A 43,568-nucleotide genomic window follows, 5' to 3' on the forward strand; every position below is an offset into this window, starting at 1 on the left:
GGAAGTTGCTTCGAGTGCCATTCCGGTGGGATACAAGCAAACGGAAGTTGGGCTGATTCCGGAGGATTGGCTGATATTAACTTTAGGAGATATCGCTGAGCTGACGTCTAGTAAACGAATATTTGAAAGTGACTATGTTAAGAGTGGAGTTCCTTTCTATCGTGGCCAAGAGATTTCATCTCTTTTAAATGGCTCAGTTATTGAGAATGTAATCTATATCAGCCAAGCAAAGTTCAATGAGTTGGCCGCAAGATTCGGAGCCCCTAAGGCTGGGGAAATTCTTATAACAGCGGTAGGCACTCTGGGAAATTCATTTCTAGTTGAATCTAACGACCCATTTTACTTTAAGGATGGAAACCTGATTTGGCTCAGGAAAATAAAAAACTGCCAACCTAAGTACTTGATAAAGCAACTTAACTACAACAAAAACAGGGTGTTGGAGTGCGCCATTGGCAGTTCTCAAAAAGCACTGACGATGGTTTCTTTGTCACCACTATTAATTCCTGTTCCCTCAAAAATCGAAGAACAAACCACCATCGCCAATGCCTTATCCGATGTTGATGCACTGATCAGCGAGTTGGAAAAACTGATCGCCAAAAAACAGGCCATCAAAACCGCCACCATGCAACAACTCCTCACCGGCCGCACCCGCCTGCCGCAGTTTTCCTTGCGTGAAGATGGCACGCCCAAAGGCACCAAGCCAAGTGAGTTGGGGGAAATCCCGGAGGATTGGGAGGTTAAGGCATACGGTGAAGTATTTACCTTTTTATCAACTTCAACTAATTCACGAGCTGATTTGTCTGAAGAAGGTGATTTTGGGTATGTCCACTACGGTGATATTCATACCGAATGGAACAATAAGCTCGACTTAAATAAGGAGAGGTTACCGCGAATATCTAAGAATATCGTCAGCTCTGCATTCGTTATGGATGGGGATTTGATTATGGCAGATGCATCTGAAGACTATGAAGGAATAGGCAAAACCGTTGAGGTCTTTAATGTTGGTGATAAACAGCTTGTTGCGGGTCTTCACACTTTCCTATTACGTGATAAAGAGAAAGTGCTCGCAGATGGTTTTCGAGGCTATTTACATAGTATCCCAGCGGTGAAAAGCTCTTTTGATCGATTGGCGACTGGTATGAAGGTTTATGGCATTTCTAAAAATAATCTTTCGTCTGTTTGTTTTCCCGTGCCAAGTCTCGAAGAACAAACCGCCATCGCCGCCATCCTCTCCGATATGGACGCAGAGATTCAGGCACTGGAACAACGCCTTGGCAAAACCCGCCAAATCAAACAAGGCATGATGCAAGAGCTACTCACAGGCCGCATACGCTTGCCAATTTAAAAAGAATAATAAGGAACACGGATGTCTGAATGTAACGAGCTAGAATTAAAGCCCATTAACGACCTGCTAGAGTTGTCGTTTTTTATTCCCGCCTACCAGCGTGGCTATCGTTGGTCTAAAAGGCAAGTTATAGAATTGCTGAATGACGTTTACGAATTTTGTCTAAATAAAAATAAGACCGAGCAAGATTTTTATTGCTTACAGCCAGTTGTAGTAAAAGCGAGAGGTGAACAGTGGGAGTTGGTAGATGGTCAGCAAAGACTAACTACCATTCTTATAATTTTGGGTTACTTTAATTCACGGTTTGCTGAAGATTTTCAAAAGCAACTTTATTCAATTGAATATGAGACGCGTCCTGAAAGCAAAGAGTACATTGCTAAGCTTGATGTAAGTCAGAAAGATAAAAATATAGACTTCCACTATATTTTCGAAAGCTACAACGAAATTCGAAATTGGTTTAAAGACAAAATTAACCGCATAAATGATATTGAATCAGTATTTCTAAACGATGTGAAAGTGATTTGGTATCAGATTAACGAAACTGAAAATGTCACTGAAGTATTTACTCGGCTAAATATGGGCAAAATTCCTCTGGTCAATGCTGAGCTAGTTAAAGCGCTATTTTTAAAGTCGAGCAACTTTGCCCAAGATGTAGATGACTCCAAGAGCAAAAAGCCAATTCAAGATCTACAGCAGTTAAAAATTTCTCAAGAGTGGGATGCGATTGAGAAGCGCTTACAAGATAACGCGTTTTGGTATTTCATTAGCAATGACCCCATTACCACGAATCGAATCGAATTCGTGCTGGATTTGGCATCCCGAGAGTTAGATAGTGAAGGGATTCTAGACACGGATAAATTGAAGATATTTTTGACGTTCAACCGATTGCTTTCGAATAGAAGTGATAAAGATAAACCTGTTGATATTGCTTGTGAATGGCTAAAGATAAAACAGTGCTTTATGACGTTAGATGAGTGGTATAACGACCGTGCTTTATTTCACTTGATTGGCTATTTAGTCTCACAAAAAGTTTCTATCGCTCATATTTTCGATTTACATCAAGAGGCATTTACAAAGTACGATTTTCGACAGTCATTGTTAAAGCTAGTCTTCAGCAAGACCTTTGGAGGTAGAGAGATAGCTGCACTATCTCAAGAATGGTTGGAAGATAGGCTAAACGAATTCACTTATGAATCAGGTGCGCATAGGCTTAGACCCATACTATTGCTATTTAACGTAGCTAGCCTTCTTGCTAACCCGGCTACGAATGCTCGTTTTCAATTTGATAAATATAAATTAGATAGTTGGGATATTGAACATATCCGCTCAGTGGCATCAGATATGCCAAATAGTAAAGACAAGCAAAAAGCATGGCTTGAAAATGTTGTTGCTTATATTTCTGGCGATGAAGCCCCAGAAGCTGAGGAATCTGACACTGATCTACACAATGATGAGCTCTTTATCAAACGTGAAGCAACAGAGTTACTACAAGTAGCAAACTTTGATAATGATCAGTTCGAAGGTTTGTACGATAAAGTACGAGCTTATTACGATCCTGATGGTAATGAAGATGTAGACAATTCAATTGGCAATCTAACCTTGCTCGATAACAGAACTAACCGTAGCTATCAAAATGCTGTATTCCCAATTAAGCGAGCGAGGATCATCGCTTTAGATAAAAAGGCAACCTTTGTTCCGCTATGCACTAAAAATGTGTTTCTAAAGTACTACAGCAAACAGGTAGATAAGATGCTGTACTGGGAAGCGAGAGATAGCAAAGATCATCAAAGGGCAATGGTAGAAATGTTACTCGGTTTCTTTCATGGAGTGGGTGATCATCTCAAGGAGTTTGGAGATGAATAAGGGAAAAAGCTTAACGTTTTACGGTCTATTTGATGTTGTTGAAGCGATTGAAATTCCAATATTGCAGCGTGATTACGCACAAGGTCGAGAAGAAGAACTTGAAGTTAGAACACTGTTTTTAAATTCATTATTCCAAGCGCTTAATAACAATGATGAGTCACATCAACCACTAGATTTAGATTTTGTTTACGGAAATTTTGAAGAAGGTGAGCGTAAGGCGTTTTCTGTTCTAGACGGACAGCAACGTTTAACGACTTTATTTTTACTGCATTGGTACTTAGCAATACAACATGGTCATATAGAAGAATTTAGACATCGCTTTGTCACTGATGAACAACGGTCTCGCTTTACCTATAAGACACGACCCAGCACAACCGAGTTTTTTGATGCACTGACCTCCAAAGATATGGAACTATCGGGTGCAGTGATAAGCAAGCAGATTAAAAATAGTCAGTGGTTTTATTTGTCATGGCAACAAGACCCAACCGTGCAAGCTTGTTTAAATATGCTCGATGCGATTCAAAGATTGTGTTCTCAAAACGATATTAACTTGTACGAGCGAATAATCAATACAAGTGAACCTTACATTACATTTCAATTCTTAGACCTTCACTCATTTGGTTTATCTGATGAGCTTTATATAAAAATGAATGCTCGTGGTAAGCCGTTAACAATTTTTGAAAACTTTAAAGCCAAGTTAGAGCAAAAAATAAAATCCTTTGACGGACCTTGGCCTGAATACACACTACCTTTCCAAGACAGTGCTAGCGGCTATGACTACTTCATACATAAGGTAGATACCGATTGGGCAGACTTGTTCTGGCCATATAGAAATGTTTGCTCTGATGACGATAGCTTTGATGATGAACTAATGAATTTCATTCGATTAGCCATCTCCTATCAATACCTAATTGATAACAAAGATTCACCTATCGAACTTGACTTGAATAGTGGAGAACTCTTTGGTCGAAACGGGCGCTTAGAGGCGCTTACGCTTTCTAAATATGAAGAACTAGACTGCCTAAATAAAGCGTTTATTGTTCGCCTTATTAGTTTCCTTGATCTCATCTATAGAAATGGATTAGTAGATAACAAAATAAACAGCTACTTAGAAACTGATTACTACTATGCGGAACATGAAACGTTAAAGCGTGTGTTTAATAATGAGACTAGCTACGATGATAAACTTAGATTTTATGCCTTTTATAGCTATGTTGCTAAATCACCGACAAAAGAAGAACTAAATGAATGGTTAAGGGTTATTTTCAATTTAACCGAAAACACCATTATCAATACCGCAGACGAGTTTAATAAAGCACTATTTGCGATAGACAACCTTTATAAGCAAGATAATTCCATATTAGAAACACTAGCTAATGATGTTGAAATAACAGGATTTTCTGGTCCTCAGATAGTTGAAGAAAAGATTAAGGCTCATTTGCTATTAAGGTCTAGTGAATGGCGAAAAGCGGTTATTAGTGCAGAACAGCATTCATTTCTGAAAGGTCAGATTGGATGTATTTTAAACTTTTCTGAAATTCTAAGTTATTACCGAGATCATAAACATTGCGAGTGGAACAAAGAAGAAGATAACGAGTATTTAAACAAATTCAGACGATATTCGAATGCTATCCAAAGCGTATTCGATCTAATTGAAAATAGCTCTGCATCAATTGATTTCCTATGGGAGAGAGCTGTATTAAGTAAAGGTGAATACTTCACCGATAAACGAGGCGACAAATACAATATGTTGTCCTCTCGCGATACTCGAAACAATATTCCTCGTGATCATAGTTGGAAAAGGTTGCTGCGGTTTGGAACGTCTTCAATTGAACAAAAACAAAAATATGTGAAAGCTGTACTGGATGACCCAGAGTTTAATCCTGACGAAGTAAAAATCTCACTTTCTGCTATTTGCTACAAAGCTATAGAAACAGGAGAACTTGAGCCTTGGAGAAAAGCATTAATTCAACATAAAGAGTTAATGGAATACTGCAAGCAAGGATTTATAGAGAAAACCAACTCTGAATTTGTATTATTGGGACAGTCACAACGAAACCATACGCATACTGAACTTTTCACTAAAGTTCTAGAACTAGAGCTATCGGAAGACAAGAGCCAATTGGCACCTTTTTCACATTTATGGTACGTGCCAGTTAAATCACGTGAAGAAAGTGCACATTTGAAACTAAGCGGGTTTGCTCATAATGGAGAGAAGTATCAAATAGAAATCCATAAAACAGCTAGCTGCTTTGATATAAGGGTAAAAGGTGGTGACATCGGAAATGCACCTGAGACTCTAACAGGTTTATTAGAGAGTGAAGGCTTTGAGTTGAATGATATGGCATTGCCTAGCCTCGGCTTTTATAGATACTACAGTGATAAAAATCAGAAAAGTATCGAAGATGTAACATTAAAGATCCAAAAGCTATGCACAAGTTTAGAGGATTTAAGCGATGAGTAACGTTGGCCAGCGTGAGCGTGCTACCCAAAATCGTATCGTTCGGTTTTTTCAAACTGACTTAGGCTATCGCTATTTAGGCGACTGGCAGGATCGCGCTGATAATAAAAACATAGAAGTGGATATCCTGATTGATTGGCTAAATAAACGCGGTGTTAGCGAGGCCTTGATCAGTCGAGTTATTCGCCAATTGGATGCGGCAGCAGCGCTGGGCGAAGGTAAAAATCTCTATTACGCCAATAAAGAGGTTTATCGCTTGTTGCGTTATGGCGTGAAAGATAAAGAAGGCGCTGGCCATCTTAATGAAACAGTCTGGTTGGTTGATTGGAAGCATCCCGAGGCCAACGATTTTGCTATTGCTGAAGAAGTATCTATTAATGGTGAAAACAAAAAGCGTCCTGACATAGTGCTATATGTAAATGGTATCGCGCTGGGCGTGATTGAGCTGAAACGCTCTTCTGTGTCTGTCTCCGAAGGTATTCGTCAGAACCTCGATAACCAGAAGAAAGATTTTATCCGTAACTTTTTTACCTCTATGCAACTGGTGATGGCGGGTAACGATACACAAGGCTTGCGTTACGGAACTATTGAAACGCCGGAGAGGTACTATCTGGAGTGGAAAGAGGAAGTCGCTAATCCTTATGGCAATAAGCTGGATTTTCACCTCAGCCGCATCTGTAATAAAGAGCGCTTTTTGCAGGTTATTCACGATTTCATCGTCTTTGATGCGGGTATAAAAAAGACCTGTCGTCACAATCAGTTTTTTGGTATTGAAGCGGCAAAACGGCATGTGGCCAAACGCGAAGGCGGGATTATCTGGCACACCCAGGGTTCCGGCAAAAGCTTGACGATGGTTTGGCTGGCCAAGTGGATACGTGAAAATGTAAAAGACTCCCGCGTGCTGATCGTGACCGATCGTACAGAGCTGGACGATCAGATTGAAAAAGTATTTACCGGTGTCGATGAAGATATTTATCGCACGAAAAGCGGTGCCGATTTAGTGGCGACGCTCAATCAACCCAACCCTTGGTTGGTTTGCTCTTTAGTGCATAAATTTGGTCGACATTCTGATTCGGAAAACGATGCTGCGACAGAGGAGTTTATCGCCGAGCTGAAAAAATCATTGCCTTCGGACTTTAACGCCAAAGGTAATTTGTTTGTGTTTGTGGACGAGTGTCATCGCACCCAGTCCGGCAAGTTGCATGTGGCGATGAAATCCATCCTACCAGAAGCTATGTTTGTCGGTTTTACCGGCACGCCTTTGATGAAAAAGGACAAAAAGAAATCCATCGAGGTGTTTGGCTCTTACATTCATACTTATAAGTTTGATGAAGCCGTGGCCGATGGCGTCGTGCTCGATTTACGCTACGAAGCAAGAGATATTGACCAGCACATTAAATCTCAAAAACATATTGATAACTGGTTTGATACTAAAACAAAAGGACTTTCTCGTCTTGGACGAACTCAGCTAAAGCAGAAGTGGGGCTCCATGCAAAAGCTGCTTTCCAGTCGATCACGGTTAGAGCAGATTGTGGCTGATATTTTGATGGACATGGATACCAAACAAAGGCTAGTGGATGGTAGAGGTAATGCCATGTTGGTATGCGCCAGTGTCTATCAAGCTTGCAAAGTCTACGAAATGTTTAATGACTCAAGTTTGAAAGGTCGGTGTGCGATAGTGACCAGCTATCACCCGTTAGCTTCACAAATTAAAGGTGAGGAGTCTGGAGAAGGGATTACTGAAAAGCTGGAAAAATATGATATTTACCGACAGATGCTGGCGGACTATTTTGATCAGCCTAAAGATGAGGCTTGTAAACGTATTGAAGAGTTTGAACTGAGTGTTAAAAAACAGTTTGTAGACGAGCCGGGACAGATGCGGCTGTTGATTGTAGTCGACAAGCTATTGACTGGCTTTGACGCTCCATCAGCTACTTATCTTTACATCGATAAACAAATGGCTGACCACAATCTATTTCAGGCGATATGTCGGGTTAATCGTTTAGATGGTGAAGACAAAGAGTATGGATACGTTGTCGACTACAAAGATTTGTTCAAGTCACTGGATAAAGCTATTCAGGATTACACAGCTGAGGCCTTTGACGCCTATGATAAAGAAGATGTTGAGGGATTACTTAAAAACCGCTTGTCGGAAGCTCGCGCTGATTTAGATACAGCCTTAGAACAGGTCAAAGCCTTATGTGAACCAGTGAAAGCGCCACGACATCAGATTGATTACCAGCATTATTTTTGTGGTGTGTCGGGAGAAAATGAAGCTGAGCTGATTGAAAAAGAACCGCTTCGTCTTGTGTTGTATCAATCTGTTGCCAAGCTCATTCGTACTTATACTAATTTGGCTAATGAAATGATCGAGGCAGGTTATACTGCTGAGCAGGCTCAAATTATTGCTAAAGAGGTTGCATTCTATTCTAAGCTACGCGATGAGATTAAATTGGCAAGCGGTGATTTAGTCGATATGAAGTTATATGAACCAGCAATGCGGAGGTTATTGGATTTGTATATTGATGCAGATCCAAGTGAGCAGTTAATTGATTTTGATGAAATGGGATTAATTGATTTGGTTGTCGAGCGAGGTGTTGATGGACTGGATGAGCTACCAACGTCAGTTCGTGACAACGAAGCAGCGATGTCTGAAGCAATTGAAAATAACATTCGTAAGACGATCGTTGATGAAAACCCAGTTAATCCTAAGTATTACGCTCGGATGTCTGAGCTACTGGATGAGTTGACTGTGCTGCGAAGAGAGCGAGCTCTTAACTACCAGGATTACCTTGAAAAAATTCGAGAGCTTGCAAATAAAGTTAAAAATCCTGGCGGCAATTCGGCTTCCTATCCTGAAAGCATATCTTCCAACGCTCAGCGTGCACTTTACGATAATCTTGGTCGAGATGAATTGCTAGTGACGAAGATCGATATGACTGTCAGACATACAAAAAAAGCTTTTTGGCTTGGTGATAGAATGAAAGAGCGTGAGATAGCCTTGGCGATTCATGAAGAGACGGCAGGTTATGACCTTAATATCGATGAAGTAATGGATTTAATAAAGGCACAAAAGGATTATCACTAATGCCTGAAGTAACAATAGGCAGTCTTGATGTTGAACTTAACCGTAAGGATATTAAAAACCTTCATATTAGTGTTTTACCTCCTGATGGTAGGGTAAGAGTATCTGCACCGTTAAAACTTACTGAAACCGCCATCAGAACAGCTGTAGTGCATCGTCTGCCGTGGATTAAGAGACAGCAACATAATTTTGCCAATCAGCTTAGAGAATCTGCCAGAGAGTTTGTGAGTGGAGAAACTCACTACTTATGGGGGAAACGGTATCGACTGGAGGTTATTGAGCGCTTTGGTAAACATGAAATTAAGCTCTCTGGTAATAGACTACGGATGTATGTGCGTAACGGTACGACATTAGAAAAACGAACAGAGCTGCTCAATAGCTATTATCGGCAAGAAGTAAAGCTCAAGCTGCCGATGCTGTTGGAGTTATGGGGGCAAAATCTTGGTGTCAGACCGTCATCCTATCTTGTCAGGAAAATGCGAACCAAGTGGGGCAGCTGTAATCAAAATCAAAAACGGATTCTGATAAATTCGGAGCTAGCCAAAAAACCAAGTGATTGTCTTGAGTTTGTTGTTTTGCATGAAATCGCGCATCTACTTGAGCGGCACCACAATGATCGCTTTGTTGCCCTTCTCGATAAAAACATGCCGCAATGGCCGGAAGTAAAAGCATTGCTGAATAAGCTACCAGTTCACTTCGATTGATAACGTAGATCAATTAATCACTAAAAGTAATTTTAAACCAAGAAAATATCACGGTCATTTGTCCGGAGAATTGTCCGGAGACGAAAAAAAGGGCTTGCAGAAACTCTGCAAACCCTTTCTATATCTGGAGCCGGAGATAGGACTTGAACCTACGACCCGCTGATTACAAATCAGCTGCTCTACCAACTGAGCTACACCGGCAATGAAGAAGCGCATTATACGGAGGCATTTTTGACCTTGCAAGCCAAAATCGAGATTAATTTTGAGTTTTTATGCAAGTTATTGTTTCAGAATGATGAAACTGAACAATTAAAAATGACAAGAAAGTAAATCGAGTCTTTTTCGACTGGATCAACGAAGTCTTTAATTTATGATGCGATGGAAATAATCTTAAGGAAGGTGGGGTGAGTGATGGGGCTCGAACCCACGACAACCGGAATCACAATCCGGGACTCTACCAACTGAGCTACACTCACCATTATTCTTGTATGAGGTGTGGATGACTTAGGATGTCGACCTCAAGAAAGACGATAATTCTACTGTGATTATTTTTCTGGTCAAGGAAAATCTCTGATTAGATGAAAAATAGCCTTACGCAACGTTCATCTCATTCAGAAATAAATGGCTGTTATTGTTTCTTATAACAGCCATTTATATTATTTCGTCTCGACTAATTCCAGATCAATTTTTTTCTCATCGAGATCGACACGAACCACTTTGACTTTTAGTGTATCGCCTAAGCGGTATACTTTGCGCGTACGCTCCCCCGTGAGGCGGTGCCCTGTCGGATCAAATTGATAATAATCATTTTTCAAAGAGGTAACATGCACTAAGCCTTCTATATAGATATCGCTTAGCTCAACAAACAGCCCAAATCCTGTAACACCACTAATCACGCCATCATGAACTTCACCAACACGATCTCGCATGTATTCACATTTCAGCCAGTCACTGACATCTCTTGTGGCTTCATCGGCTCGACGACTGGTCATGGAGCAATGTTCGCCTAATTGCGCCATGTCCTCATAGGAGTAACGCCATTTTTTGTCTTTTTTCTGGCTAAGTACGTGACGAATGGCTCTATGCACCAATAAGTCAGGGTAACGACGAATCGGTGAGGTGAAATGTGCATAGGCTTCAAGCGCTAAACCAAAGTGCCCAATATTTTCAGGACTGTAAACTGCTTGTTTCATACTGCGTAACATCACAGTTTGCAGGAGGTGACCGTCAGGCCGTTTACTCGCCGTTGCCAGTAATGAGGCATAGTGACGTGGCTCAGGTTCTTCACCACCACCTAAAAATAGACCGAGTTCACCCAAAAAGTCGCGAAGACCAGAGAGTTTTTCTTCTGAGGGTGTTTCGTGAATACGATATAAAACCGGTAATTCACTTTCCAACAAAAATAATGCAGCACTGACATTGGCGGCAATCATAAATTCTTCAATGAGACGGTGAGCGTCATTACGTTCACGAGGTTCTATTGATTTAATTTTTCTATTTTCATCAAAAAGAAATTGCGTTTCCGTCATTTCAAAATCGATTGCACCGCGCTCGTGACGAGCCTCAAGCATGACGTTATAAAGGTCATACATCGTCTCTATGGCTGGTAACACGTGTTGATATTGCTCACGTAAAGCGGTGTCGTTATCCACTAGCATGGCCGCCACTTTGTCATATGTTAACCGCGCTTTTGAGTGCATAACGGCTTCATGGAAGTCATAAGAAACTGTTTTACCGGTTTGATCGATTTCCATTTCGCAGACCATGCACAGTCTATCGACTTCTGGGTTTAATGAACATAACCCATTGGACAACGCTTCTGGCAGCATTGGAATTACTTGGCTAGGGAAATAAACGGATGTGCCTCTTTCCTGTGCATCCTGATCCAGCGGACTGTTGGGCAGTACGTAGTGTGATACATCAGCAATGGCCACCCATAAACGCCAGTTGCCGGATTCCAGCTTCTCAGCGTATACAGCATCATCAAAGTCTCTGGCATCTGCACCATCGATGGTGACAAGCGGCATATCACGAAGGTCGAGTCTGCCGTTGATCGCTTCCTCGGGAATACTGTCTCCCAGATTATTGGCTTGTTCTTCAGCTTGTGGTGACCATTCGTAAGGAAGTTCGAAAGCACGCAAAGCAATGTCAATTTCCATGCCTGGCGCCATATGATCACCCAATACGTTGACGATTCTGCCTAAAGGAGATCGATGTTTATTAGGCTGTTCGGTTATCTCCGCTTCAACAATCTGATTGACTTGTGCATGACTCAGATCGCTCGGTGGAATCAAGATGTCCTGGCTGATTCTTCGATTGTTGGGAATGAGATAAAAAATGCCGGCATCTTGAACCAGACGGCCTACGATGCGCTCGTTGTTACGCTTAACAACTTCAACTATGGCACCTTCTTTTCGACCTTTTCTGTCAGTGCCGGTTATACGTGCCAATGCACGGTCACCATGCAGAACCACACGCATTTCGCGCTCACTCAGAAAGAGGTCATCACCTCCCTCATCAGGGATAAGAAAGCCATAGCCTTCTGGATGCCCCATCACGCGACCACTGACAAGATTCATTTTGGAAACAACGCCATAAGCGCCTTTCCTGTTGCGAAGTAGTTGGCCGTCTCGTTCCATTGCTCGTAACCGACGGCGAAGCGCTTCATTAGCATCTTCACCTTTAACATCAATCAGTTTGGCGATGTTTTTGCGCGATAAGGGGGTGTTGTTTTGTTTGAGAATATCTAAGATAAATTCACGACTAGGGATGGGGTTGTCGTATTTTTCTGCTTCTCTATCGAAAAAGGGATCGTTTTCGCTATTATTGGTCATTGACAGTTTTTGTTTCACTCTGTATCTTTGCGCGTCTGTTGCCCAGGTGGCGGAATTGGTAGACGCGCTAGCTTCAGGTGCTAGTGTACTTATGTACGTGGGAGTTCGAGTCTCCCCCTGGGCACCATTCCAACAGCATATTCATATGCTGTATAAATCTCGATTTTTTATTGTATTCTATTTCTAAAGTCATCATTCAACAATATTTTGACGACTTCATAGTGCTACTCTAACAATCATCGAATTTTCCTGCTACTCAATTCTGTTCAGATACGAATGCTATCCAGTGCAATGATAGTAATGCGAATGAAATATCGGTCTTGTGAAAGATTAAATGAACTCCACATAACGTCTAACCATATGATTTGATTAATGCTTATGTTAGTGCTGAATAATTTTTCAGATATTGTGGCTAACTCTGCTCAAGCTTTCGTGCTAATGTCCGCTATTATTTCTAGACATATTCACGTTCATTTATTTGAGTTTTGCGAGAATTCATATGGCCACATTTATTGATTCCATCGACGAGCGAACCAAACTAGCTGGTACTAATCATCTGGAGGTTTTGTTGTTTAGCTTAGGAACGAGTGATGAAACAGGAAGAAACGAACTGTTTGGTATCAACGTTTTTAAAGTTAGGGAAGTACTGAATATTCCTGAAATAACGACTGCCCCAGAAATGCCTGATGGCGTTGAAGGCTTTGTCAGTCTTCGTGGTGATATGGTTCCCATCATTAATCTCCAAAAGTTTTGCAAACTCAGATCTAAAGATAAACCACGAATCCTGATGATTACTGAATATAACACCCATGTTCAAGGATTCTTGGTCAGCTCGGTAGATACCATACAACGGTTGAATTGGGAGCAAGTCAAAGAGCCACCACAACTCATCTCACAACGAATGGGTGGCTTAGTTACTGCCGTAGCAGAATTGAGTGACAAGCGCCTAGTCATGATTATGGATGTTGAAAAAGTGCTGGCAGATGCTGGTGACTTTTATGATGAAACTGTGTTTGATGGCATCAAACAAGTCGATAAAAGAGGGCACTATCGCCTTCTCTTTGCTGATGATTCAAATATCGCTCGTAAGCAAATTACCAAAACACTTGATGTGATGGGTGTTGGGCATATAGGAGCTGTAAACGGCGCCGAAGCCTGGAAAATGCTAAACAAAATCGCTGCTCAATGTGAGCAGGAGGGTCGTGATATTACAACTGAAATCCAAATGGTGTTGACTGATGTCGAAATGCCGGAAATGGATGGTTATGTACTGACACAGAAAATAAAATCCGATCCAAGAATGGTAAATTTACCGGTCATTATGCATTCTTCATTGACAGCCAAAGCTAATAAAGCAATGGGCGTTGGTGCTGGTGCTGATGATTATGTTTCGAAATTTCAGCCACGAGATCTGGCTGATACACTCTTCAAGTATCTGGAACGCCAGGGTTAAAGTCTTGTGCATCAATGCCTAAGGATTGAACTCATACTTAAAAAAGTATATCTTTTCTGGTTGGATACTGGAGTATCGCACTAAATAATCTGGGTGCCATGGAGTGCTCCATCATTTAATTCATGAGCATACAAGGCATGTGGCAATGAATCACAATAGTATTAGGATCATAGATAATCTCGCTGAGATTACCAGTTACCACGATCGACATGTTCTTGAAAAAAGTTTACTAAAGACAATAAATGAGCTATTTCCGGCAAAAGACATTAGGTTGTTCCGGGTTAGCGAGCAGAGTGATAACCACGATCTCAGTTTGCTCGCATACTGTGTTAATGACGTTATTGTGTCCAGTGATGAAAATCCGAGGTTAGTGACTGAAGACAAAGGTATCAGTGAGACTATCTTTCAAGCGATAGAAGCAGGGGATGTACAGTTAAGCTCGACAGAAAATGGTCTTTGGAATCTAGTTTATCCAGCATTCGATGCTCATGGCGACATTTTCGCTGTATTATTAATATCAACAGACCTAGTACCTTCAAATGGCGATCAAAGACTGATTTACGGAATACTTCGCGTGTATTCTAATTATCTAGCACTGATTGAAAAAACGCAGAAAGACAAATTAACGGGTTTATATAATCGCGAAACCCTTGATAACGAAATCACTAAAATTCTTGTTCGTCAGGGCCGCCATTTCAACGATCAGATTACCTCTCCTAATGACTCCCGTCGACGTAGTTTTGCAGTAAAATACTGGTTAGGCGTGATCGATATCGATAATTTTAAAACCATCAATGATAATTTTGGTCATCTATACGGGGATGAAGTCATTATTCTTGTCGCTCGACTGATGACTTCAGGCTTGATTAGGGACGATGATTTAGTCTACCGTTACGGTGGTGAAGAGTTTGTTGTCGTGCTAAAAGCAGCCAACGAAGATGATGCAATGCACACATTTGAACGAATCAGAGAGATGGTCGCTGCCCATAAGTTTCCTCAGATTAATCAAGTGACGATTAGCATTGGCTTTGTAGAAATTGTTGCCCAATCATCACCGGCAGATGTCATCGGTGAAGCGGATGAAGCGTTGTATTATGCTAAGGGTAATGGCAGGAATCAGGTGCACAGTTACAGCCGTTTGTTGCAAGAAGGCAAAGTTAAGTCAGTATCCAAAGTAGCACACGGTGGTGTTGAATTATTTTAATGGTAGGTCTTGTTGTATGTTCAAAGTAAGACAGTTAAGTTTGATTGATCACGTTATTATCGAGTTAGACAAAGCCATTACTACGGTGGTCGGAAAGCCTGAGACAACACAACGTCATGTACCTGGAAATGAGATTGAAGAAGCGACAGCATTAAGCACTGCAGAACAAAGGCATTCAGCTGGTCTGATGCGGGTAAATCACTCTGGTGAAGTCTCTGCTCAAGCCCTTTATCAGGGGCAAGCATTAACAGCTAAATTGCCTGAAGTTCGTCAGGCTATGGAGCAAGCAGCACTGGAAGAGAATGATCATCTGGTATGGTGTGCAGAACGTTTAAGTTCACTCTCATCACATCGAAGTGTACTAAATCCAGTTTGGTATATCGGCTCGTTTGCCATAGGTGCTGTTGCTGGAAAAATAGGTGATAAATGGAGTTTGGGCTTTGTGGCCGAAACAGAAAAACAAGTCGTTAATCATCTTGATGAACACTTGGCAAAACTAAGTGCTAATGATCTAAAAAGTCGTGCTGTACTTGAGCAGATGCGAGAAGATGAACTTCATCATAGAACGACAGCATTGGAAGCGGGTGGTGCAGAATTACCTCGTCCTGTGAAAACAATGATGTCGATCACCTCAAAAGTCATGACAAAAACAAGCTATTGGATATAAATTTTACTGACTTTTTCTATTAGAATAGATATCAGGTATTGCCCGACCATTTCAGTATCAGCTTCTACCCTCAATACTTTTCCCTGAATAATAAACGGTGAGAATCTGTCATTTCCCGTATCCATGACAATTTCTAACCTGTCATGCTCAGCTGGTGAAAAGTCTGATTGAATAAGTAAACCGCTGGCACTTAAATTTTTACTGATCCCCCTGTGTGTTATTTCTTTATCGCCACTTAAGGAAAATGTAATAGGCGTATCGATTTTCATTCGGTGATATGCCCGTTTTTCATCATAATCATTTGGTGACATCTGATTCTCCCATCGTATATTGTCTATTTTTTCCTTAGACTTAAGCTTAAAGTAACTTATTCAAATCGAGAAAACTATGCCTGAGAGCACAAAATTACAAGTCAGTGAGTTATATCATCATTGTAATCCTGAACAATGGACATTTTCTTCCACTCAAGATCTTAAAGCGACGAATGAAGTTATTGGTCAACAGCGCGCATTGAGCGCCATCGAGTTTGGCAGTCATATTGATGCGGATGGTTATAACTTATTTGTGATGGGACCAGCTGGCGCAGGCAAATATACCTTAACCCGGCGTTATCTGGAGCAACATGTTGAGCATCTTCCTGAGGCCAAAGATTGGGCTTATCTGAATAATTTTGATGATCCACAACGACCTTATGCACTGAGTTTGCCAGCAGGGCAGGCTAAGCAACTACGCCAAGATATTGAGGATGTTATTGATGCATTGAAGGAGGAACTACCTCAAGCCTTTGATGATGAATATTATCGTGGGCGGCTAAGAAGTCTTGATGAAGCAACCCGTAAACATCGCGTCAGATTATTTGGCGTATTACAAAAGGAAGCTGATCGGAAGGGTATTGTCTTATTAAGGCTGCAAGATGGGCATTATGCTTTTGCTGCTCAGCATAATGGCGAAGCGATGACTTCTGAAGAATTTGAGCAATTACCAGCGGCTCAGCAGGAAGATGCAGAGAATGCCATAGCAGATTTACATGAAGACCTTCAATACACCCTATTAGAAATCAGAGAGTGGGAGAGAAACAATACAAAACAGTTACAGGCTCTCAACGATGAAGTCGCACTGGAAGTGTTGAGTAAACATGTCAACAAACTCAAGCATGCCTATCCAAGCTCAAGCAAGTTACAGCACTATTTTGACGCTATGCTTAAAGATCTTCGCAGTAATGTGGATGCTTTTCTGAAAGATGAGCAATCTGCTGAAGAGGCTACCAGTGACATTAACATACACAAACGTTATCAAATCAATCTGTTCGTAGATAACAGTCAAAAGCATGGTGCACCAATCGTGTATGAAAATTTACCCAATCATCAGAGCTTACTTGGCTGCATCGAAAATATGGCGATGATGGGAGCTCTGGTTACCGACTTTACTTTGATTAAAGCAGGCGCGCTTCACAAAGCAAATGGTGGTTTTTTGATCGTTGACGCAGAGCAACTGCTTTTACAGCCATACGGTTGGGAAGGCTTGAAGCGAGCATTAAAATCACGTGAAGTAAGATTTGATGCTTTAGAGCAAATATACAATCTCGTGGCGACAGTGTCTCTAGATCCTGAGCCAATACCCTTGGACCTGAAAGTTGTTTTACTGGGTGATAGAGAATTGTATTACCTGTTATATGAGATGGATCCCGAGTTCGCTGGCCTCTTTAAAGTCGTTGCTGACTTTGAAGATGAAATGACACGAAGTGTTGAAAACGACACCTTATTTGCTCAAATGATGGCAAGCACCATTGAAAAATATAAATTAATTGATTTCGATAACTATGCCATTGCTAAAGTCATTGAACATAGTGCCAGGAGCATAGAAGACAGCCAGAAACTCTCTCTGCATATGGGCAATATGGCTGATTTATTACGAGAAGCATCTTTTCTGGCGAAACAGCAAAAGAATCCACTTGTCACCAGAGATAATGTGCAAAGCGCCATCAAGTTAAGAGAACAAAGGCTCGATCGGCTGCGAAGCCAGATTTATCAACAAATTGAACGAAATATTATTGATATTTCAACATCAGGCTCAGTGATTGGACAAATCAATGCATTATCGGTGCTGGGAATTGGTGGCTTCAGCTTTGGTCAGCCATCCAGAGTGACTGTTTCAGCTCGTTATGGTGATGACAACATCGTGGATATAGAACGTGAGGTTGATCTCGGTGGCGACATACACTCTAAAGGCGTATTAATTCTGAGTGGTTATTTGGGACGAACATATGCATCTGATAATCCGTTATCGATGTCAGCAAGTATCGTTTTTGAACAAAATTATGGTGAAGTGGACGGTGATAGTGCCACGGTTGCAGAACTATGCGCTCTATTATCCTCCATCGCCAACATTCCAATGAAGCAGTCAATTGCAATAACTGGATCCATGAATCAAATGGGGCAAGTTCAGGCTATTGGTGGTGTGAATGAAAAAATCGAAGGTTTCTTTGATATTTGTCAGCTCAGTGAGTTAACCGGTGAGCAAGGGGTGATTATCCCTGCCACAAACGTGCAGCATCTCATGCTACGAGAAGATGTGATCAATGCTGTGGAAAGTGGACAATTCCATATCTACGGTGTGAGTCATGTCAATCAGGCTCTGGCATTATTGTCTGGCATGCCAGCAGGTGAGTACGATGAAGAAATTGGTTTTCCGGATGATACATTTAATGCGCATGTGATGAAGCAAATACAAAAATGGGGTGATCATAACCGTAACGATAAAGAATCATCATCTGAGTGACGGGTTTATTGAAGACTCTGATGTTGATGACGATAAGTAGAGTAGATATAAAAATGACGGAGTAATCACATGCAAAGATTAAGTGTTCTATTGTGTTTTATCTATATGGCCTTTTCAATGAATGCTTATGCCATGACACTACCACCCGTACCTGCTGAGCCAATTTATTTTGAACCGCCAGTGGTAAAACCCGATCAAAATATGCAACAAATGAGCTGTTATCAAGTTGATAAAGCAATCAATCAGTTACATCCTTACCGGTACACTTATAAGCCTAGTTTTTATAAAGATGATGCAAATAAAGCAGCTACCGCACTCATCATGATCGATAGCATACCGATTGTTCAAGGCTGGCTAGGATTAGGCTATTTAGGGTATTCTGCTTTAGTAGAAGAAAAAGAAGATAGACGACAGCTACAAGTAGAGCAACAGATATCAGCGTTACAACGTATAAAAGCAGAAAAGCACTGTTATGAGTAAAACTGATCTCAATCAAATATCCTACTGATTTTGTTGTGAACTTGATTAAAAGTCATGTACTATCAGAATACTTAAATGCCCAGAGAGGTAAGAAATATGACTAGCACGTTTGAAATTAAAGCAAAATGGTACGAAGCTAATCTAAAAACAGCGAGAGAATCCAGAAGCAAATGGTATGAGGCTAACCTCAAACCATCTATAAACATTGCCAAACCCTGGTATAACGCTAACAAGCGTCCAGCGAAAGACGTTGAGATTCCTTGGTACAAAGCTAACTTGGTTGAGCATATTGAAACCAAAAATAAATGGTATGCAGCTAATCTAGACCAAGCCGTTCAGTCTGTACGCGCTACTCGTAAATGGTATGAAGCCAACAGAAGTCAATCTGAGGTTGAAAAACGCTGGCAACATTTTAGTGAAGAAATGTACAGTGATGTCAAAAAAGCTTGGATGCGTGTGAATCTTGATCAGGCACGTGAAAAACGTATTAAATGGTATGAAGCAAATCTGAACAATACTCCTACCGAAAAACATTGGTATGAGTTCAGTGATGAAAAATATTCAGACACCAAAAAGAAATGGTACGAAGCTAATTTACAAACAGCTCGTATTAATCACAGCAAATGGTATGAAGCAAATATTCATCCTGATCCTCACGCTGAAGTCAAAAAACGTTGGTATGAGTCTAACTTAAGTTTAATTCGCACGCGTCAAGTCAAAACCAAATGGTTTGCAGATAACGCGGCTATCGCTAGAGAGAACCAAAAGTGGTACGAAGCCAACCAGCGACCAGCTAAGGTTTCTGATACACCGTGGTACGAGGCTAATATTGCAGCGCACATCCACACTAAAAACAAGTGGTATGAAGCTAACTTGAAATCTGCAGTCGCAGCTGTTCGTGCAGAACGCAGTCGTTGGTACGAAGCGAATGATAACCAGCCTACGCAAACGCACTGGTATGATTTTAGAGAGGCTAACGACACCGATTGGAAATTAGCTTTCCGCGAAGCGAACTTAAAACAAGCTCGTGAAAAACGTATTAAGTGGTATGAAGCGAATCTCGATAACACACCGACAGAAAAACATTGGTATGAAATCAGTGATGAGCTGACAACTGAAACAGATAAAAAATGGTACGAAGCCAATCTGGAGAAAGCGCGTATCAGCCATAACAAATGGTACGAAGCTAATATGCATCCGGATCCACATGCTGATATTAAGAAAAAGTGGTATGAGGCTAATCTGGACTTAGCAAGAACACAAAAAGTGAAAAGTGATTGGTTCAAGCAGAATATGATTACTGCACGCGAATCAAGCAAAAAGTGGGATAAGTAAACTGTAGAGAGAACTCTACCTGAAGGCGTCAACGGTCATGGATTTTAGATGTTAAAAATCGAATGTATCACCGTTGGCGCCTTTTTGGTGAATACCTATTTGATTATTGATGAAGCGACAAATGAGGCCGCCATCATTGATACCGGTGAGACAACAGAGCTCGCTGATTATCTTGAAACTAAACGTGAAGAATTTAAGCTAACTAAAATTCTACTAACACACGGTCACCTTGATCATGCTGGCTCTTTAAAAGACATACAGCATCTATTTGACGCAGAAACCTACCTTCCAAGATTAGACAAACCTTTATTCGATACACTGCCACAACAAGGCGACTGGTTCGGTGCTCCACATATGAATCGACCATGTGGCAGAGTTGATCATTTTGTTGATGATGGCGATGTCATCAGTCTAGGAGAAACAGATTTAACCTTTATTTCAACCCCAGGACATACACCTGGACAAGGTTGTTACTATACAAATCAAGACATTTTCGTGGGAGATACCTTGTTTGCCGGCAGTGTAGGGCGCACTGACTTACCCATGGGAGATGCTGCTCTGATGCAAAAGAGTCTGATAAAGCTGTCTTCATTACCCGGTTCTTTGATTGTTCACTCCGGTCATGGTCAGACAACTACATTAGCTGATGAGAAACGTCACAACCCTTTTTTACAATTTTTGAGATAACAATAACAACATGCCGACGACCTATAAATTACTAGAGGGTTTTTCTCGATTTAAAAAAACATACTTTGGTGATGACAGAGCACTGTATGAGAGTATGAAAACAGGGCAGCCAACAAAAATACTCATGATTGCCTGTTGTGATTCTAGAGTTGATCCTGCGATTTTAACGGATTGCGACCCTGGCGATATTTTCACCGTAAGAAATGTGGCAAACCTCGTTCCTCCTTGTGAAACAGATAATAACCATCATGGTACAAGTTCAGCATTGGAGTTTGCTGTGAATTCGCTAAATGTAGAGAGCATCGTAGTGATGGGCCATGGCAATTGTGGTGGTATACGTGCTTTATGGCAAAGTGATGGTGTTGAAGATTCCAAATTTATTCATCGCTGGGTGTCTATTGCGAAAAGCGCTAAGGACTGGGTAAAAGTGAATCATAAACATGAATATGAAAGTATTCAGTTAAAGATGTGTGAACAAAGAGCCGTACTTGTTTCTTTAGAAAATCTGATGACATTTGAATGTATCAAAAACCGTGTTGAAGCCGGAAATTTACGATTACACGGGTGGTACTTTGATCTCGATAAAGGTGAATTGATGTGCTATAACCCAACCACTGATAAATTTGAAAAACCAGCATAAAAAAGGCGCCTTTGGCGCCTTTTTTGTTATTGAATGTCTCTGTCAGGAATTTGCTGTTGATCCACATCAGGTTTAGCGGGATCCGTGCCTTCAATAACTTCAATGTCCTCGTCATCATCCCCGAGACCCACCAGACTTTTTAGCTTTGAATACAGGCCAGTATTTTTCTCTGTTAAAGGCACGATAACATTTTTATCCTGGCGTTCAACCTGTGGTAGATCTGCTCTAGCCACAGTACGTGTATCACCATCAATGCGTGCCAATTTTTCTGACTCATCAAAGTAAAGGGTGATACGGCGTTGTTCGCGATCTTCTCCGCCGGGTTGATAACTATAGACATAGTCCCAGCGATTCGGGTGAAAAGTATCAATGAGTAATGGTGTGCCCATAACATAGGCGACCTGATTTTTCGTCATGCCAGGCTCAAGTTGATTGATCATTTCTTGAGTAACATCATTACCTTGCTGGATATCTATGCGATAAACACCAGGTATTTTATCGGTGCTGCAAGCTGACAATGACAAAATAACTGCCAAGGAAAGGCTGTAAACAACGGAGCTTTTCATTTAGTATTGATTTCTGTAGTTAATTACCAATCTGCGATGATACTCTATTCGCAGCATTTCTACGAGGCAACAATAATAATGGAAAGACAAGATTTACGAAAAGCTGGATTAAAAGTGACGCTACCAAGATTAAAAGTCTTGGAAATTTTGGAAACATCAGATTTGCGTCATATGAGTGCGGAAGATGTGTACAAAGCACTTCTGGATATGGGAGAAGAAATAGGCTTAGCCACAGTTTATCGTGTACTAACGCAGTTTGAGGGAGCCGGACTAGTTTCCAGGCTCAGCATTGAGGGTGGACATGCTGTATTTGAGCTACAAGACGGTAGTCATCATGATCATCTACTGTGTGTGCGCTGCGGCAAGATTGAAGAGTTTTTCGATGAAGTCATCGAGCAACGCCAAAAAGCCATCGCTAAAGAAAAAGGTTGGGAGATGACGGATCATAGTTTATATATCTATGGGATCTGCCAAACGTGTTTAAGAGAAGAATAGTAAATAATCTAGCGTTGAGCCTGATCCAGCATTTCCTCTGCATGAGAACGTGTTTTAGTGGTCAGGTTCACGCCACCTAGCATTCTAGCTATTTCTTCAATACGCTGTTGTTTATCGAGTTTATCAACAACAATATGAGTGCTGTCTTTTAAATGTTTTTTACTGACCTGTAATTGATGGTGTGCTTGCGCAGCTACTTGCGGTAGATGTGTAATACAAATCACTTGTTGCGTTGCAGCTAACGCTCTTAAATGTTTACCCACCACCTCAGCAACACTACCACCAATACCTACATCCACCTCATCAAAAATTAAGGTTGGGACCGTTCGTTTTCCAGCCGTGACAACTTGAATTGCCAAGCTGATCCGGGCAAGCTCACCTCCTGACGCTACTTTGGCCAGCTCACCTGAGGGTTGTCCAGGGTTTGTTCTGACTAAAATTCGAACACTGTCCATACCGTACTCTGAAAATTTCTGATCTGGATTGGCGATGACTTCAATATCAATTTCACCAGATGGAATGGCCAGCTGTTTGATAGAGGCTGAAATTTGCTTTGCTAGTGGTTTAGCCGTTTTGATTCGTTTCTGGTGTATTTCTTCGCTTAGTGTTCGGCAAACCTTCTCTTTTTCAGCTAATTGTGTTTCGAGTTCAGCTAGATGCACTTCACTGGAAGAGAGTCGGTCGAGTTCTGCTGTTAATTCTTGATAGAGTTCGGGTAACTCCTCGACTTCGACTTGATGTTTTCTCGCGATATCGTGGAGCTGTGATAGTTCATTTTCAATACTGTTTAATCGTTCCGGATCGAGATCGATATGATCCAAGTATTGACGTAACTCATCTGCCGTTTCATCAAGATTGATAATAGCCGCATTAAGTGTTTCTACAGCGCTAGCGAAACGTGGTTCAACATGCTGAAGCTTTTCAAGTTCGCTTAATGTATGGTTGATGATGTCGTATGCAGCCGCTTGTTCCTCATCAAAGATACGATGTAAGCCTGCTTCTGCTGTACTAATCAACTCAGCAGCATTAGCAAGTTGGTTTTGCTCTTGAAGAAGCTGCTGGATATGTGATTCCGATAATTGGAAATTAGCCAGTTCACCCACCTGATATTGCAATAATTCCTGTTTGGCGCGTTGCTCATCGGACTGGCTTTTCAATTGTTGGAGCGCTTGCTGTGACGATGACCAATCTCGATAAGCCAATTTGAGTTTATCGAGTAATGCTTTGTTATCAGCGACAATATCTAATATTTCGCGCTGAGTCTGAGGCCGTATTAATGATTGATGTGCATGTTGTCCATGTATGTCGATACTTCGCTCACTGACTTCTCTTAAAAGTGCCAGTGGAACCATACGACCGTTTATATAACCTTTTGAGCGTCCATCACGACTGATTGTACGACGAAGGTGACATTGCTCCTCTTCATCTAATTCATGGTCTTTTAACCATTTAGCTAAGCTTACGTTGTTGTTCAGATTGAAGTCGGCTTCAATTTCAGCACGCTCTGCACCGTGCCGAATCATATTCGAGTCTGCGCGATCACCTAGCACTAAGCTAAGCGCATCCACTAACATCGATTTACCAGCACCAGTTTCTCCAGTTAGCGATGTCATGCCAGGCTCAAAATTAAGAGCAAGATCTTCTACCACCGCTAAGTTACGAACACTCAGACCGACTAACATGTTAACTTTCTTCCCCATTCCAGTTTGGCGCGAAGAATAGAATAATGGTCGTGATCTTCAAGATGCAATAGCCTGATTCGACTTTCGTGTTTTTCTATACGCACAGTCTCGCCGGGCTGAAGAACAAGCCCAGGGCGTCCATCACAAGTTACCATTGCGGTAGTGATATTGTTTTCACTTAAAGTAATTTCAATGACATTATTTGCTGAAACTACTAGCGGCCGATTACTGAGAGTATGTGGGCAGACTGATGCTAAAACCACCACATCCAGGTCCACATCCAATATTGGACCTCCTGCAGACATCGCATAGGCAGTTGAACCCGTCGGAGTCGATACCACAATACCATCTGCACGCTGACTGTTTAGAAACCGGCCGTTGATATGGGTTTCGAACTCAATCATATGCAAATTCTGATATGAATGAATGACCACATCATTCATTGCGATGCTTGGAGGTTTCGTACCGCCAGTGATGCTTGCATTCAGCAGAAATCGACTGTCATTCCGGTAATGACCACAAAGAATGGCATCAAGCTGATGTGATAAATTCGTTAAAGTAACATCAGCGAGAAATCCTAGACGGCCAACATTGATACCCACAACGGGCATATTGGTACCGGCAAGCGCTCTTGATGCAGAGAGCAGGGTGCCATCCCCGCCTATAGCGATGGTCAGATCACAATGAGTTTTGAATTCCTTAATGGAGATAACATCAAGTGATGGTAAAAATGAAAGTGGTTCGTTACATACAACAGTCAAGTCACGTGTAGCTAGAAACTCGTTTACCTGCTCAACCGCATTTTCCATAACAGGGTCGTCTTTACGAATAAAAAGTCCGATACGCTTAAATGCAGATTGGGTAGTCAAAATGGCTTCCTATGGTTATAAAACGGTCATCTGATAGTAATGCTTTTGCCATAAAATCCAAAGTAAAAACAGATTTAACGTGATTTGTTTCACAACATTGATATTAGATGGCTGAGAAATGCTAGAATATCAGGATTTTCTTGACTCAAATTAAATATAGAGGAATAACATGGCGATTGAACGCACTCTTTCTATCATCAAACCTGATGCTGTTGCAAAAAATGTGATTGGTGAAATTTACACACGTTTTGAAAAAGCGGGCTTAAAAATTGTGGCTGCAAAAATGATGCACTTATCACAAGAAAAAGCAGAAGGTTTTTACGCTGAACACAAAGAACGTCCTTTCTTTAAAGATCTTGTTAGCTTCATGACATCTGGTCCAGTCATCGTTCAAGTTTTAGAAGGTGAAAATGCTGTCTTAACACACCGCGACCTAATGGGCGCAACTAACCCTGCTGAAGCAGCAGCGGGCACTATCCGTGCTGATTTCGCGCAAAGCATTGATGAAAATGCGGTTCACGGTTCTGATTCTGTTGAGAGCGCTGCACGCGAAGTGTCTTACTTCTTCGCTGATGATGAAGTTTGTGCACGCACACGCTAAGAGCTGATTATGACTGAACGCACGAATCTTCTTGGATTAGATCTGAATGGTCTGGAAGCGTTTTTCGTCGAACTTGACGAAAAACCTTTCCGTGCACGTCAGCTTTTACAATGGATACATAAGTATCGAATAACAGACTTTGCTGAAATGAGTAATTTGAGCAAGGCCTTAAGAGCAAAATTAGACGCTGTCGCTGAGATTAAGCTGCCGGAAGTGATGCACGAGCATGTTTCTCAAGATGGAACACGGAAATGGATTATCAAGTTATCCTGCGGTAATGCCATTGAAACGGTCTTTATTCCTGAGGGGAGTCGAGGTACGTTATGTGTGTCTTCACAAGTTGGTTGTGCACTGACGTGTACTTTTTGCTCAACAGCGCAACAAGGTTTTAATCGCAATCTGGATGCCGCGGAAATCATCGCCCAGCTATGGATTGCTAATGAAGCTTTAGGTAAGGATCCCAAAGGCAACCGTGTTGTCACGAATGTCGTGATGATGGGCATGGGGGAGCCATTAGCCAATTACAACAATGTCGTTACGGCGATGAATCTAATGCGAGATGATTTTGGTTATGGTATTTCGTGGCGACGGCTCACACTAAGCACGTCAGGTATGGTGCCGATGATTGATAAACTTCGTGAGGATTGTCACGTGAGTTTGGCTATTTCACTGCATGCCGCGAATGATGAGTTAAGAAGTCAAATCATTCCGCTCAATCAAAAATATCCCATTGCCGAATTACTAGCGGCATGTAAGCGTTATGTTGTTGGACAACAGCGTCGTCACATTACGGTTGAGTATGTCATGCTCGATGGCATTAATGATTCAATACAGGATGCAAAAGATCTCGTCAGGATTTTAAAAGATATTCCCAATAAAATTAATTTAATTCCTTTCAATCCTTTTCCTGGCACGCATTACAAATGTTCATCACGTAATCAAATTGTGCGCTTTCAGCAATATTTGATCGACCAAGGTTTAGTGGCTACGGTCAGAAAAACAAGAGGTGACGACATTGTCGCTGCCTGTGGTCAGTTAGCAGGTGAAGTGCAAGATAAGTCGCGCCGTAGTGAACGCATGAAGGCCCAGGAGGTTGTAATTCATCGATGAGTAATCGTGTCAGTAATGCTTTAGTCGTGATGATGTTTGTTGTACTTACAGCGTGTAGCAGTAATGGTGGAACAAGAAGTCAATATGTAGCAAAGGATGCAAAAGCAGCTGATATCAATATGCGTCTTGGCTTGAATTACATGCAACGAGGCGATTACAAGATCGCACTTGAAAAGCTTGAGAAAGCGCTGAAACAAAATCCTAACCTACCCAGTGCGCACAATACCATCGCTCTTTTGTACCAACGCTTAGATGAAAATGAAAAAGCCGAAGAGCATTTTGAGAAAGCGATTCAGCAGGAACCAGATTATTCTGAAGCTCAAAATAACTATGGCGTCTTTTTGTGTCAGCAAGGCCGCTACGATGAGGCGGAGAAACGGTTCCTGAAAGCTGTAGAAAATCCGCTCTATTCAAGCGCGCCGCTTGCCTATGAAAATGCAGGGTTATGTACAGCAAAAGGGGGAGCCATTGATCGCGCTGAAGGCTATTTCCGTAAAGCATTACAGATGGTGCCTGGGCTACCCAAGTCTTTGTTACAAATGGCTGATATTAGCTATCAACAACAAAACTACTTACAGGCTAGGGCTTACATTCAACGGTTCCAGCAAGCAGCCAACTGGACGCCCCAGGCTCTCTTGTTAGGCATCAGAGTGGAAACCAAATTAGCTGATAAAAATGCGGTATCTAGCTACAAACTTATTTTGCGTTCTCGTTTTCCTGATTCGGATGAGATGCGTATTGTTAACCAAGGGCTTGTTGAGTAATGAGTGATTTGAATGACGATTTTGTGGTGAGTTCTAACAGCCCGAGTTTAGGGGCCCGACTCCAACAAGCACGTGAAAGCAAGAATTTGTCACTAGCAGAGGTGGCGACACAGCTGCGGCTCACCAAAGACATTGTCATGCATCTTGAAACGCAACAATGGGACAAATTGCACGGGCGGACCTATGCCCGCGGATATTTCGCCAGTTATGTAAAATTCTTGGGCTTACCCCAAGAAGAAATGCTGGCCGTCTTCAATGATGAATACAAACAGAGTGACAGTGAACCAAGGTTGGTCAAGCCGGTTGGTACTGAAGAACAAAAACCATTGCCATGGTTGATGATTCTCTTTTTTCTTGTCGGAATTTTCATTCTCTGGTCAGCATATCAACAATGGCAGTCCAATAGAGCGGCTGATGAAACAGCCACGAGCGAGTCCAGTGAGATCGTTACCGAGCAAAACGACATGGATGAGGCCAGCAATACAACCTTTAATGACGATTTGTCTCAATCAGAGCCAGAAGACTCATCAATCTCAACAATGAATGACTTGAACAATACAACCGAGTCAAGTGAACAAAATGATAGCGACAATAACATCACAGAGTCGGAAGACCTTGCTTCTGTTGAGGTGAATGAAGACGTTGAGTCTGTTACAAGTGCTGAGCCACATCAAAATATTCTTAAAATGTCTTTTTCTGGTGACTGCTGGGTTGAGGTAACAGATACAGCAATGAATACTTTACTCAGTCAAGTCATGCGAGCAGAACAATCTATCGAACTTAAAAGCGAATTACCTATGAAAATATTATTAGGTAAAGCCACTGTTGCTGATGTGAGCTACAACAATCAACCTGTTGACTTGCAGCCTTTTACACAAGGTAATGTTGCAAAACTGACTTTAGGAGCTCAGTCATAATGGAAAACTCAACCGTTAATATTCAGCGAAGAAAATCTCGTCAAATTATGGTGGGGAATGTGGCTGTCGGCGGTGATGCACCTATTGCTGTACAGAGTATGACAAATACGGAGACAACAGATGTCGCTGCCACAGTAGGTCAAATTCAGGCATTACAAAAAGTGGGTGCAGATATTGTGCGTGTTTCTGTACCAACCATGGATGCGGCAGAAGCCTTTGGTAAAATTAAACAGCAGGTATCTATTCCTCTTGTCGCGGATATTCACTTCGATTACAAGATTGCGTTACGCGTTGCTGAATTAGGCGTGGACTGTTTACGTATTAATCCCGGCAATATTGGTCGAGAAGAACGTGTACGCGCCGTTGTTGACAGTGCACGTGATCACGGTATACCTATTCGAATTGGGGTAAATGCTGGTTCCTTAGAAAAAGAGCTTCAGAAGAAATATGGCGAACCGACTCCCGATGCATTAGTTGAATCAGCATTGAGACATATTGATATCCTGGATAGATTGAACTATCCCGATTTTAAAGTCAGTCTCAAAGCGTCAGATGTGTTTATGACTGTGCATGCCTATAGAAAACTTGCTCAGCAAATTGAACAGCCTTTACATCTGGGTATTACGGAAGCCGGTGGGCTTCGTTCTGGTTCTGTTAAATCTGCTATTGGCTTGGGTATGTTGTTGTCAGAAGGGATTGGCGACACCATCAGGGTTTCGCTTGCAGCTGATCCGGTTGAAGAAATCAAAGTCGGTTTTGATATTCTTAAAAGTTTGCGCATTCGAAGTAAAGGCGTGAATTTAATTGCATGTCCTTCCTGCTCGCGCCAACAGTTTGATGTGATCTCAACCGTTAATGCACTGGAAGCAAGATTGGAAGACATCACTGAACCGATGGATGTGGCTGTTATCGGTTGCGTTGTTAATGGTCCCGGTGAAGCTAAAGAAGCTGCTATTGGGCTGACAGGAGGTACACCAAACCTGCTGTACGTTGATGGTAAGCCAAACCACAAAGTCGAAAATGAAGCGTTGGTAGACGAATTAGAACAGCAAATACGTAAACGTATTGAAATACAAAAACAGCAAAAAAATATTAAAACAATTCCGATAAAGGATCTGAGTTAGACGTGGCAGAGATAATCCGCTCTATAAGAGGAATGAATGACCTTCTTCCTGAAACAACACCATACTGGCAGGTCATAGAAACGACCTTGAAAAATGTCCTTGCTGGTTATGGTTATCAAGAAATTCGTTTTCCGATTGTCGAAAAAACAGAGCTTTTTAAACGCTCCATTGGTGAAGTCACAGACATTGTAGAAAAAGAAATGTATACCTTTGAGGACCGCAATGGAGACAGTTTAACGTTGCGTCCAGAAGGGACAGCAGGTTGTGTTCGTGCTGCCATGGAAAACGGTTTACTGAATCAAACGCAACGCCTTTGGTACATGGGGCCAATGTTTCGTCATGAACGTCCGCAAAAAGGCCGTTATCGCCAGTTTCATCAGTTGGGTGTAGAAGCATATGGCTTCGATGGCCCAGATATCGATGCTGAAATGATTATGCTGACAGCGCGTCTTTGGAAAGCGTTAGGTCTGAAAGGTGTGACTCTCCAGATAAACTCACTTGGAAGTACTCAAGCCAGAATAGCTTATCGCGAAGTTTTAATTGCCTATTTCGAAAAGCACCAAGCTGAACTCGATGAAGATAGCCAAAGACGTCTACACTCAAATCCACTACGGATTCTGGATAGTAAAAATCCTGCAATGCAGGCATTAAATGAAGCGGCCCCCAAACTGATAGATCATTTGGATGATGAATCTAAGCTGCATTTTGAACAGTTATGTCAGATCCTCGATAGTGTTGGTATTGACTACGAAATTAATCCAAGGCTGGTCAGAGGTTTGGATTATTACGGAAAAACCGTTTTTGAATGGGTAACCGACCAGTTGGGTTCACAAGGTACTGTCTGTGCTGGTGGCCGTTATGATGGTTTAGTGGCTCAATTGGGTGGAAAAGGCGCCACAGCGATTGGTTTTGCTATTGGTCTGGAGCGACTTGTCGCACTGCTCGAAGCAACCCAATCATTACCGGATATTAAACAAACTGATGCCTACTTAGTTGCTGTCGGTGAACAGGCAATGGCACAAGCACCATTATTAACGGAACGTTTGCGTGATGAACTTCCTGGCATAAAGTTGATTAGCCACTGTGGTGGTGGTAGTTTTAAAAGCCAATTTAAACGCGCAGACCGAAGCGGAGCGCGTTGGACACTTATTCTGGGAGATGATGAAGTGTCCAGCCAAACAATCGGTATAAAAACCATGGAGACAGGGGAGCAGCAGACCATAAAGTGGGCTGATCTGCCTTCATTCCTCAGTCAATAATTATAACTAATACAAGAAATCTAAGAACTATGACACCTTTGAATATACCTGAATGGCAGTCTTTGGTCAGACACTATTCTGACCTGAAATTCGTATCCATGCGTGAACAGTTCGCGTTGGACTCAAGCCGGTTTGAACGATTTTCAATCAAAAGTGGTGATTTGTTACTGGATTACTCCAAAAACCGCATCACCCAAGAGACCGTAGATAAGTTAATTCAGTTGGCTGAGGCTGTTGAGCTACAAGACTGGATTGAGCGTATGTTCAAAGGTGAAGCGATCAATCACACTGAAGGCCGGGCTGTTTTGCATACTGCCCTTCGAAACCGAAGTAATACGCCTGTCATGGTAGATGGCAAGGACGTTATGCCAACGGTTAATGCTGTGCTTGAAAAAATGCGTAACTTTTGTGAGCAAGTACACAATGGCACATGGTTGGGCTTCTCCGGTAAGAAAATTACCGATATCGTAAACATCGGCATTGGCGGTTCTGATCTGGGGCCAGCGATGATTTGTGATGCGCTTGAACCTTATGGCATCGAGGGTATGGGCGTGCATTTTGTCTCAAACGTCGATGGTACTGATCTCAGCACAACTTTAGAAAAATTGAATCCTGAGACAACCTTGTTTGTTGTGGCTTCAAAAACATTTACCACTCAGGAAACAATTACCAATGCTCATTCAGCACGAAATTGGTTTCTGAAAAAAGGGAAACAGCAAGATGTGGCCAAACATTTTGTCGCAGTGTCTACCAATGCCACTGAAGTAGCCAAGTTTGGTATCGATACTGCGAACATGTTTGAAATTTGGGACTGGGTTGGTGGTCGTTATTCCTTGTGGAGTGCCATCGGTTTACCCATCGCCTTGTATACGGGAATGGATAATTTTGAGCGATTGCTTGATGGCGGTCATCAAATGGATAAACATTTCCGTGAGCAGCCTTTAGCAGAAAATATTCCTGTCATTATGGCGATGCTGGGGATCTGGTATGTGAATTTCTTTAATTCACAAACGCAAGCCATTGTCCCTTATGATCACTCATTAGCTCGTTTTCCAAGCCATATGCAGCAACTTGATATGGAGAGCAACGGCAAGTTTATTAACCGTTCTGGTGCACGTATTAACTACAAAACAGGTCCTGTAATTTGGGGCACGCCTGGTACCAATGGGCAACATGCATATTTCCAGCTGATTCATCAAGGCACGCAATTAATTCCGGTCGATTTCGTTTTACCTGTGAATAGTCATTATCCAGAGTGTGATCATCAGTCTATTCTGCTTGCGAATGGTCTAGCACAGGCCGAAGCATTGATGAAAGGCAAAACCGCTGAGGAAGTGCGTGCTGAGCTGGTTAAAGAAGGTTATGAAGGAAAAGAACTCGAAGCATTATTACCGCACAAGGTTTTCCCGGGTAACCGACCAAGCAATGTATTGCTATTCCCTAAATTAACGCCTGAGATGTTGGGACAGTTAGTGGCCTTGTATGAACATAAAGTATTTGTTCAAGGGGTTGTCTGGAATATTAACTCTTTTGATCAATGGGGCGTGGAACTCGGCAAGCAATTGGCAAAAGCGATCGTGCCAGAGTTGAAAGATGATGCTGATATTTCTGCTCACGATAGCTCAACAACGCACTTGATTAAACTCATTCGCGAGTTAAGACAGTAACAAAAATCGCTTAATCTTCCCCCTGAGAACTCAGGGGGAATCATTCCTGTTCAAATTTATTAATGTTTCTTCTGTAATATTAGCCCAGAAAGTGGTGGTAAATTCAGCTGAATTGAATAAGGCCTATCTGACCAAGCCGTTTGTTCAGCTGAGATAATACTGGGGTTATGATAATTACTTCCTGCGTAGTACTCTGAGTCTGAATTGATAATAATTTCATACTCTCCAAGCTCAGGCACGCCGAGTCTATAATTATCTCGGGGGACTGGCGTAAAGTTAAATATTGCAATGATAAATTCTTCATCATTTTTGCGTAGATAACTTAAAATCGAATGTTCTCTATCATTGCAGTCAATCCATTCAAAACCTTGTGGCTCGAATTCGTGCTTATACAAAGCGGGTTGACTTTTATAGGTGGTATTGAGGTCGGCGACTAATTTTTTTAGCCCTTGATGCACAGGGTAGTCCAGTACATACCAGTCTAAATCTTTTTCACAATTCCATTCACTGCCTTGACCAAATTCACATCCCATAAACAGCAGTTTCTTACCTGGGTAACTAAACATAAAGGTATAAAGCAGTCGCAGATTGGCAAATCGCTGCCATTCATCGCCCGGCATTTTGTATATCATTGGACGCTTGCCATGAACTACCTCATCATGTGAGAAGGGCAGTACAAAGTTTTCTGTAAAAGCATACAAGAGGCCAAATGTCAGATCGTCATGATGATAGCGGCGATGTATCGGATCTTGTTGCATATACTCCAAAATATCGTGCATCCAGCCCATGTTCCATTTCATTGAGAAACCTAAACCACCAATATCTGTTGGCCGTGAAATCATTGGGTATGAGGTTGACTCTTCTGCCGTGATAATACAGCCAGGATGTTCACTGTGTAGTACGCTATTCACATGTTTGAAAAACTCGATAACTTCAAGGTTTTCACGGCCACCATATTGATTAGGTAACCATTCTCCTTCTTTTCTTGAGTAATCGAGGTAAAGCATTGAGGCGACGGCATCGACGCGTAACCCATCGATATGAAACTCTTCCAGCCAATAAAAAGCACTGGATAAAAGGAAGTTAAAGACTTCTTTTCTTCCGTAATTGAAGATAAGTGTGCCCCAGTCTTGATGTTCACCACGCCTCGGATCCGCGTGTTCATAAAGGGCTGTTCCATCAAATTTGGCAAGCCCGTGTGCGTCTTTAGGAAAGTGGCCCGGTACCCAGTCTAAGATCACACCGATATCGTGCTGGTGACACTGGTCAACGAAATACCGGAAGTCATCAGGCTTACCAAAACGGCTGGTAGGTGCAAAATAGCCTGTGGTTTGATAGCCCCATGAAATATCGAGAGGGTGCTCTGTAATCGGTAGTAATTCAATATGAGTAAAACCCATCTCATTCACGTAGGGAACGAGTTCATCGGCAAGTTCACGGTAATTATAAAATCGCCCATCCTGATGACGCTTCCAGGAACCAAGATGCACTTCGTAGACAGAATGCGGCGTGTGCAGCCAATTACTTCGTTCACGGGTGGTCAGCCATTCTTCATCCATCCATTGGTGAGTGGTTGGTGTGCTTACGATTGAGGCTGTTCCAGGTCTTAGCTCACATTGTTGTCCGTAAGGATCCATCTTAAGATGTAAAGAGCCTCCTTGACGGCTACGAATTTCGAACTTATATAACTCACCTGGCATCAGCTCGGGAATGAACAGTTCCCATACGCCAGTGGCGCCTCTGACTCGCATTGGATGACGTCGACCATCCCACTGATTGAAATTACCAACCACACTGACACGTTCTGCGCCGGGCGCCCATGTTGCAAATAAGGTGCCTCTGATTCCTTCTATTTCATAATAGTGCGCACCTAGAATTTTATAAGCATGCCAGTGCTTACCTTCTGCAAAAAGGTGAAGGTCATAATCTGATATTTGAGGCATGATGCTGTAGGGATCATGATATGCGACTTGCTCACCATTATGGCGGTGACGGTGAATTTTATAGGGCCATTTAATCGTTTCCTGTGGACCTTTCCATAAGAAAAAGTCACTTCCTTCAACACGTTGCATGGGTAATTCGCCATCTATAAATGCCTTGTCTGTATCAGGCAAAAAGGCACGGATTTCGGCTTGCCCGGCGTTTTGATGGAGCCCTAGAACACTGAAAGGATCATGATGACGTGCTTCTATAATTTTAATGATGTCTTCATTCAAATTGTTGTCAAAAATCATCGTCATAATGTCCTGTAAATTTTAATTGCTGTATGTAGCTCGCTTGTGGCAGGCTAACAATATTACAGCACAAATAATAGGTTTTTTGCCGGAGAATTCATCTATGAGTGAAAACAATAGTACCCGTTTTGTCAGTCGTCTTACACGAGATACCTTGGCATTAATTTTAGCCGGCGGTCGTGGTTCGAGGCTTAAACAACTGACAGACTGGCGTGCTAAACCCGCAGTTCCTTTTGGAGGGAAGTTCAGAATTATCGATTTTCCTTTGTCTAATTGCGTTAACTCAGGCATCAGACGTGTAGGCATACTGACTCAGTACAAGGCTCACTCATTAATCAGACATGTCCAGCAAGGATGGGGATTTATGCGAGGTGCGCTGGGAGAGTTTGTGGAGTTATTACCCGCGTCACAACGAAATGAAAGAGGCTGGTATGCGGGTACAGCTGATGCTGTATATCAAAATATAGATATTTTAAGAAACCACGGTCCGGAATATGTATTGATTTTAGCAGGCGATCATATCTACAAAATGGATTATGGTGATATGCTAGCTGAGCATGTCGCTCAGAATGCTGATATGACGATTGGCTGTATAGAGGTACCTATCGAAGAAGCCAAGTCCTTAGGTGTCATGTCGGTCGATGCAAATAGACGTATTGTTGCGTTTAATGAAAAACCTGATGAGCCGACTCCCATTATTGGCCGAGAGGATGTAGCGCTTGCATCCATGGGGATTTATGTTTTTAACGCGGCATTCTTGTACGAGCAGCTAATTAAAGATGCTGATACTCGCACTTCTAGTCACGACTTTGGTCATGACATTATTCCTAACTTGATTAAAAATTATAAAGTCGTTGCTTTCCCATACAAAGATGTTCAGGGAAATGACCCGGGCTATTGGCGTGATGTGGGTACTATTGATGCTTTTTGGTCAGCCAATCTCGAATTGATTGGTGTTACACCTGAATTGAACTTGTATGATGATGATTGGCCTATATGGACACATCAAGCACAACAGCCGCCGGCAAAATTTGTTTTCGATGATGATGACAGAAGAGGGATGGCCGTAGATTCGATGGTGTCAGGTGGATGTATCATCTCCGGCTCTACCGTTCGACACTCTGTGTTGTTCTCGAACGTTGAAGTTCACAGTTATTCATTAGTTGAAGATAGCGTTATCTTGCCGGATGTGACCATCGGCCGACATTCTGTTTTGAAACGAGTGGTCATCGATAAAGGCTGTGTTATACCAGAAGGTACAGTTATCGGTGTGGACTTGGAACAAGATGCAAAACGTTATTATGTCTCTCCTAATGGTGTGGTTTTAGTCACGCCAGAAATGCTAGGACAAAATTATCGTTATGTCAGATAAAATTAAAGTCGTACTATGCTGGCACATGCACCAGCCACAATATAGCGAGCCTATGGGTGGCATGTATCAGCTACCTTGGACGTATCTTCATGCTATTAAAGACTATGTTGATATGGCATGGCATCTAGAAAATGTGCCTGGTGCGAAAGCCGTGGTGAACTTTGCCCCGACGTTACTGGAGCAACTTGCCGATTATGATGAACAGTTACAGGGACGCTTCAAAGGTACGGGGCGGCTGAAAGATCCATTACTCATCGCATTAGATTCTCCTGTTCAGCCGGTGCATGCCGAGGAGCGTAAGACATTGATTAATGCATGCTTACGCGCTAACGAGGAAAAACTGATTCAACCATTTCCACATTTTGCCAAGTTAGTCAAAATGGCTCGTTGGTTGATGAATGACCCAGAGCGTCTTAACTATGTGAATGATCAGTTTATGATTGATATGCTGGTCTGGTATCACTTGGTTTGGATGGCTGAATCAGTTAGACGAAGCGATGTTCGTATTCAGGCATTGATGAAAAAAGGTCGTCATTATACATTTCATGATAGGCGGCAGTTGATGATAGTGATTGGTGAGCTCTTAAAAGATTTGCTTCCGCGTTATCGTCGTCTAGCAGAAACCGGGCGCGTTGAATTATCTGTCACACCTTATGCTCATCCTATTATCCCTCTTTTACTGGATATGAACTCAACGCATGAAGCCATGCCCGATGCTGATCTTCCTCTAGAGACACACTACCCTGGAGGTGAGCAACGCGCACATTGGCATATGGATGAGGGGGTGAGAGTCTTTGAGTCTTTCTTTGGATTTAAACCAAAAGGGTGTTGGCCATCAGAAGGCGCCGTATCTGAAGACACATTAACCTTAATTGCAAAACATGGATTTAGTTGGGCTGCAACGGGTGAAAATGTGCTTCGTAACAGTTTAAAGCTCTCTGGTATGGCTGATGCCAGTATACATAAACCATACAAGCTACCCGGCACATCACCTGTATGTTTTTATAGAGATGATGGCTTATCAGACATGATTGGCTTTACCTATACAAAATGGGGCGCAGATGATGCAGTCAATGACTTTATTCATCACATTCAAAACATAAAAGCGAACACAGAAGGGGATGACGATAGGGTTGTTTCTGTGATTCTTGATGGTGAAAACGCCTGGGAGTACTACTCCTACAATGGCTACTACTTTTTACAGAGTCTTTATCGAAACTTGTCTGAGCATCCCGATATTGAACTTACTACCTTTAGTGAGTGTCTTGAAAATGGTGTTCAAGCAGCTGAGCTTCCCAAAATGATGGGCGGTAGCTGGGTATATGGAACCTATTCCACTTGGATTGGTGACAAGGATAAAAACCGAGCTTGGGACCTACTCAGTGATGCAAAAAAAACATTTGATAAAGTGCTGAATAATGAAACCTTTGAACCTGAAATGAAGTTGGCGTTAGAGCGACAGTTAGCTATCTGTGAAGGATCGGATTGGTTCTGGTGGTTTGGTGACTATAATTCTGCTGACAGTGTCAGTGATTTCGAACGTTTATATCGTCTCCACTTATCGAATCTTTATCAGATGCTGGGTGAAGTTGTTCCCCAGAAACTTTCGGAAGTTGTTTCTCAAGGTGGCGTCGGCGCAGAGCAGGGCGGTACCATGCGACGTGGAAGCTAAATAGTGGCTCAAGCAAAAGTATTTAATAAACGACGAAGCGGTATTCTCTTACACATAACGAGCCTGCCATCGGGAAATTTAGGCACTGATGCCTTTAAGTTCATAGACTTCTTGTGTGCTTCGGGTTCTACCGTCTGGCAAATGCTACCTCTCGGACCTACCCATGAAGATGGTTCACCCTATCAATGTCTTTCTGCTCATGCGGGCAACAACCGGTTTATTTCACGCGACATACTCAAATCACAAGCCTGGGCAGAACCCGCTAAGCTAAACGACACGAAGATGTCCCGACTGATGGCGACTGCATACCGACAGTTCATAAAAAATGCGACTGAGGCTGATAAACAATTATTTAATGAATTTTGTCAGGAGCAGCAATTTTGGCTGGATGACTACGTACTATTCCGTGAAATTCGCCATCTTAATCAAGCACGAGCATGGTTCGACTGGCCAGTTGAGCTGAGAGACAGACAACCTGACGCCATAAATAAAATCAAAACAGAACGTGACGAAGCTTTAATGATTCGTCGGTTTGAACAATATATTTTTTTCTGTCAGTGGGGGCAGTTACGCCAATACGCTAATGCAAATGGAGTGAAGCTATTTGGGGACATGCCCATTTTTGTCGCTCACGACAGTGCTGATGTCTGGGCTGAACCAAACTTATTTACACTTGATTCGCAAGGAGTGGCAACACGTGTTGCTGGCGTTCCGCCAGATTATTTTTCTGAGACAGGACAGCGATGGGGTAACCCTTTGTATGAATGGCAGAACCATATTCAACAAGATTTTGATTGGTGGAAACGACGATTAAAAACACAACTTCAGTTATTTGATCTGATACGTATTGATCATTTCCGTGGATTCGAATCCTGCTGGGAAATTCCTGCGAGTTGTGAAACGGCTATAGATGGGGAGTGGAAGCCTGCGCCTGGTGAACAGCTATTCGATTCCTTATTAGCTTATTTTGGTGAACTACCACTGGTTGCTGAAGATTTGGGCATTATTACTGATGAAGTGACCCAGCTGCGTGAGAGATATGGTATGCCAGGTATGAAAATTCTCCAATTTGCTTTCGGGGGTGATGCTTCAAACCCCTATTTACCTCATCATCAGTGTGAAGATAGTGTTACCTATACAGGCACGCATGATAATAATACAACGCTGGGTTGGTATCATCAGCTTGATGAACACACAAAAAAACATGTGCATGCTTATTTTGGCGAGACAGCAGAATCAATGCCTTGGTTATTCATTCGATCTGCCCTGAGGTCGGTATCCGAACTAGCGGTTCTACCTTTGCAGGATGTGTTATCACTTGATGGTAAACACCGTATGAATGTTCCTGGAACCATAGAAGGCAATTGGTTATGGCAGTTTAACTGGGATATGTTTAATTCAGATAATGCAAATAAGTTGAAAGCATTGAATATTTTGTATGGCAGATGCTAGCGACAACCATCAGTTGAAACGGTTTTATACCTCCCAGCATATTTGGATTGATAATACACTCGACCCTGATGAAATAACGTTAGGAATCACTGAGTTTTATCAGGATTTACTGGGTGATATTACTCATATACAAATGCCTACAACTAACAAAACATACAATGAGGCTGAGAGATTATTTGTGATTGAGTCTTTGAAGTCAGCAACGGAGTTCTTGTCGCCCTTCACTGGCATGGTTACCAAACTAAACTTATCTCTGAATGAAACGCCAAACCTGATCAATCATGATCCATTTGGTAATGGTTGGATATGCCAACTACGAATAGATAAACAAGTAAAGCTTGAACAACAATTTATGACTTATATGGACTATGAATTGATGTTGGATGGATAAATAGCACCTAGTATGCTTGGCTTACGTGCGCCGGTGACGGCTGGAAGATTGCCAGCTTGGTGAGCTAATGTTCGCATGGCCAGCCATGAGAAGGCACAAGCCTCAACCCAATCAGGCGCAAGCCCTAGTTTTGACGTTGTCTCTACGCTGATACCAGGCAAGTGTTTTCTCAAGGCATTCATCAAAACTTCGTTATGCGAACCGCCGCCACAAACATAGACGGCATCTGTGTCTTCCGTATAGGTAGTTATAGCGTCTGTAATTGAACGTGCCGTCATTTCCAATAATGTTTTCTGAATATCTTTAGCGGGAATCGCTTTATCAACCTGCGTCAGTATATTGGCTAGCCATTTCAGGTTGAAATATTCCCTGCCAGTGCTTTTGGGGATCGCTTGACCAAAAAAACTGTCCATCATGAGGATATCAAGTAACTCCTCATCCACAGTGCCATCACGAGCCCAATCACCATTTGCATCATATAAATCGAGATGATGTTGTTGGTACCACTCATCCATCAGAACATTACCGGGACCCGTATCAAAGCCGGACACTAGGTTTTTTTATCTTTCGGCAGGATAGTGATGTTACCAATACCGCCAATATTGGCGATCACTCTGTTTTCATTATGAGAGTGAAATAAAGCTTGATGAAAAGCGGGTACCAAGGGAGCACCTTGTCCACCCAGAACCATGTCACGCTGACGGAAGTCAGTGATTGTCGTAATGCCTGTTTTTTCAGCAATCACATTGGCATTGCCAATCTGCATACTAAATGGATATCGACAATCAGGCGCGTGAAAAACAGTTTGTCCATGACAGCCTATTGCGACAATATGATTAGCCGGGATTTGTGTTTCATCAAGAAGTTGGTTGATTGCTTCACTGTAGGCATGACCAAGTGCGATATCAATCTGTCCGAGTTGATGTAAATGTGTTCTCGCTGTAGCGATTAGCTGATGAAGGTCTCGTCTTAATTGCTCACTGAACGGATAGGTTTCCGCTGCAACAAGTTGTATTTGATCATCACTGAAGTCTGTGATCGATACGTCAATACCATCAAGACTGGTGCCAGACATAACACCAATATATAAGCTCATAGAATTTTAATGTTGGTTCATGGCCAGTGTAGGCACCTTGAGAGATTCCAACTGCACAAGTAGAGTCTGTGACTTTTGTTTAAAATCGGCCATATACTTAGCATTAAGAGGCTCAGCCTTTGGTAAAGCAACCGTAAGAGGGTTGTGATGTACACCATTTATACGGAACTCATAATGTAGATGGGGTCCTGTTGCCAAGCCACTCATTCCAATGTAACCAATCACTTGTCCTTGCTTTACTCGTTGGCCACGTTTTAATCCTGATTTGAATTTCGACATATGAGCATAAAGCGTTGTGTATTTACCACCGTGAGACAAGATAATTACACGGCCATAGCCACCTTTATTTCCAATAAATTCGACTTTACCATTGCCTGTGGCCAAAATTGGTGTGCCGGTCGGGGCCGCATAATCGACACCACGATGAGGGCGACTCGTTTTTAGAACAGGGTGTTTTCTATTAGGATTAAACAAAGAACTGATTCGACTAAAATGAACAGGAGTTCGGGTAAATGTCTTTCTCATACTCTCACCTTTTGGGGTGTAGTAGTGAGTATTACCCTCTGTATCTGTATAACGGACAGCCCGAAACGTTGTGCCTCTGTTCGTAAATTCAGCGGCTAATATATCGCCATCATCAAATTTTTGTCCCTCAAGATAGTCTTCTTCGAAAATGACTTTAAAACTGTCACCTTGACGAAGATCTAAAGCAAAGTCGATATCCCATCCAAAAATATGTGCTAGTTCCATCACTAGTTTGTCTGACAGACCAGCTTTTAAACCTGAGCCGAATAGTGAAGATTCAATTTCTCCGTAGACTTGTTTTTGACGTTTTTCCGTTTCTTTGGTCAGTGTTTCTGCTTTGTATCCATCATCAGTTACTGTTAGCTGCAAGGTTTTAATGGGACTGAAAACAAGTTCAAGCTGTTTTAATTCTGTATTGCCATCGTTATCAGTACTCAGACCAAAGCGAATTTCTTGTCCTGGTTTTAGGTTTAATAGCGGTTTTACCGCTTTCCCTGTCTGAGCGACATTGAAAACATCTCGAGCTGACAAGCCAACTTTAGGAAAAATCAGTGACAGGTTGTCTCCAGATTGAACTGTAACCTGCTTCCATTCTATGGATGAAGTAGTGAGCGTTTCATCCGCTGGAGTTTCGATGTCGTTATCATCGTTTGATTGGTCTAGCTCAGAAAGATGAGCTATTTCAAGTGCGATTCGCTCGAGCTCAGCAGGATCTGTAACAGGTTTGTTCTCTAAATCAGGTACCTCTACTAAGTCAGTTTGAGGGTTATTGTTTAGTTCTGTCGTTGGAGGGGCTAAGGTGATTTGCGTTGTTTGCTCTGTCAGGGAATCAGACGTTTCAATACGTTCGTTACCAATTTGGCCTGGCAAGTTGATTGTTTGTGATTTGGTATCTGTATTTACTGGGGTGCTGGTGGCAAGAACCATACTGGTCACGAAGACGCCAACGATGCTTGCTATGGATAAAGTGATGAAGTGATGTCGTTTGCCATGGAATTTTTTGTCACTTGAGAACAGTCTTGATTCAGCTCTGGAGTTCAAAAGTCTATTACGTTTCATATGCAAACTCTTGGTGAAATTAAAAATTCTCTCAATTCTCTCAATATTTGATCAGAATTGGAACCCCTTATTTTATGTATGTTGTGATAATATTGCCGACCTCATAAAACACAAGAACTTGGAGTAATCTAAATGATGCCTGTAGATGATGCGATGCTTGAAATTCGCCGTGGTGCGGAAGAAATTTTAGTTGAAAGCGAGCTTGTCGAAAAATTATCATCAGGTAAACCACTGCGAATAAAAGCTGGGTTTGATCCTACAGCACCTGATTTACATTTAGGTCACACTGTCCTCATCAACAAACTACGTCAATTCCAGCAAATGGGACATACCGTAATTTTTCTGATTGGTGATTTCACTGGACTCATTGGCGATCCAACTGGGAAAAGTGCAACTAGGCCACCACTGACCCCTGAAGAAATTGAAGAAAATGCTAAGACATATAAAGAGCAGGTGTTCAAAATCTTAGACCCTGATAAAACGGAAATACGTTTCAACTCTGAATGGTTTAATGAAAAAGGTGCTGACTTCATGATTAAGTTGGCAGGTAAATTAAGTGTGGCACGCATGCTTGAACGAGATGACTTCAAGAAGCGCTTTAAAGCGAACCAGTCTATATCGATTCATGAATTTCTTTATCCATTAGTACAGGGTTATGACTCTGTCGCACTGGAAGCTGATGTCGAGTTAGGGGGAACAGATCAGAAATTCAACCTATTAATGGGGCGTGAATTACAAAAAGCGGAAGGGCAGGACTCTCAAGTCGTGATCATGACACCATTATTAGAAGGCTTGGATGGTGTGAAGAAAATGTCTAAGTCTTTGGGTAATTATGTCGGTATCACCGAAGCCCCTGGCACAATGTTTCAAAAGATTGTGTCTATTCCAGACTCACTCATGTGGCGCTGGTATGAACTACTATCATTCAAGACTATTAAAGAGATAGACAGCTTAAAAGAAATGGTAGAACAAGGAGCAAACCCGCGTGATGTCAAAATTGAGCTGGCACGTGAGATCGTTGCACGATTTCACGGAGAAGAAGCGGCAGCCAATGCACATAAAGGTGCAGGTAACGTCATTACAGAAGGTGAAGTGCCAGAGGGAACACCAGAAATAGAAATTGAACTGGATGGTCAGGTCGAGTTGGCAATTGGAGCCGTGATCAACAAAGCCAACC

The 43,568-nt window shown here is 42.1% G+C and carries 35 protein-coding genes and 3 tRNA genes (2 of these 38 only partly in view); 27 read left to right on the forward strand and 11 right to left on the reverse strand.

The genetic code is table 11. The features are described from left to right. The 5 genes in view from QUE24_RS12950 to QUE24_RS12970 are tightly spaced (at most 21 nt apart) and all read left to right on the forward strand, a layout consistent with a single transcriptional unit that may run on beyond the window. Window positions 1-1,345: the 3' portion of a restriction endonuclease subunit S gene (locus tag QUE24_RS12950; RefSeq protein WP_286304232.1), read on the forward strand. Its footprint begins 38 nt before the window's first position; only the last 1,345 of its 1,383 coding nucleotides appear in the window; the start codon falls outside the window, past its left edge; it ends in the stop codon at window positions 1,343-1,345. 21 nt (window positions 1,346-1,366) lie between these two features. Then, complete coding sequence (locus QUE24_RS12955) at window positions 1,367-3,208, forward strand: DUF262 domain-containing protein (protein WP_286304233.1); 1,842 nt, start codon at window positions 1,367-1,369, stop codon at window positions 3,206-3,208. After that, on the forward strand, window positions 3,201-5,672 hold the full coding sequence (locus tag QUE24_RS12960; protein ID WP_286304234.1) for a DUF262 domain-containing protein: 2,472 nt from the start codon (window positions 3,201-3,203) through the stop codon (window positions 5,670-5,672). The genes QUE24_RS12955 and QUE24_RS12960 overlap by 8 nt, the downstream gene beginning before the upstream one ends. Next, window positions 5,665-8,757, forward strand: a complete 3,093-nt coding sequence (locus QUE24_RS12965; protein WP_286304235.1) for a type I restriction endonuclease subunit R — start codon at window positions 5,665-5,667, stop codon at window positions 8,755-8,757. The genes QUE24_RS12960 and QUE24_RS12965 overlap by 8 nt, the downstream gene beginning before the upstream one ends. After that, a complete protein-coding gene (locus QUE24_RS12970) occupies window positions 8,757-9,458 on the forward strand; it encodes a M48 family metallopeptidase (RefSeq protein ID WP_286304236.1) in 702 nt (233 codons plus the stop codon). The genes QUE24_RS12965 and QUE24_RS12970 overlap by 1 nt, the downstream gene beginning before the upstream one ends. Window positions 9,459-9,583: 125 nt before the next feature. On the opposite strand, the gene QUE24_RS12975 is transcribed toward QUE24_RS12970, so the two are convergent. From QUE24_RS12975 to rnr, 3 genes are all read right to left on the reverse strand, one after another. Then, window positions 9,584-9,659 (reverse strand) — tRNA-Thr (locus QUE24_RS12975). Between the two features lie 199 nt (window positions 9,660-9,858). Next, window positions 9,859-9,934, reverse strand: a tRNA-His gene (locus QUE24_RS12980). A gap of 180 nt (window positions 9,935-10,114) precedes the next feature. Then, window positions 10,115-12,292, reverse strand: coding sequence for a ribonuclease R (rnr, locus tag QUE24_RS12985; protein WP_286306119.1), 2,178 nt, complete (start codon window positions 12,290-12,292; stop codon window positions 10,115-10,117). A gap of 40 nt (window positions 12,293-12,332) precedes the next feature. Here rnr and QUE24_RS12990 point away from each other — a divergent pair. The 4 genes from QUE24_RS12990 (at window position 12,333) to coq7 (ending at window position 15,616) form a co-directional block, all read left to right on the forward strand. Next, a tRNA-Leu gene (locus QUE24_RS12990) sits at window positions 12,333-12,419 on the forward strand. 372 nt (window positions 12,420-12,791) lie between these two features. After that, complete coding sequence (locus tag QUE24_RS12995; protein WP_286304237.1) at window positions 12,792-13,745, forward strand: chemotaxis protein; 954 nt, start codon at window positions 12,792-12,794, stop codon at window positions 13,743-13,745. Window positions 13,746-13,890: 145 nt separating this feature from the next. Next, window positions 13,891-14,949: a GGDEF domain-containing protein gene (locus QUE24_RS13000; protein ID WP_286304238.1), complete on the forward strand. Its 1,059-nt coding sequence runs from the start codon at window positions 13,891-13,893 to the stop codon at window positions 14,947-14,949. Window positions 14,950-14,965: 16 nt separating this feature from the next. Further along, window positions 14,966-15,616 (forward strand): 2-polyprenyl-3-methyl-6-methoxy-1,4-benzoquinone monooxygenase, encoded by a 651-nt coding sequence (gene coq7, locus QUE24_RS13005; RefSeq protein WP_286304239.1) that lies wholly within the window; start codon window positions 14,966-14,968, stop codon window positions 15,614-15,616. Here the strand turns inward: coq7 and QUE24_RS13010 are convergent. Further along, entirely contained in the window at window positions 15,604-15,927 is a 324-nt protein-coding gene (locus QUE24_RS13010; protein ID WP_286304240.1) for a PilZ domain-containing protein, read from the reverse strand. The genes coq7 and QUE24_RS13010 overlap by 13 nt on opposite strands. A gap of 76 nt (window positions 15,928-16,003) precedes the next feature. Here QUE24_RS13010 and QUE24_RS13015 point away from each other — a divergent pair, with 76 nt between their 5' ends. The 5 genes from QUE24_RS13015 (at window position 16,004) to QUE24_RS13035 (ending at window position 21,536) form a co-directional block, all read left to right on the forward strand. Further along, the gene (locus tag QUE24_RS13015) at window positions 16,004-18,394 is read left to right on the forward strand and encodes a Lon protease family protein (protein WP_286304241.1); all 2,391 of its coding nucleotides are present in this window, start codon (window positions 16,004-16,006) and stop codon (window positions 18,392-18,394) included. 69 nt (window positions 18,395-18,463) lie between these two features. After that, on the forward strand, window positions 18,464-18,874 hold the full coding sequence (locus QUE24_RS13020) for a hypothetical protein (protein WP_286304242.1): 411 nt from the start codon (window positions 18,464-18,466) through the stop codon (window positions 18,872-18,874). A 96-nt stretch (window positions 18,875-18,970) separates the two neighbouring features. Continuing rightward, window positions 18,971-20,209, forward strand: coding sequence for a hypothetical protein (locus QUE24_RS13025; RefSeq protein ID WP_286304243.1), 1,239 nt, complete (start codon window positions 18,971-18,973; stop codon window positions 20,207-20,209). A gap of 48 nt (window positions 20,210-20,257) precedes the next feature. Next, a complete protein-coding gene (locus tag QUE24_RS13030; protein WP_286304244.1) occupies window positions 20,258-20,896 on the forward strand; it encodes an MBL fold metallo-hydrolase in 639 nt (212 codons plus the stop codon). 10 nt (window positions 20,897-20,906) lie between these two features. Beyond that, window positions 20,907-21,536 (forward strand): carbonic anhydrase, encoded by a 630-nt coding sequence (locus QUE24_RS13035; protein ID WP_286304245.1) that lies wholly within the window; start codon window positions 20,907-20,909, stop codon window positions 21,534-21,536. A 26-nt stretch (window positions 21,537-21,562) separates the two neighbouring features. Here the strand turns inward: QUE24_RS13035 and QUE24_RS13040 are convergent, their stop codons facing one another. Further along, window positions 21,563-22,102: an outer membrane protein assembly factor BamE gene (locus tag QUE24_RS13040; protein ID WP_286304246.1), complete on the reverse strand. Its 540-nt coding sequence runs from the start codon at window positions 22,100-22,102 to the stop codon at window positions 21,563-21,565. 78 nt (window positions 22,103-22,180) lie between these two features. On the opposite strand from QUE24_RS13040, the gene fur reads away from it, so the two are divergent. Continuing rightward, on the forward strand, window positions 22,181-22,597 hold the full coding sequence (gene fur, locus QUE24_RS13045; protein ID WP_286304247.1) for a ferric iron uptake transcriptional regulator: 417 nt from the start codon (window positions 22,181-22,183) through the stop codon (window positions 22,595-22,597). 8 nt (window positions 22,598-22,605) lie between these two features. Here the strand turns inward: fur and recN are convergent, their stop codons facing one another. Then, window positions 22,606-24,279: a DNA repair protein RecN gene (recN, locus tag QUE24_RS13050; RefSeq protein ID WP_286304248.1), complete on the reverse strand. Its 1,674-nt coding sequence runs from the start codon at window positions 24,277-24,279 to the stop codon at window positions 22,606-22,608. Then, window positions 24,273-25,148: an NAD(+) kinase gene (locus tag QUE24_RS13055; protein ID WP_286304249.1), complete on the reverse strand. Its 876-nt coding sequence runs from the start codon at window positions 25,146-25,148 to the stop codon at window positions 24,273-24,275. The genes recN and QUE24_RS13055 overlap by 7 nt, the downstream gene beginning before the upstream one ends. Window positions 25,149-25,317: 169 nt before the next feature. Between QUE24_RS13055 and ndk the strand changes: the two genes are divergently transcribed. Genes ndk through pgi form a run of 7 tightly spaced genes read left to right on the forward strand, consistent with a single transcriptional unit; the run spans window position 25,318 to window position 32,590 of the window. After that, on the forward strand, window positions 25,318-25,749 hold the full coding sequence (ndk, locus tag QUE24_RS13060; RefSeq protein WP_273181108.1) for a nucleoside-diphosphate kinase: 432 nt from the start codon (window positions 25,318-25,320) through the stop codon (window positions 25,747-25,749). 9 nt (window positions 25,750-25,758) lie between these two features. After that, entirely contained in the window at window positions 25,759-26,859 is a 1,101-nt protein-coding gene (rlmN, locus tag QUE24_RS13065) for a dual-specificity RNA methyltransferase RlmN (protein WP_286304250.1), read from the forward strand. Beyond that, window positions 26,856-27,623, forward strand: coding sequence for a type IV pilus biogenesis/stability protein PilW (gene pilW / locus QUE24_RS13070; RefSeq protein WP_286304251.1), 768 nt, complete (start codon window positions 26,856-26,858; stop codon window positions 27,621-27,623). The genes rlmN and pilW overlap by 4 nt, the downstream gene beginning before the upstream one ends. Then, the gene (locus tag QUE24_RS13075; RefSeq protein ID WP_286304252.1) at window positions 27,623-28,540 is read left to right on the forward strand and encodes a RodZ domain-containing protein; all 918 of its coding nucleotides are present in this window, start codon (window positions 27,623-27,625) and stop codon (window positions 28,538-28,540) included. Before pilW ends, QUE24_RS13075 begins: the two co-directional genes overlap by 1 nt. Then, window positions 28,540-29,664: a flavodoxin-dependent (E)-4-hydroxy-3-methylbut-2-enyl-diphosphate synthase gene (gene ispG, locus QUE24_RS13080; RefSeq protein WP_343749805.1), complete on the forward strand. Its 1,125-nt coding sequence runs from the start codon at window positions 28,540-28,542 to the stop codon at window positions 29,662-29,664. Before QUE24_RS13075 ends, ispG begins: the two co-directional genes overlap by 1 nt. A gap of 2 nt (window positions 29,665-29,666) precedes the next feature. Then, window positions 29,667-30,923, forward strand: coding sequence for a histidine--tRNA ligase (hisS, locus tag QUE24_RS13085; RefSeq protein WP_286304253.1), 1,257 nt, complete (start codon window positions 29,667-29,669; stop codon window positions 30,921-30,923). A gap of 29 nt (window positions 30,924-30,952) precedes the next feature. Then, complete coding sequence (gene pgi / locus QUE24_RS13090; RefSeq protein ID WP_286304254.1) at window positions 30,953-32,590, forward strand: glucose-6-phosphate isomerase; 1,638 nt, start codon at window positions 30,953-30,955, stop codon at window positions 32,588-32,590. A gap of 59 nt (window positions 32,591-32,649) precedes the next feature. On the opposite strand, the gene glgB is transcribed toward pgi, so the two are convergent. Further along, on the reverse strand, window positions 32,650-34,830 hold the full coding sequence (gene glgB / locus QUE24_RS13095) for a 1,4-alpha-glucan branching protein GlgB (protein ID WP_286304255.1): 2,181 nt from the start codon (window positions 34,828-34,830) through the stop codon (window positions 32,650-32,652). 97 nt (window positions 34,831-34,927) lie between these two features. Between glgB and glgC the strand changes: the two genes are divergently transcribed. Genes glgC through QUE24_RS13115 form a run of 4 tightly spaced genes read left to right on the forward strand, consistent with a single transcriptional unit; the run spans window position 34,928 to window position 39,711 of the window. Then, on the forward strand, window positions 34,928-36,196 hold the full coding sequence (glgC, locus tag QUE24_RS13100; RefSeq protein ID WP_286304256.1) for a glucose-1-phosphate adenylyltransferase: 1,269 nt from the start codon (window positions 34,928-34,930) through the stop codon (window positions 36,194-36,196). Further along, a complete protein-coding gene (locus QUE24_RS13105) occupies window positions 36,186-37,868 on the forward strand; it encodes a glycoside hydrolase family 57 protein (RefSeq protein ID WP_286304257.1) in 1,683 nt (560 codons plus the stop codon). Before glgC ends, QUE24_RS13105 begins: the two co-directional genes overlap by 11 nt. A gap of 3 nt (window positions 37,869-37,871) precedes the next feature. Further along, window positions 37,872-39,320, forward strand: a complete 1,449-nt coding sequence (gene malQ / locus QUE24_RS13110; protein ID WP_286304258.1) for a 4-alpha-glucanotransferase — start codon at window positions 37,872-37,874, stop codon at window positions 39,318-39,320. Further along, entirely contained in the window at window positions 39,307-39,711 is a 405-nt protein-coding gene (locus tag QUE24_RS13115) for a glycine cleavage system protein H (RefSeq protein WP_286304259.1), read from the forward strand. The genes malQ and QUE24_RS13115 overlap by 14 nt, the downstream gene beginning before the upstream one ends. On the opposite strand, the gene QUE24_RS13120 is transcribed toward QUE24_RS13115, so the two are convergent. The 3 genes from QUE24_RS13120 to QUE24_RS13130 are packed head-to-tail and all read right to left on the reverse strand — an operon-like array spanning window position 39,687 to window position 42,391. After that, the gene (locus QUE24_RS13120; protein ID WP_286304260.1) at window positions 39,687-40,262 is read right to left on the reverse strand and encodes an anhydro-N-acetylmuramic acid kinase; all 576 of its coding nucleotides are present in this window, start codon (window positions 40,260-40,262) and stop codon (window positions 39,687-39,689) included. The two genes, QUE24_RS13115 and QUE24_RS13120, sit on opposite strands and share 25 nt — an antisense overlap. Beyond that, window positions 40,262-40,807, reverse strand: coding sequence for an anhydro-N-acetylmuramic acid kinase (locus QUE24_RS13125; protein WP_286304261.1), 546 nt, complete (start codon window positions 40,805-40,807; stop codon window positions 40,262-40,264). Before QUE24_RS13125 ends, QUE24_RS13120 begins: the two co-directional genes overlap by 1 nt. Window positions 40,808-40,813: 6 nt before the next feature. Next, the gene (locus QUE24_RS13130; RefSeq protein WP_286304262.1) at window positions 40,814-42,391 is read right to left on the reverse strand and encodes an OapA family protein; all 1,578 of its coding nucleotides are present in this window, start codon (window positions 42,389-42,391) and stop codon (window positions 40,814-40,816) included. A 132-nt stretch (window positions 42,392-42,523) separates the two neighbouring features. Between QUE24_RS13130 and tyrS the strand changes: the two genes are divergently transcribed. Continuing rightward, window positions 42,524-43,568: the 5' portion of a tyrosine--tRNA ligase gene (gene tyrS / locus QUE24_RS13135; protein ID WP_286304263.1), read on the forward strand. It continues 152 nt past the right edge of the window; 1,045 of the gene's 1,197 nt are visible here — the first part of the coding sequence; it begins with the start codon at window positions 42,524-42,526; its stop codon lies off the right edge, out of view.

The organism is Methylophaga marina, from assembly GCF_030296755.1.
Lineage (GTDB): Bacteria > Pseudomonadota > Gammaproteobacteria > Nitrosococcales > Methylophagaceae > Methylophaga > Methylophaga marina.

Excerpts from the sequence above, each read along its gene's own strand:
- ispG (WP_343749805.1), top strand. The coding sequence starts at position 28,540 with ATGGAAAACTCAACCGTTAATATTCAGCGAAGAAAATCTCGTCAAATT.
- coq7 (WP_286304239.1), top strand. The coding sequence starts at position 14,966 with ATGTTCAAAGTAAGACAGTTAAGTTTGATTGATCACGTTATTATCGAG.
- QUE24_RS13000 (WP_286304238.1), top strand. The coding sequence starts at position 13,891 with ATGAATCACAATAGTATTAGGATCATAGATAATCTCGCTGAGATTACC.
- pgi (WP_286304254.1), top strand. The coding sequence starts at position 30,953 with ATGACACCTTTGAATATACCTGAATGGCAGTCTTTGGTCAGACACTAT.
- pilW (WP_286304251.1), top strand. The coding sequence starts at position 26,856 with ATGAGTAATCGTGTCAGTAATGCTTTAGTCGTGATGATGTTTGTTGTA.
- QUE24_RS12970 (WP_286304236.1), top strand. The coding sequence starts at position 8,757 with ATGCCTGAAGTAACAATAGGCAGTCTTGATGTTGAACTTAACCGTAAG.
- QUE24_RS13040 (WP_286304246.1), bottom strand. The coding sequence starts at position 22,102 with ATGAAAAGCTCCGTTGTTTACAGCCTTTCCTTGGCAGTTATTTTGTCA.
- QUE24_RS13105 (WP_286304257.1), top strand. The coding sequence starts at position 36,186 with ATGTCAGATAAAATTAAAGTCGTACTATGCTGGCACATGCACCAGCCA.
- QUE24_RS13015 (WP_286304241.1), top strand. The coding sequence starts at position 16,004 with ATGCCTGAGAGCACAAAATTACAAGTCAGTGAGTTATATCATCATTGT.
- QUE24_RS13125 (WP_286304261.1), bottom strand. The coding sequence starts at position 40,807 with ATGAGCTTATATATTGGTGTTATGTCTGGCACCAGTCTTGATGGTATT.
- glgC (WP_286304256.1), top strand. The coding sequence starts at position 34,928 with ATGAGTGAAAACAATAGTACCCGTTTTGTCAGTCGTCTTACACGAGAT.
- recN (WP_286304248.1), bottom strand. The coding sequence starts at position 24,279 with ATGTTAGTCGGTCTGAGTGTTCGTAACTTAGCGGTGGTAGAAGATCTT.
- fur (WP_286304247.1), top strand. The coding sequence starts at position 22,181 with ATGGAAAGACAAGATTTACGAAAAGCTGGATTAAAAGTGACGCTACCA.
- rlmN (WP_286304250.1), top strand. The coding sequence starts at position 25,759 with ATGACTGAACGCACGAATCTTCTTGGATTAGATCTGAATGGTCTGGAA.
- QUE24_RS12955 (WP_286304233.1), top strand. The coding sequence starts at position 1,367 with ATGTCTGAATGTAACGAGCTAGAATTAAAGCCCATTAACGACCTGCTA.
- glgB (WP_286304255.1), bottom strand. The coding sequence starts at position 34,830 with ATGACGATGATTTTTGACAACAATTTGAATGAAGACATCATTAAAATT.
- QUE24_RS13075 (WP_286304252.1), top strand. The coding sequence starts at position 27,623 with ATGAGTGATTTGAATGACGATTTTGTGGTGAGTTCTAACAGCCCGAGT.
- QUE24_RS13025 (WP_286304243.1), top strand. The coding sequence starts at position 18,971 with ATGACTAGCACGTTTGAAATTAAAGCAAAATGGTACGAAGCTAATCTA.
- QUE24_RS13020 (WP_286304242.1), top strand. The coding sequence starts at position 18,464 with ATGCAAAGATTAAGTGTTCTATTGTGTTTTATCTATATGGCCTTTTCA.
- QUE24_RS13130 (WP_286304262.1), bottom strand. The coding sequence starts at position 42,391 with ATGAAACGTAATAGACTTTTGAACTCCAGAGCTGAATCAAGACTGTTC.
- QUE24_RS13030 (WP_286304244.1), top strand. The coding sequence starts at position 20,258 with ATGTTAAAAATCGAATGTATCACCGTTGGCGCCTTTTTGGTGAATACC.
- ndk (WP_273181108.1), top strand. The coding sequence starts at position 25,318 with ATGGCGATTGAACGCACTCTTTCTATCATCAAACCTGATGCTGTTGCA.
- QUE24_RS13115 (WP_286304259.1), top strand. The coding sequence starts at position 39,307 with ATGGCAGATGCTAGCGACAACCATCAGTTGAAACGGTTTTATACCTCC.
- rnr (WP_286306119.1), bottom strand. The coding sequence starts at position 12,292 with ATGACCAATAATAGCGAAAACGATCCCTTTTTCGATAGAGAAGCAGAA.
- QUE24_RS13010 (WP_286304240.1), bottom strand. The coding sequence starts at position 15,927 with ATGTCACCAAATGATTATGATGAAAAACGGGCATATCACCGAATGAAA.
- QUE24_RS12995 (WP_286304237.1), top strand. The coding sequence starts at position 12,792 with ATGGCCACATTTATTGATTCCATCGACGAGCGAACCAAACTAGCTGGT.
- QUE24_RS13035 (WP_286304245.1), top strand. The coding sequence starts at position 20,907 with ATGCCGACGACCTATAAATTACTAGAGGGTTTTTCTCGATTTAAAAAA.
- QUE24_RS12960 (WP_286304234.1), top strand. The coding sequence starts at position 3,201 with ATGAATAAGGGAAAAAGCTTAACGTTTTACGGTCTATTTGATGTTGTT.
- QUE24_RS12965 (WP_286304235.1), top strand. The coding sequence starts at position 5,665 with ATGAGTAACGTTGGCCAGCGTGAGCGTGCTACCCAAAATCGTATCGTT.